This window comes from uncultured Stenotrophomonas sp. (assembly GCF_945952405.1).
Classification (GTDB): Bacteria; Pseudomonadota; Gammaproteobacteria; order Xanthomonadales; family Xanthomonadaceae; genus Stenotrophomonas.
Genome location: NZ_CAMFIA010000001.1, coordinates 108,724 through 165,785, shown reverse-complemented (window position 1 = coordinate 165,785; position 57,062 = coordinate 108,724). Strand labels below are relative to the sequence as shown.

General features: G+C 67.8%; 50 protein-coding genes (2 of these 50 only partly in view). 31 read left to right on the top strand and 19 right to left on the bottom strand.

The window, feature by feature from the left end:
* Positions 1–527: the 3' portion of an ABC transporter ATP-binding protein gene (locus Q0P60_RS00835; RefSeq protein WP_294987298.1), read on the top strand. 376 nt of this gene lie to the left of the window's left edge; the window shows 527 of its 903 coding nt (coding positions 377–903); the start codon falls outside the window, past its left edge; it ends in the stop codon at positions 525–527.
* 12 nt (positions 528–539) lie between these two features.
* Positions 540–4,124: an ABC transporter permease subunit gene (locus Q0P60_RS00830; protein ID WP_294987296.1), complete on the top strand. Its 3,585-nt coding sequence runs from the start codon at positions 540–542 to the stop codon at positions 4,122–4,124.
* 76 nt (positions 4,125–4,200) lie between these two features.
* On the opposite strand, the gene Q0P60_RS00825 is transcribed toward Q0P60_RS00830, so the two are convergent.
* The 6 genes from Q0P60_RS00825 to Q0P60_RS00800 form a co-directional block, all read right to left on the bottom strand.
* Entirely contained in the window at positions 4,201–4,494 is a 294-nt protein-coding gene (locus Q0P60_RS00825; protein WP_294987294.1) for a hypothetical protein, read from the bottom strand.
* A complete protein-coding gene (locus Q0P60_RS00820) occupies positions 4,491–4,955 on the bottom strand; it encodes a GNAT family N-acetyltransferase (RefSeq protein WP_294987292.1) in 465 nt (154 codons plus the stop codon). The genes Q0P60_RS00825 and Q0P60_RS00820 overlap by 4 nt, the downstream gene beginning before the upstream one ends.
* 142 nt (positions 4,956–5,097) lie before the next feature.
* Positions 5,098–5,484: an SseB family protein gene (locus Q0P60_RS00815; protein WP_294987290.1), complete on the bottom strand. Its 387-nt coding sequence runs from the start codon at positions 5,482–5,484 to the stop codon at positions 5,098–5,100.
* 118 nt (positions 5,485–5,602) lie between these two features.
* Positions 5,603–7,318, bottom strand: coding sequence for an alpha-amylase family glycosyl hydrolase (locus Q0P60_RS00810; RefSeq protein WP_294987288.1), 1,716 nt, complete (start codon positions 7,316–7,318; stop codon positions 5,603–5,605).
* Complete coding sequence (locus tag Q0P60_RS00805) at positions 7,318–8,805, bottom strand: MFS transporter (protein ID WP_294987286.1); 1,488 nt, start codon at positions 8,803–8,805, stop codon at positions 7,318–7,320. Before Q0P60_RS00805 ends, Q0P60_RS00810 begins: the two co-directional genes overlap by 1 nt.
* Positions 8,802–10,994, bottom strand: coding sequence for a Six-hairpin glycosidase-like protein (locus Q0P60_RS00800; protein ID WP_294987284.1), 2,193 nt, complete (start codon positions 10,992–10,994; stop codon positions 8,802–8,804). The genes Q0P60_RS00805 and Q0P60_RS00800 overlap by 4 nt, the downstream gene beginning before the upstream one ends.
* 237 nt (positions 10,995–11,231) lie before the next feature.
* Here Q0P60_RS00800 and Q0P60_RS00795 point away from each other — a divergent pair, with 237 nt between their 5' ends.
* Positions 11,232–13,283, top strand: coding sequence for a glycoside hydrolase family 97 protein (locus Q0P60_RS00795; RefSeq protein ID WP_294987282.1), 2,052 nt, complete (start codon positions 11,232–11,234; stop codon positions 13,281–13,283).
* A 251-nt stretch (positions 13,284–13,534) separates the two neighbouring features.
* Positions 13,535–16,291, top strand: coding sequence for a TonB-dependent receptor (locus Q0P60_RS00790; protein WP_294987280.1), 2,757 nt, complete (start codon positions 13,535–13,537; stop codon positions 16,289–16,291).
* 225 nt (positions 16,292–16,516) lie between these two features.
* Here Q0P60_RS00790 and Q0P60_RS00785 read toward each other — a convergent pair whose 3' ends face one another.
* Positions 16,517–18,130, bottom strand: a complete 1,614-nt coding sequence (locus Q0P60_RS00785) for an alpha-glucosidase (protein WP_294987278.1) — start codon at positions 18,128–18,130, stop codon at positions 16,517–16,519.
* A gap of 214 nt (positions 18,131–18,344) precedes the next feature.
* On the opposite strand from Q0P60_RS00785, the gene Q0P60_RS00780 reads away from it, so the two are divergent.
* A complete protein-coding gene (locus Q0P60_RS00780) occupies positions 18,345–19,343 on the top strand; it encodes a polyprenyl synthetase family protein (RefSeq protein WP_294987276.1) in 999 nt (332 codons plus the stop codon).
* Positions 19,344–19,554: 211 nt separating this feature from the next.
* On the opposite strand, the gene Q0P60_RS00775 is transcribed toward Q0P60_RS00780, so the two are convergent.
* Complete coding sequence (locus Q0P60_RS00775; protein WP_294987274.1) at positions 19,555–20,346, bottom strand: dienelactone hydrolase family protein; 792 nt, start codon at positions 20,344–20,346, stop codon at positions 19,555–19,557.
* Positions 20,347–20,478: 132 nt separating this feature from the next.
* Between Q0P60_RS00775 and Q0P60_RS00770 the strand changes: the two genes are divergently transcribed.
* A complete protein-coding gene (locus Q0P60_RS00770) occupies positions 20,479–21,072 on the top strand; it encodes an SMI1/KNR4 family protein (protein WP_294987272.1) in 594 nt (197 codons plus the stop codon).
* A 165-nt stretch (positions 21,073–21,237) separates the two neighbouring features.
* On the opposite strand, the gene murD is transcribed toward Q0P60_RS00770, so the two are convergent.
* The 3 genes from murD to Q0P60_RS00755 all read right to left on the bottom strand — a co-directional run bounded on the left by murD (position 21,238) and on the right by Q0P60_RS00755 (position 26,651).
* The gene (murD, locus tag Q0P60_RS00765; RefSeq protein ID WP_294987270.1) at positions 21,238–22,647 is read right to left on the bottom strand and encodes a UDP-N-acetylmuramoyl-L-alanine--D-glutamate ligase; all 1,410 of its coding nucleotides are present in this window, start codon (positions 22,645–22,647) and stop codon (positions 21,238–21,240) included.
* A complete protein-coding gene (gene murL / locus Q0P60_RS00760; RefSeq protein ID WP_294987268.1) occupies positions 22,628–23,980 on the bottom strand; it encodes a UDP-N-acetyl-alpha-D-muramoyl-L-alanyl-L-glutamate epimerase in 1,353 nt (450 codons plus the stop codon). The genes murD and murL overlap by 20 nt, the downstream gene beginning before the upstream one ends.
* Before the next feature lie 76 nt (positions 23,981–24,056).
* The gene (locus tag Q0P60_RS00755) at positions 24,057–26,651 is read right to left on the bottom strand and encodes a bifunctional aspartate kinase/diaminopimelate decarboxylase (protein ID WP_294987266.1); all 2,595 of its coding nucleotides are present in this window, start codon (positions 26,649–26,651) and stop codon (positions 24,057–24,059) included.
* A gap of 75 nt (positions 26,652–26,726) precedes the next feature.
* Between Q0P60_RS00755 and Q0P60_RS00750 the strand changes: the two genes are divergently transcribed.
* Together Q0P60_RS00750 and Q0P60_RS00745 are read left to right on the top strand one after the other, a co-directional pair.
* Entirely contained in the window at positions 26,727–27,602 is an 876-nt protein-coding gene (locus tag Q0P60_RS00750; protein ID WP_294987264.1) for a PhzF family phenazine biosynthesis protein, read from the top strand.
* A gap of 109 nt (positions 27,603–27,711) precedes the next feature.
* A complete protein-coding gene (locus tag Q0P60_RS00745) occupies positions 27,712–28,590 on the top strand; it encodes a PhzF family phenazine biosynthesis protein (protein ID WP_294987262.1) in 879 nt (292 codons plus the stop codon).
* A gap of 90 nt (positions 28,591–28,680) precedes the next feature.
* Here the strand turns inward: Q0P60_RS00745 and Q0P60_RS00740 are convergent, their stop codons facing one another.
* Positions 28,681–29,112: an OsmC family protein gene (locus tag Q0P60_RS00740; protein ID WP_294987260.1), complete on the bottom strand. Its 432-nt coding sequence runs from the start codon at positions 29,110–29,112 to the stop codon at positions 28,681–28,683.
* 371 nt (positions 29,113–29,483) lie between these two features.
* Between Q0P60_RS00740 and Q0P60_RS00735 the strand changes: the two genes are divergently transcribed.
* The 4 genes from Q0P60_RS00735 to Q0P60_RS00720 all read left to right on the top strand — a co-directional run bounded on the left by Q0P60_RS00735 (position 29,484) and on the right by Q0P60_RS00720 (position 31,721).
* A complete protein-coding gene (locus tag Q0P60_RS00735) occupies positions 29,484–29,882 on the top strand; it encodes an HU family DNA-binding protein (RefSeq protein WP_100439360.1) in 399 nt (132 codons plus the stop codon).
* A gap of 253 nt (positions 29,883–30,135) precedes the next feature.
* Positions 30,136–30,444: a DUF3861 family protein gene (locus Q0P60_RS00730; RefSeq protein ID WP_294987257.1), complete on the top strand. Its 309-nt coding sequence runs from the start codon at positions 30,136–30,138 to the stop codon at positions 30,442–30,444.
* A 56-nt stretch (positions 30,445–30,500) separates the two neighbouring features.
* Entirely contained in the window at positions 30,501–31,043 is a 543-nt protein-coding gene (locus Q0P60_RS00725; protein WP_294987255.1) for a hypothetical protein, read from the top strand.
* A gap of 81 nt (positions 31,044–31,124) precedes the next feature.
* On the top strand, positions 31,125–31,721 hold the full coding sequence (locus Q0P60_RS00720) for a DUF1439 domain-containing protein (protein ID WP_294987253.1): 597 nt from the start codon (positions 31,125–31,127) through the stop codon (positions 31,719–31,721).
* 71 nt (positions 31,722–31,792) lie between these two features.
* On the opposite strand, the gene Q0P60_RS00715 is transcribed toward Q0P60_RS00720, so the two are convergent.
* On the bottom strand, positions 31,793–32,260 hold the full coding sequence (locus Q0P60_RS00715) for an SET domain-containing protein-lysine N-methyltransferase (protein ID WP_294987251.1): 468 nt from the start codon (positions 32,258–32,260) through the stop codon (positions 31,793–31,795).
* A gap of 210 nt (positions 32,261–32,470) precedes the next feature.
* On the opposite strand from Q0P60_RS00715, the gene Q0P60_RS00710 reads away from it, so the two are divergent.
* The 5 genes from Q0P60_RS00710 to Q0P60_RS00690 all read left to right on the top strand — a co-directional run bounded on the left by Q0P60_RS00710 (position 32,471) and on the right by Q0P60_RS00690 (position 37,773).
* Positions 32,471–32,926, top strand: coding sequence for an SUF system Fe-S cluster assembly regulator (locus Q0P60_RS00710; protein WP_294987249.1), 456 nt, complete (start codon positions 32,471–32,473; stop codon positions 32,924–32,926).
* Between the two features lie 17 nt (positions 32,927–32,943).
* Positions 32,944–34,419 (top strand): Fe-S cluster assembly protein SufB, encoded by a 1,476-nt coding sequence (sufB, locus tag Q0P60_RS00705; RefSeq protein WP_294987247.1) that lies wholly within the window; start codon positions 32,944–32,946, stop codon positions 34,417–34,419.
* A 74-nt stretch (positions 34,420–34,493) separates the two neighbouring features.
* Positions 34,494–35,258 (top strand): Fe-S cluster assembly ATPase SufC, encoded by a 765-nt coding sequence (sufC, locus tag Q0P60_RS00700; protein WP_024958766.1) that lies wholly within the window; start codon positions 34,494–34,496, stop codon positions 35,256–35,258.
* On the top strand, positions 35,258–36,520 hold the full coding sequence (gene sufD, locus Q0P60_RS00695) for a Fe-S cluster assembly protein SufD (RefSeq protein ID WP_294987244.1): 1,263 nt from the start codon (positions 35,258–35,260) through the stop codon (positions 36,518–36,520). Before sufC ends, sufD begins: the two co-directional genes overlap by 1 nt.
* Positions 36,517–37,773 carry a cysteine desulfurase gene (locus Q0P60_RS00690; protein WP_294987242.1) on the top strand — a complete coding sequence of 419 codons (1,257 nt, stop codon included), beginning with the start codon at positions 36,517–36,519 and terminating at the stop codon, positions 37,771–37,773. Before sufD ends, Q0P60_RS00690 begins: the two co-directional genes overlap by 4 nt.
* A gap of 93 nt (positions 37,774–37,866) precedes the next feature.
* Here Q0P60_RS00690 and Q0P60_RS00685 read toward each other — a convergent pair whose 3' ends face one another.
* Together Q0P60_RS00685 and Q0P60_RS00680 are read right to left on the bottom strand one after the other, a co-directional pair.
* Positions 37,867–38,166: a hypothetical protein gene (locus Q0P60_RS00685; protein WP_294987240.1), complete on the bottom strand. Its 300-nt coding sequence runs from the start codon at positions 38,164–38,166 to the stop codon at positions 37,867–37,869.
* On the bottom strand, positions 38,136–38,456 hold the full coding sequence (locus Q0P60_RS00680) for a transposase (protein ID WP_294987238.1): 321 nt from the start codon (positions 38,454–38,456) through the stop codon (positions 38,136–38,138). Before Q0P60_RS00680 ends, Q0P60_RS00685 begins: the two co-directional genes overlap by 31 nt.
* Positions 38,457–38,689: 233 nt before the next feature.
* Here Q0P60_RS00680 and Q0P60_RS00675 point away from each other — a divergent pair, with 233 nt between their 5' ends.
* The 13 genes from Q0P60_RS00675 to Q0P60_RS00615 all read left to right on the top strand — a co-directional run bounded on the left by Q0P60_RS00675 (position 38,690) and on the right by Q0P60_RS00615 (position 52,197).
* Entirely contained in the window at positions 38,690–39,229 is a 540-nt protein-coding gene (locus Q0P60_RS00675) for a GNAT family N-acetyltransferase (RefSeq protein WP_294987236.1), read from the top strand.
* The gene (locus Q0P60_RS00670; RefSeq protein WP_294987234.1) at positions 39,226–39,558 is read left to right on the top strand and encodes a non-heme iron oxygenase ferredoxin subunit; all 333 of its coding nucleotides are present in this window, start codon (positions 39,226–39,228) and stop codon (positions 39,556–39,558) included. Before Q0P60_RS00675 ends, Q0P60_RS00670 begins: the two co-directional genes overlap by 4 nt.
* Before the next feature lie 203 nt (positions 39,559–39,761).
* The gene (locus Q0P60_RS00665; protein ID WP_294987232.1) at positions 39,762–40,166 is read left to right on the top strand and encodes a hypothetical protein; all 405 of its coding nucleotides are present in this window, start codon (positions 39,762–39,764) and stop codon (positions 40,164–40,166) included.
* Between the two features lie 154 nt (positions 40,167–40,320).
* Positions 40,321–42,609 carry a TonB-dependent siderophore receptor gene (locus Q0P60_RS00660; protein WP_294987230.1) on the top strand — a complete coding sequence of 763 codons (2,289 nt, stop codon included), beginning with the start codon at positions 40,321–40,323 and terminating at the stop codon, positions 42,607–42,609.
* 67 nt (positions 42,610–42,676) lie between these two features.
* A complete protein-coding gene (locus Q0P60_RS00655) occupies positions 42,677–43,396 on the top strand; it encodes a tetratricopeptide repeat protein (RefSeq protein ID WP_294987228.1) in 720 nt (239 codons plus the stop codon).
* Between the two features lie 10 nt (positions 43,397–43,406).
* Complete coding sequence (locus Q0P60_RS00650; protein WP_294987226.1) at positions 43,407–44,084, top strand: Fe2+-dependent dioxygenase; 678 nt, start codon at positions 43,407–43,409, stop codon at positions 44,082–44,084.
* A gap of 165 nt (positions 44,085–44,249) precedes the next feature.
* Positions 44,250–44,651: a hypothetical protein gene (locus Q0P60_RS00645; protein WP_294987224.1), complete on the top strand. Its 402-nt coding sequence runs from the start codon at positions 44,250–44,252 to the stop codon at positions 44,649–44,651.
* A gap of 146 nt (positions 44,652–44,797) precedes the next feature.
* Positions 44,798–47,218 carry a TonB-dependent receptor gene (locus Q0P60_RS00640; protein WP_294987222.1) on the top strand — a complete coding sequence of 807 codons (2,421 nt, stop codon included), beginning with the start codon at positions 44,798–44,800 and terminating at the stop codon, positions 47,216–47,218.
* A 230-nt stretch (positions 47,219–47,448) separates the two neighbouring features.
* Positions 47,449–48,087: a PepSY-associated TM helix domain-containing protein gene (locus Q0P60_RS00635; protein ID WP_294987220.1), complete on the top strand. Its 639-nt coding sequence runs from the start codon at positions 47,449–47,451 to the stop codon at positions 48,085–48,087.
* Positions 48,088–48,128: 41 nt separating this feature from the next.
* On the top strand, positions 48,129–48,647 hold the full coding sequence (locus Q0P60_RS00630) for a DUF2271 domain-containing protein (RefSeq protein WP_005408420.1): 519 nt from the start codon (positions 48,129–48,131) through the stop codon (positions 48,645–48,647).
* Between the two features lie 122 nt (positions 48,648–48,769).
* The gene (locus Q0P60_RS00625; protein ID WP_294987217.1) at positions 48,770–49,573 is read left to right on the top strand and encodes a DUF4198 domain-containing protein; all 804 of its coding nucleotides are present in this window, start codon (positions 48,770–48,772) and stop codon (positions 49,571–49,573) included.
* Positions 49,574–49,624: 51 nt separating this feature from the next.
* Complete coding sequence (locus Q0P60_RS00620; protein ID WP_294987215.1) at positions 49,625–50,596, top strand: FAD:protein FMN transferase; 972 nt, start codon at positions 49,625–49,627, stop codon at positions 50,594–50,596.
* Positions 50,593–52,197 carry a sulfite reductase subunit alpha gene (locus Q0P60_RS00615; RefSeq protein WP_294987213.1) on the top strand — a complete coding sequence of 535 codons (1,605 nt, stop codon included), beginning with the start codon at positions 50,593–50,595 and terminating at the stop codon, positions 52,195–52,197. Before Q0P60_RS00620 ends, Q0P60_RS00615 begins: the two co-directional genes overlap by 4 nt.
* A 202-nt stretch (positions 52,198–52,399) precedes the next feature.
* On the opposite strand, the gene Q0P60_RS00610 is transcribed toward Q0P60_RS00615, so the two are convergent.
* The 4 genes from Q0P60_RS00610 to Q0P60_RS00595 form a co-directional block, all read right to left on the bottom strand.
* Positions 52,400–53,008 carry a HutD family protein gene (locus Q0P60_RS00610; RefSeq protein WP_294987211.1) on the bottom strand — a complete coding sequence of 203 codons (609 nt, stop codon included), beginning with the start codon at positions 53,006–53,008 and terminating at the stop codon, positions 52,400–52,402.
* Positions 53,009–53,042: 34 nt separating this feature from the next.
* Positions 53,043–53,768 carry a murein L,D-transpeptidase catalytic domain family protein gene (locus Q0P60_RS00605; protein ID WP_294987209.1) on the bottom strand — a complete coding sequence of 242 codons (726 nt, stop codon included), beginning with the start codon at positions 53,766–53,768 and terminating at the stop codon, positions 53,043–53,045.
* Positions 53,769–53,784: 16 nt separating this feature from the next.
* The gene (locus Q0P60_RS00600; RefSeq protein ID WP_294987207.1) at positions 53,785–54,852 is read right to left on the bottom strand and encodes a L,D-transpeptidase; all 1,068 of its coding nucleotides are present in this window, start codon (positions 54,850–54,852) and stop codon (positions 53,785–53,787) included.
* A gap of 351 nt (positions 54,853–55,203) precedes the next feature.
* Positions 55,204–55,530, bottom strand: a complete 327-nt coding sequence (locus Q0P60_RS00595; RefSeq protein ID WP_294987205.1) for a helix-hairpin-helix domain-containing protein — start codon at positions 55,528–55,530, stop codon at positions 55,204–55,206.
* 199 nt (positions 55,531–55,729) lie between these two features.
* On the opposite strand from Q0P60_RS00595, the gene Q0P60_RS00590 reads away from it, so the two are divergent.
* Positions 55,730–57,062: the 5' portion of a M20 family metallopeptidase gene (locus Q0P60_RS00590; RefSeq protein WP_294987203.1), read on the top strand. The gene runs 161 nt beyond the window's last position; only the first 1,333 of its 1,494 coding nucleotides appear in the window; the start codon lies at positions 55,730–55,732; the stop codon falls past the right edge of the window.

The following is a 57,062-nucleotide window of genomic DNA, read 5'->3' as shown; positions in this document are numbered from 1 at the left end:
TGAACCTGTGGGACGCGCGCAAGCGCAGGCTCGGCACCTTCTCCGGCGGCATGCGCCAGCGCTTCGGCATCGCCCAGGCGTTGCTGGGCGACCCGCGGCTGGTGATCGTCGACGAACCCACCGCCGGCCTCGACCCCGAGGAGCGCAACCGCTTCCTCAACCTGCTGGCGGCGATCGGCGAGAACGTGGCGGTGATCCTGTCCACCCACATCGTCGAGGACGTCACCGACCTGTGCCCGACCATGGCGATCATGAACAAGGGCCAGGTGCTGCTGACCGGCCGTCCCGCCGACGCCATCGACGCCCTGCAGCAACAAGTGTGGCGCAAGCAGGTGGAACCCTCGGAACTGGCCGACCATGAAGCGCGCTACGTGGTGCTGTCCACCCGCCTGGTCGGCGGCCGCCCGGTGATCCACGTGCACAGCGCCAGCGACCCCGGCGACGGCTTCGCCGCCGTGGCTCCCGACCTCGAGGACGTGTACTTCCAGCGCCTGCGCCTGCAGGCCCGTGCCCGCGCGGCAGCCTGAGCGGAGCCCGTCATGATCCTCGACTTCTTCCGTTTCGAGCTGCGCGAGCAGCTGCGTTCCCCGCTGCTGTGGCTGCTGGCCGGGCTGTTCGCCCTGCTCGCCTTCGCCGCCGCTTCCAGCGACGTGGTGCAGATCGGCGGCGGCAGCGGCAATGTGCACAGCAACGCGCCCACCGTGATCGCCCAGATGCTGGGCATCTTCACCCTGCTCGGCATGCTGGTCACCGCGTTGTTCGTCAGCAATGCGCTGCTGCGTGACTTCGAACTCGGCACCGCCGAGCTGATTTTCGCCAGCCCGGTGAAGCGCCGCGACTACCTGGCAGGACGCATCGCCGCCGCCCTGGCCGCCGGAGTGCTGGTCTATGTGCTGATCGCACTCGGGCTGTGGCTGGCGCCGTTCATGCCGTGGGTCGACCCCGAACGCATGGGCCCGATCAGCTGGCAGGGCTACGCCTGGACGTTCGCGGTCATCGTCATTCCCAACCTGCTGTTCACCACCGCGCTGCTGTCGCTGCTGGCCGCGTTGACCCGTTCGATCCTGTGGGTCTATATCGGCCTGGTCGCCTACCTGGTGCTGTACGGCGTCAGTTCGGCGCTGCTGCGTGACATCGACAACACCTGGATCGCGGTCCTGGCCGAGCCGCTGGGCATGCGCGCGTTGGCCCGGACCATCCGCTACTGGTCCACCGCTGAACGCAACAGCGGGATTCCCGCGCTGACCGGCTACCTGCTGGCCAACCGGGCGCTGTGGCTGGGCATGGCCGCGGTGCTGTTCGCCGCCACCTTCGCCCTGTTCCGCACCGAGCGCAGCGGCAGTGGCCGTCGTCGATGGGGGCGCCGGCAGGCACTGCCCGTGGCCGATGCCGCTATCCATCGCCCGGCCCGCGCGGGGCTGCCGCGCGTGGTTCCGGCGTTTACCCCCACCACCGCGTGGCAGCAGTTCCTGCGCCAGGTCCGCTTCGATACGCGCGGGGTGCTGCGCAGTGTCCCGTTCATCGTGCTGCTGGTACTCGGCCTGGCCAACTTCGTGCCCAGCGCACTGTTCCGGCAGACGCTCTACGGCACCCCGATCTGGCCGGTCACCTCACAGATGATCATGGGCCTGCAGGGTGCCTTCAGCTGGCTGCTGGTGATCATCGTGCTGTTCTTCGCCGGTGAACTGGTCTGGAAGGAACGCGCGGCGCGCATCAATGAAGTCACCGACGCCATGCCGGTCCCGAACTGGGTACCGCTGCTGGCCAAGTTCACCGCCCTGCTGGCGGTGATCGCCTGCTTCCAGGCCGCCGGTGCGCTGGCGGCGATGGGCGTGCAGCTGGCCAAGGGCTATACCCACCTGGAGCCGATGCTGTACCTGCGCAGCCTGGCGCTGGATTCGGTGGTTTACATCCTGATGGGCGGGCTGGCGCTGGTGCTGCAGGTGCTGACCAACAACAAGTTCATCGGCTATGCGCTGCTGATCGTGGTGATGATCGGCCAGGGGGTGCTGGGCCTGCTGGACTACACGCAGAACCTGTACAACTTCGGCAGCTGGCCCAACGCCCCCTATTCGGACATGAACGGCTACGGCCACTTCCTGCCCGGGCAGCTGGCCTTCCAGGGCTACTGGGCGCTGTTCCTGCTGGCGCTGATGTGCGTGGCCTCCGCATTCTGGGTGCGCGGTGTCAGCCAGGGCCTGCGCCAGCGCCTGGCCCTGGCCGGGCGTCGCCTGCGCGGTCCCACCGGCGTCTTCGCCGGGTTGGCAGCGCTGGCCTTCGTCGGGCTGGGCGGCTGGCTGTACTGGAGCACCAACATCCGCAACGAGTTCATCCCGCCCGACCGGCAGCTGGACCTGCAGGCCCGCTACGAGCGGGAACTGTCGAAGTACCGCAACCTGCCGCAGCCGCGCATCGTGGCGGTGGACAACCGCGTGGACCTGTTCCCGGAATCACAGTCGATGGTGATCGATGCGGACTGGACGGTACGCAACACCCATGCCACGCCGATCCAGGACGTGCACCTGTCGATGGCCGATGACAAGCAGCTGGTCGCCGTCGACCTCGGTGGGCAGACCCTGGCGATGCACGATGCCGATCTCGGCTACCGCATCTACCGCCTGCAGAAGCCACTGCAACCGGGCGAAACCCGCGGCATCCATTTCCGTGTCGTGCAGAAGCCCAACGGCATCACCGCTGGCCAGGCGCCGAGCAACATCGTCGACAACGGTACGTTCTTCAACAGCAACGTGCTGCCCTCGTTCGGCTACAACGAGGGCGCCGAGATCCGCGACCGCAACGAGCGCCGCAAGCGCGACCTCGGTGAGCCGCGGCGCATGCCCAGGCTTGAAGATGAAGCGGCGCGGGCCAACACCTACATTTCCCACGATGCCGACTGGCTCGACTTCCGCACCACGGTCTGCACCGCACCGGACCAGGTCGCGCTGGCCCCGGGCTACCTGCAGCACGAGACCACGGTGAACGGGCGACGCTGCTTCAGCTACGCGATGGACCGGCCAATGCTGGACTTCTACGCCTACCTGTCGGCGCGCTGGCAGGTACGCAGGGCGAAGTACAAGGACATCCCGATCGAGGTCTACTTCGACCCGGCGCACGCTTACAACGTCGACCGCATGATCGAAGCGGTGCAGAAGTCTCTGGCCTACTACGAAGCCAACTTCACCCCCTACCAGCACCGCCAGGTGCGCATCATCGAGTTCCCGGGCTACGCCCGCTTCGCCCAGTCGTTCGCCAACACCATCCCCTACTCCGAGGCCATCGGCTTCATCGCCGATCTGCGCGACCCGGACAAGGTGGACTATGTGTTCTACGTGACCGCGCACGAGATCGCGCACCAGTGGTGGGCACACCAGGTGATCGGTGCCAACGTGCAGGGCGCCACCCTGCTGTCCGAATCGCTGTCGCAGTACTCGGCGCTGATGGTGATGGAGCAGGAGTACGGTCGCCAGCACATGCGGCAGTTCCTCAAGCGCGAACTGGACGGCTACCTGTCCGGTCGTGGCGGCGAAGCGATCGAGGAGCAGCCGCTGGAGCGCGTGGAGAACCAGCAGTACATCCACTACCAGAAGGGCTCTCTGGCGTTCTACCGGCTGCGCGAGGAGATCGGCGAGCAGGCCCTGAACCACGCCTTGAAGCGCTTCCTGCAGGACAAGGGCTACCAGCAGCCGCCGTACACCTCCTCACGCGAGCTGCTCGGCTACCTCCGTGCCGAGACGCCGGCCGACCGCCAGCAGCTGGTCACCGACCTGTTCGAGAAGATCAGTTTCTACGACAACCGGGTGATGGCCGCCAGCGCCCGCAAGCGCGATGACGGCCGCTACGACGTGACCCTGGACCTGCACGCCGCCAAGCAGTACGCCGATGGCAAGGGCAAGGAGAGCGACGGCACGATGGATGACTGGATCGAGGTCGGCGTGTTCGCCAACGGGCCGTCGGGCAAGGAGCGCGACCAGAAGGTGCTGTACCTGCAACGGCATCACATCACCAGCGCCACGCCGAAGATCACGGTGACCGTGGATGAAACGCCGGACGAAGCCGGCTTCGATCCGTACAACAAGCTGATCGACCGGGTGAGCGATGACAACCGGCGCAAGGTGACGATGTGACGCCAGCCGGGCATGGCCCGGCTCCAGGGGAGTGCCGAGCCGGGCTCGGCACTCCCTCCTCAACCGGTACACGGGCTCAGCGCAGCGCCGCCTTCGGCCCCAGCAGCGCCAACAGTGCGAAGACCACGATCGAGGCGACGGTGCCGAGTGCCGCCGGCAGTCCGAACGCCCACGCCGAGCGGCCCAGCTGCCGCGCCCACTGCGCCAGGTGCCAGGCCGCGCCCAGGTTGATCAGCCAGGCCAGGGCGAACGCCGGCCACAGCACCATGCCCACTGCGCGCAGCAGGGGCATGGACACCAGCGCCGCGGCAATGGCCGCGACCAGGAAGATCAGGGCGGAGCGGGAATGGCGCACGGTGTGCATGCTCATGCGGAGAGCCCGCGCACCATCACCAGCACGCGATAGCCGTGACTGTCCGCTTCGTGCAGTGCTTTCCAGCCAAGCCGCGCATACAGTCCACCTTCCAGCGCTTCGGTCTGCAGGTGCAGTTCGGACACCCCCATCCGCACCGCCTGTGCCGCCGCCTGTTCCACCAGCCCGCTGGCCAGCCCGCGGCCCCGGTGATGGTCGGCCACGAATACGCTGCCCAGCCAGTGTTCGTACTGCGGGAAGGCCTGCATCTCGCGGCGCTTGAGCTGCACTGCACCGACCAACTGGCCGCCATCGAAGGCGGCGATCAGGTGCGGAAAGCCATCGGCATCCTGCGGCGCGTTCAGGCGCTGCAGTTCCTGCTCCAGCGACAGGCCGGCGTCCCTACCCCATTGCGCGTGATACCACTGCGCCAGCTGCAGTCGTTCCGGCGCTTCGGCGGACAATCCCCTGAATTCCATGGCAGCGCCTTGATCCCGTTGTTGACCAAGGGGATCACGTACGGCGCCCGAAGGGAAGCTCTGTGTGGCGTCGCGCCGCGCTCGGCGGATCCGGCATTGCGCGAAACGCACAGCCGCGCATGGCTCGGCTCTGCAGGAGCGGTCAGCCCTGGGCGAAGTCCTTCAGGATCTCACCGATGCCGTTGGGCGAGATCTCGAAGCCCAGCGGAGTACCCGGGTTGATCACCACGCCATAGCCGCCCGGCACCCGGCGCAGCACGTCCAGCATCAGCCAGCGGACCTGGTGCTCGGCCTGCTGGCTGTAGATGCCCACCCGCGACGGATCGGTGAACACCGCCACGTGCAGGGTGCCCTGCTTGTCGAACAGCAGCGGGTCGAAGCCACTGCCATCGGGGGTCACCAGGCTGCCGGTCAGCAGCACCACGTCGGAGGCGACGAAGGCCTGCATGAAGGCGCGGATCGGCACCGCCCCGTCCATCGCCGCCTTCAGCAGGGTTTCGATCGGGGTCTGCGGGGCAAGGTCGGTCATGGCGGTACGGCGGGCGTGGGGGGCCTATTGTGCCGGATACGGCCACTCCCGGTCGTGCCGGCCGCTGGCCGGCACCTGCAGGTGCCGTGGATTCAAGGGTTCCGGCCAGCGGCCGGCACTACCGTCCCAGACGCTGGTCCCGCGCCCGCTGGTCGGCCATCGCCTTGTCCAGCTCGGCCTGCAGTGCCGGCTGCTGCACGGCGGCATCCAGCACGTAGACCTTCACCCCATGCGCGGGTACGTCCACCTTCAGGGTGCCGTCCACCTTCAGCGAACCGCCGTCCAGCGCGTCGCGCCAGCGCCCCGCCTGGACGTAGCGCGCCACGGTGAAGGTCCTCGCCTGGTCGCCCTTGTTCAGCAGCACCAGTGCGGTCTGCGCTACTTCACCGTGCTGCAGCACGCGGAAGAACACCGCCTCATCGCCGTGCAGGCGCTCGTTCACCTGCAGACCGCGCTGCAGTGCCGGGGTCGCTTCACGCACCCTGGCGATGCGCTGCAACGGCGCGAAGATCGGGCTCTGCGGCGCAGCGTCCACGCGTGGCTGGCCGAAATAGGCCCGGTTGCCGGCATGCTCGGCACGGCCTCGCATGAAGCCGGTTTCCGATCCGTAATACAGCACCGGAATGCCGCGCGCGGTGAACAACCAGTTGTGCGCGTCGATGAAGCCGTTGTCGCTGGCCTGCAGGCGCGGCATGTCGTGGTTGTCGTAGAAGCTCATCAGCTCGTACGGGTTGGCATAGGGACCGCCGGTCAGGTGCAGCGGTTCGGCCAGGGTCTCAAAGCCCTTGCCGGCGGTGCCGAAGACCTGCTCAAGCGCGCCACGCAGCGGAAAATCCAGCACGCTGACGTTGGCGTTCGCCGGCCAGGTGTGCTCGGCAATCCGCGCAGCGTCGTAGTCGAAGGCCTCGCCGAACATGAACATGCCCGGGTGCTCGGCGCGGATACGTTTGACGAAGGCATGCCACCACGGATGCGGCAACCAGCCGATGGTATCGATGCGCAGTGCATCCACGCCCTGCGCGGTCCACTGCAGGTAGGCGCCCACCAGGTAGTCCATCACCGCCGGATTGTCCTGGTTGAAGTCGGACAGCTCGGCCAGGTTGCCGTCGAAGATCGAGCCGTCCTTGCTGTCGACCGGACCGATGTTGTTGTAGAACGCGTGCAACGGGTTGTGCTTCGGGTCCAGCTTCTGCGGCGGCAGATTCTGGTGATCGGCAATCAGCGTGCCGTCCTTGTCGAACAGCTGGCCGAACTGCGGCTGCCGCGTCGGCATGGTCCAGGCCGGCGAGCCGTGGTTGCCGACGATGTCCAGCACCACCTTCAGGCCAGCACCGTGCAGGCCTTTGGTCAGCCCGGCGAAGTCCAGGTCGCGGCTCGGCAGGTGCTCGTCCAGCGTGTAGAAGTTGATGCCCCAGTAGCCGTGGTAGCCGGTCTTGCCGCGGTCGGTCAGCGTGCTGGTGCAGCTGATCGGCTTGCTGCCGGTGAAGGCCTCGTCCGGGTTGTCGACGATGGGCGTGATCCACACCGCGCCGAAGCCCAGATTGCGGATGTAGGCCGCATTGTCGAGCACGCCGCGGAAGTCACCGCCGAGGTAGCCGATGTTGCCGTCCACCTTGTCCGGGCATGGCACCGGAATATCGAAGGTGCGGTGCGCGCCGCCCTGGTCACGATGATCGTTGGACGGATCCCCGTTGACGAAGCGGTCGGTGACCACGAAGTACACCGCATCGCTGGCGAACGGTTCGGTGGTACCCACGTAGTCCGGGCGCGGCGAGGCCGCCGCGTGGCCGGCCAGCAGCATCAGGGAAACAGCAACAGACAGCGCACCACGCATCACACCACCTCCGGACGGGACGGAACCCACAACACGCACAGGCCGGCGATGAACAGGCTGCAGCCGCCCAGCACCAGGACATGCATCGGCTGGCCACCCAGCAGGGTACGCAGGGCGAAGCCGAGCGCACTGGCCGCAACCAGCTGCGGGATCACGATGAAGAAATTGAAGATGCCCATGTACACGCCCATCTTCGATGCCGGCACGCTGTCGGACAGCAGTGCATAGGGCAGCGAGAGAATGGACGCCCAGGCAAAGCCGACGCCGACCATCGACAGCAGCAGCCAGTGCGGATCGCGGATGAACATCAGCGAGACCAGCCCGGCACCGCCCAGCCACAGGTTGACCAGGTGGCTCCAGCGCAGGCCGATCGCACGCACCATCAGCGGAATCAGCACCGCCGCCAGCGCGGCGAAACCGTTGTAGGCGCCGAACAGTACGCCCACCCAGTTGGCGCCCTCGTTGTAGGCCGCCGACTCGGGCTCGGTCGAACCGAAGTGGGCGCCAGCCACCGCGGCGGTGGTGTAGATCCACATCGCAAACAGCGCGAACCACGAGAAGAACTGCACCCACGCCAGGCGACGCATGGTGACCGGCATCGCGCGCAGGTCGCCGACGATGGCGGCCAGCATGTGCGTGGCCGGCAACGTGCGCGCGAGCGCCAGCAGCAGGCCATAGCCGGCACACAGTCCCGCCAGCACGTACAGCATCCTGTCGCCCTGCCGCCACGCGATCAGCAGCGCCAGCAGCACGCCCAGCCCCAGCCATGCGGCCACCCGGGTCCAGGATGCCGGGCCACTGATCGCCGCTGCTGCATGCTGTGCCGATGGCTCGGCATCATCGAACGCAGCCAGCTCGGCCGGCGAATACTCGCGGGTACTGACCACCGTCCAGGTAATTGCTGCCAGCAGCACCACCGCGCCGAAGTAGAACGCATAGCGCACGGTGTCCGGCACCTCACCTGCGGCGGCGGTATTGGCAACCCCGAAGTGGGCCAGGATGAACGGCAGGAAGCTGGCGACGATGGCCCCCACGCCGATGAAGAAGCTCTGCATCGCGTAGCCCGCTGGACGCTGGCGTGGCGCCAGCTGGTCGCCGACGAAGGCACGGAACGGTTCCATCGACACGTTGATCGACGCGTCCAGCACCCACAGCGTGCCAGCGGCGATCCACAGCGTCGGCGAGTTCGGCATCACCAGCAGCGCCAGCGTGGTCAGCACCGCACCGATCATGAAGAACGGACGGCGCCGCCCCCAGCGCGTCCAGGTGCGGTCGGACAGGTAGCCGATCACCGGCTGCACCAGCAGGCCGGTCAGCGGCGCGGCGATCCACAGCCCCGGTACCGCGTCGATGTCCGCGCCCAGGGTCTCGAAGATGCGGCTGGCATTGGCGTTCTGCAGGGCGAAGCCGAACTGGATGCCGAGGAAGCCGAAGCACATGTTCCAGATCTGCCAGAACGACAGCTGCGGTTTGGCGGGACGATTCATCGTGCGCCCTCTGCCGCGGCCACCGGCGCCACCATCAGCGCCTGCACCTGGGCCTGGTTGAGCACGCCGTCGCGCCCGCCCTTGCCGCGGGTGTAGTGGGCGAAGTGTTGCAGCGCGCTCATGTTGAAGCCCTCTTCAAGCGTTACCGTGCAACGGCCCCGGGGTACGGCAAAGGTCGCCGAGGTCGAATCCTGCACCGCCACGCTGTGCGGCAGGGTGACGGTGTGCCGCTGCAGCGGCTGGCCCGGGCACTGCAGTGCCAGCTGCTTCACCGCAGCGGTGACGCCGGTGTTGATCGGGCCGTTCGCGTTGCTGTACTGCAGGCGCAGGCGCACGTGGCCGGCCTGCGCGGCACTGAACTGCCAGCGCTGTTCCCCTTTCAGCCGCTGCTGCGGGCCCACGCAGGTCGTCGGGCTGTGCAGTGACTCCAGCGTGCCCTCGCGACGGGTCAGGCTGAGGCAATGCTGCAGGCCATCGTCGGCCACCTGCGCCGGGCCCTCACCGGCGACGACCCGCTGGCCGTCCTTCCACAGCACCTGGTCCGCCGCCACCGGCACGGTCCAGCCCCTGCCTTCGCGCGTCGGCTGCGGCAGCGCCGGAGTGGCGGGTGCACGCGCATTGGCCTCGGCCACCCGGCCATTGAAGCCACTCGCGGAAGGGGCAGCGACCAGCTGCACCGTGGTCGTGTCGCCCTGGGTCAGCGTTGTGCCGGCAACCAGCAGGCCATCACCCAGCTGCTGCGGGCGCTCCAGCACGTAGCGCCTGCCCGCAACGTCCAGGCGGATGCTGCGCTGGCTGCCGAACAGTTCCGGTACCAGCGCCGCAGGCAGCTTGGGCAGCACACGGCCATCGTCCTGCACGCCGAACACGCCCTCGACCACCATCGACAGATAGCCGGCTACCGACCACAGCTGGCGTTCGGAATTGACCACCGGGCCGCTGAGTGCGCCTTCATCAACATGCACGGCCTGGCTGACCAGTTCGTAGTTTTCCATGTTGGAACCGGCCAGCGCCGCGCCCTGCATCAGCGAGCGGATCTCGGCAGCGATGCGCGGTGCGTCATCCAGTTGGCGTGCGGCACGCAGCGAATAGGCGCTGACGAACGGCCAGATCGCGCGGTTGTGGTAGATCGGCTGCTGTGCCTCCTGCGGCCACACCACCGGGCTGCCGGCCGGCCCCATCGGGTACGCCGCCAGCGCACGGCGCGCACGCTCGGGCGGCAGCACGTCGGCCAGGATGCCCAACGACAGGCCGAGCAGGTCGACCTTGGCGTACGGCACCGGGTGCGCGGCTTCGCCGATGTAGCTCATGTACTGGCCGATATCCTCGCGCCAGAAGCGGGCATCGATCTGCTGCGCCAGCGCGTCGGCCCAGGCCTTGTAGTCAGCCGCGCGGGTATCACCGTGCTGACCGGCCAGCCGCTCGGCCAGGCGCAGCGCCTGGTAGTGCAGCACGTTGGTGGACAACGCGTAGGAATCACCGATGAAGCGCACGTCCTCACGGGTCCAGTCCGGGTAGGTCTGCTCGCGCCAGTCCAGGAAGGAGGTCTCGCCACGGTACAGGCCCATCTGCGCGTCGAACACCATCGCGCGGTCCTGCGCCAGCGTACCCTGCAGCGCCTGCCAGACCTGGTCGGCAAACGCGCGATCGTCCAGCAGATGGCGTGCGGCGAGGAACCACACCACGCGGTCGCTGCTGATCGGCCAGCTGCCGCCGGAACCGGTGTCCTGCGCGACGAACAACCCGGGCGTATGCCCATCGCGCGCCGCCGACAGCTTGAACTGCAGCGACTGCCGGGTGCGCTGCGGATCCAGCCGCGCCAGCGCCAGGTCGGCGGCGAAGCTGACATCGCGGGTCCACACGTAGGGCCAGCGCGCGCCGGTCTGGAAGCACTCGCACGGCACCGGCCGGCCTTCGTCGAACGCGGGATCGCGGATCGCATCCACGCGATCCTGGTCCATTTCCTGCTGCGCCAGCGCGAACAGTGCATCGAACATCACGCTGCCGGTCTGGCTGCGCATCGGCATCGCCGCGATGCGCACCTCTCCGCTCGGTGCATGCAGCACGAAGCTGCCGCCGGCAGCGGCTTCGGCACGCGCGTGGCGGCCATCGAATTGCAGGTCGGCCGCCTGCGCGGTCGATCCCAGCGCTGCCCCGAGGGCAGCGGTCAGGCAAATGATCTTCAGCATCGAAGCGGCGGACCGGCTTGCGCCCGTCGGCCTCCCTCCCTCTCTGCACGCGTTGTAGGTCCGCACCGTCGTTGCCGGCGGGCGGGCACGGCGCCTCCCTCAAGGTGCCTTGGCCCCATGGTAGACGCGGGGCTGTCGGCTGCGTCCAGCTGCATACGTATTCATCGCCTGGTGCGCTGGCGCGCCCGTCGTGCTGGCTTATGGTCCGGGTCTGCCAACGGCGCCTTGGGAGGGGACATGCCGGTGTCATCCACTGCTGTACGTGCGGTGCCCGCACGCGTGCTCGGCCTGCTCCTGCTGGGGTGGGCCATGCTGGCCCAGGCCGCGCCACAGGTAACCAGCGTCCAATCACCCGGCAAGGTACTCACGGTCAGCCTGGTGCTGGACGGCGGCACCGCGCGCTACCGCGTCGAGCGCCTCGGCGAGGCCGTGGTGGAGGATTCAAGGCTGGGGTTCGTACTGCGCGACGGCCGCCTGGACCGCGATTTCACCGTAGTGGGACAGGAGCGGCGCAGCATCGATGAGCGTTGGGAGCAGCCCTGGGGCGAACGCCGGCTCACCCGCAACCACTACAACGAGCTGACCGTGCAGCTGGCCGAGAGCACCGGCAGCAAGCGGCGGCTGGATGTGGTGTTCCGCGTCTACGACGATGGCCTCGGCTTCCGCTATGTGTTCCCCGAACAGCCGAATCTGCACGAGGCGATCATCGATGACGAACTGACCGAGTTCGCCATCGCGCAGGAATCCACCGCGTGGTGGATTCCCGCCGGCGAACCGATCCACTACGAATACCTGTACCAGCGCACGCCACTGCGTGAAGTACCGCTGGTGCACACGCCGATGACGCTGCGCAGCCGCGATGGCCTGCATGTGGCAATCCACGAGGCGGCGCTGGTGGACTATGCCGGCATGTGGCTGCGCCGCACCGAGGGCCAGCGCCTGCGCGCGCAGCTCTCGCCTTCGGCCGAAGGCTGGAAGGTGCGCCGTACCCTGCCCTTTGCCACGCCGTGGCGCACGCTGCAGATCGCCGACCGCGCCGGTGGCCTGGTCGAATCGGACCTGATCCTCAACCTCAATGAACCCAATGCGCTGGGCGATGTGAGCTGGGTGAAGCCGGCCAAGTACCTGGGCGTGTGGTGGTCGATGCACCTGGACAATGAGAGCTGGGCGACCGGACCGAAGCACGCGGCCACCACCGCGAAGACCAAGAAGGTGATCGACTTCGCCGCCGCACACGGCTTCCGTGGCGTGCTGGTGGAGGGCTGGAACCCGGGCTGGGATGGCAACTGGGTCGGCAACGGCTACGACTTCGACTTCACCCGCGCCGCGCCCGACTTCGATATCGAAGCGCTGTCAGCATATGGCCTGGGCAAGGGCGTGCACCTGATCGGCCACCATGAAACCGGCTGCGCCATCGAACACTACGAAGACCAGCTGGGTGCCGCGCTGGACCTGTACGCGCAGCTGGGCGTGGACCAGTTCAAGACCGGCTATGTCTGCGATGACGGCCAGGTCGACCGCCGCAACCCGGCCGGTGGCCCGCTCTGGCGCGAGTGGCATGATGGGCAGTTCATGGCCCGCCACCACCTGAAGGTGGTGCAGGAGGCCGCGCGCCGGCACCTGTCGGTCAACCCGCACGAGCCGATCAAGGACACCGGCCTGCGCCGCACCTACCCGAACTGGATCTCGCGCGAAGGCGCGCGCGGCATGGAGTACAACGCCTGGGGCCAGCCCCCCAACCCGCCGGAGCACGAGGTCAACCTGGTGTTCACCCGCATGCTGGCCGGGCCGATGGACTACACCCCCGGCATCCTCAGCCTGAAGGGCCGCCACGGCCAGGCCATCCCCAGCACGCTGGCACGCCAGCTGGCGCTGTACGTGGTGCTGTACAGCCCGATCCAGATGGCCGCCGACCTGCCCGAGCACTACCTGCAGCATCGCGAGGCATTCCGTTTCATCGAGGACGTGGCGGTGGACTGGGAGCAGAGCTACGTACTGGATGGCGAAGTGGGCGACTACGTGACCATCGTGCGCCGCGACCGCAACAGCCGCGACTGGTTCCTCGGCAGCATCACCGATGAACACGGTCGTGTGCTGCCGCTGCAGCTGGGTTTCCTGGAGCCCGGCGTGCGCTACCGCGCCGATATCTACCGTGACGGTGACGGCGCCGACTTCCGCAGCAACCCGTTCGCGTTCATCCGCGAAACCCGCGAAGTGACCCGTGCCGATGCGCTGACCCTGGTGCTGGCGCCGGGTGGCGGGCAGGCCATCCGCTTCACACCGCTCTGAATGCCCCGGGAGTGCCGGTCGCCGGCCGGCAACCCGGTGATCGTGACTACCGGCCAGCGGCCGGCACCACCGCAAGTTCTGCCTGAAAGCGATTACAGCCCTGCACGCACCATTGAATACGTATGCAGGGTGATTCCCGCGAAGAACGCGCTGCCTACCATAGCGGCGACGACAGCGGCCACCGCGTCGCACGTCCACGGCAACGCCGGGACGTCCACGAATCGATCTGCAACATTGCCTGGGAGGGGAAAATGTTGAACCACAAGCGCAGCGCGCTGAGCATCGCGCTGGCCGTTGTCCTGGCGCCGACACTGGCGTCGGCACAGTCCACGCAGAGCACCACCACGCCGGCCGGCACCGCCGCCACCAACCTGGATACGGTGCAGGTCACCGGCATCCGCCGCGGCATCGAGAGTGCGATCGCGGTCAAGCAGGACGCCACCTCAGTGGTCGAAGCGATCTCCGCCGAAGACATCGGCAAGCTGCCGGACGTGAGCATCGCCGAGTCCATCTCGCGCCTGCCCGGCCTGGCCGCACAGCGCGTGGCCGGGCGGGCCCAGGTGATCAGTGTGCGCGGCCTGTCTCCGGACTTCGCCACCACCCTGCTCAACGGCCGTGAAGTGGTCAGCACCGGCGACAACCGCGGCGTCGAGTTCGACCAGTATCCGTCCGAGCTGGTCAATGGCGTGACCGTCTACAAGACCCCGGATGCGGCACTGGTCGGCCAGGGCCTGTCGGGCACCATCGACATGCAGACCGCGCGACCGCTCAGCTTCGGCGAGCGCGTGATCGCGGTCGGCGGCCGCTACCAGAAGAGTTCGCTGGGCCGCGCCGCCAATGTCGACCCGTACGGCAACCGTTTCAGTGCCAGCTACATCGACCAGTTCCTGGACAAGACCCTCGGCATCGCCATCGGCTATGCGCACAGCGACATGCCGATCCAGGAAAACCAGGTCGGCCTGTATGAGCCGTGGACCACCGAGCACACCGACAAGGGCAACCGCCCGGGTGTGGCCGCGGGCACCTACTTCTCCGACGGCATCAAGGCGCTGCGCCGCACCGGCAACAACAAGCGCGATGGTGTGATGGCCACCATCCAGTTCCGGCCCAACAACAGCTGGACCAGCACCTTCGATGCATTCCACACCGAAGCCGAGCAGATCGATACCGCCAACCAGTTCGAGCTCAACCTGAGCAACTACAACGGCAACTACAGCCCCGGCCTGCTGGTCAGCAACCCGCAGATCAACGCCAACGGCTCGTTCACCGGCGGCACCGCCAGCGGCGTGTATCCGCTGGTGCGTGGCATGTACAACAAGCGCAAGGACAAGATCGACGCCTTCGGCTGGAACAACGAGTTCAACTTCGGTGGCGTCAAGCTGGTCGCCGACCTGAACTACTCCAAGGCCACGCGCGATGAGCTGAACCTGGAGAACAATCTTCAGCTGACCCCGATGCCGCAGCTGGATACGATCGGCGTGACGATCCGCCAGAACGGCTTCTCGCAGATCAGCCCGGGGCTGAACTATTCCAACCCGGATGCGCTGTTCCTGACCAACACCATCTACGGCTCCGGCTACGGCAAGGTGCCGAAGGTGGAAGACCGCCTGAAGGGTGGCAAGCTGGCTGCCACCATCGCCCTGCCCGACGCCATCGCATCGTGGGCGCCGGACATCGATATCGGCGTGAACTACGCTGACCGCCGCAAGGTGAAGACCCAGTCCGAAGGCAACATCCTGCTCGGTGCGCAGGGCGACGCCAACATCGCTTCGGACCTGCAGTACCGCCCGGTCGACCTGAGCTTCGCCGGCCTGGGCAACATCCCGGCCTGGAACGTACCGGCCGCCGTGGGCCGCTACATGCGGTTCAATCCGGTCGACAACCTCGACTACCTGATTCCCAAGTCGTGGACGGTGCAGGAGAAGATCACCACGGCGTGGGCGCGCCTGAACATCAACACCGACATCGGCGTGGTCGGCGTGCGCGGCAACATCGGCGTGCAGATGCAGCACACCGACCAGAGCTCGGATTCACGCTACTGGGACAGCTCGCAGCCGGCCGGCAACAACGTGCAGCCCTATTCGAACGGCCGCACCTACAACGACTGGCTGCCGAGCTTGAACCTGGTCTTCATGTTCCCGCATCAGCAGACGCTGCGCTTCGCCGCCGCCAAGCAGGTCGCGCGCCCACGCGTGGACCAGATGCGTGCCGGCCTGGAATTCGGCGTGGATACCGGCACCGGTCGCCCCGGCGGCAGTGGCGGCAACCCGCTGCTGGATCCGTGGCGCGCCACCGCACTGGACCTGTCCTATGAGAAGTACTTCGGTGAGAAGGCCTATGTGGCCGCAGCGATCTTCTACAAGGACCTGAAGAGCTACGTCTACACCCAGTCGGTGGACAACTACGACTTCACCTCGCTGCTGGGCAGCTATGTACCGCCGCCGGGCATGACCGCCCCGGTGCTGACCACCGGCACCTTCTCCGCGCCGCAGAACGGCAAGGGCGGCACGCTGAAGGGCCTGGAGCTGACCGCATCGTTCCCGCTGGAGATGCTGACCGACAGCCTGCGTGGTTTCGGCGTGCAGGCCAGTGCGACGTTCAACAAGAGCGACATCACCATCCTGGACCCGGAAAGCGCGTCCAGCGTGGGCACTGATCCGATCAGCCTGCCAGGCCTGTCCAAGCGCGTGTACAACTTCACCGCCTACTACGAGCGCAGCGGCTTTGAAGCACGCGTCAGCCAGCGTCGCCGCTCGGACTTCATCGGCGAGATCGGCAACTTCAACGGCAATCGCAGCCTGCGTTACGTGGTCGGCGAGAACGTGACCGATGCGCAGGTCAGCTACACCTTCAGCGACAGCAGCGCCCTGCGTGGCCTGACCCTGCTGCTGCAGGGCAGCAACCTGACCAACGAGCCCTACCGCACCTACGCCGGCAGCAAGGACCGCCCACTGGAGTACATCGAGTGGGGCCGCACCTACATGCTGGGCGTGAACTACAAGTTCTGAGCATGACCGGGTAGTGCCGGCCGCTGGCCGGCAACGACTCATCGCAAACCCGCTGCGCAGGCAGCGGGTTTCCTTTTTGCGCAGATGCCGGCGAATGACGTGGACAAGGGCCATCCCCAGTAGATCCACGCCATGCGTGGATGCCCTTCACCGCCATCCCATCCACAAAAAAGGGACGGGGCGCTTCGGCCCCGTCCCCGCAAGTACCGCCACCGGAGAAAACGGTCAGCTGCGTCGGGCGCAATACACCGCACGCGGCGGCAGCTGGAGTTCATTGCCCTGCACCGTGCCCGCATCCGGGCCCGGCACCGCCACCACCTGCCAGTCGCCCGGCGGCAGCGGGTGGCTCACCGCTTCGGCCGACAGGTTGAAGGCCAGCAGGAGGGTTTCATCTGCAAGCATACGCTCGAACAGCAGCACTGGCTCGGCACTTTCGATGAATCTGATGCTGCCATGCAATAGCGCCGGCTGTCCCCGCCGCCAGGCCAGGAACGCGCGGAAGGCGGCCAGGACCGAGTCCGGGTCGCGCTCCTGCACCGCCACGGCCGCGGCCCGGTGCTCGGCCGGAATCGGCAACCAGGGCTGGCCGGAGGTGAAGCCGGCCAACGGCGCATCGGTCCACGGCAACGGCGTACGGCATCCGTCGCGGCCCTTGAAGTTGGGCCAGAACGTGATGCCATAGGGGTCCCGCAGGGCTTCGAACGGCACCTCGGCCTCGGCCAGCCCCAGCTCCTCGCCCTGGTACAGGCAGACCGAACCGCGCAGCGAGCACAGCATCGCCACCAGCATCCGCGCCAGCCGCGGATCGGCCGGGTGGCCGCCCCAGCGGCTGACCGCCCGCTCCACATCGTGATTCGAAACCGCCCAGCACGGCCAGCCTTCGGTCATCGCCGCTTCCAGGCGCGAGACCGTATCGCGGATGTAGCCCGCGCTGTAGTCATTGACCAGCAGCTCGAAGCTGTAGCCCATGTGCAGGCGGCCATCGCGGGTGTACTCGGCGGTGGTCGCCAGCGAGTCCTCCGAAGAGATCTCGCCCAGGCTGACCGCCCCCGGATACGCATCCAGCAAGGCGCGCAGCCGCTCCAGGAACGGCAGGTTCTCCGGCTGGGTGTTGTTGTAGTAGTGGTACTGGTACGCGTAGGGGTTGTCCGCGCTGAAGCCGCGGCCAACCCGCTTCCCGGCCGGCTTTGCCGGGTTGTCGCGCAGCTGCGCGTCATGGAAACAGAAGTTGATCGCATCCAGGCGGAAGCCGTCCACGCCACGGTCCAGCCAGAAGCGCACATTGTCCAGGGTCGCCTGCTGCACCTCCGGGTGATGGAAGTTCAGGTCCGGCTGGTCGACCAGGAAGTTGTGCAGGTAGTACTGCTCGCGGCGCGGCTCCCACTGCCAAGCGCAGCCACCGAACAGCGACAGCCAGTTGTTCGGCGGGGTGCCGTCCTCGCGCGGATCGGCCCAGACGTACCAGTCGGCCTTCGGGTTGCGGCGGTCCTGCCGGCTTTCGCGGAACCAGGCATGTTCGATCGAGGTGTGGCTCAGCACCTGGTCGATCATCACCTTCAGGCCCAGGCCGTGGGCCTTGGCCAACAGGCGGTCGAAGTCGTCCAGGCTGCCGAACAGCGGGTCGACATCGCGGTAGTCGGCGATGTCATAGCCGAAATCGGCCATGGGCGACCTGAAGAACGGCGAGATCCAGATCGCGTCCACGCCCAGCGCGGCAATGTGGTCCAAGCGCTCGATGATGCCGGGCAGGTCGCCCACGCCATCGCCATTGGCGTCGAGGTAGCTGCGCGGGTAGATCTGGTAGATGACGGCTCCGCGCCACCATGGATAGTGCGACATCGACAGCCCCCCTCCGGGCGTGCATGACCCACCGGAAGCGGGCCGAAATCCTGTTCCGGCAAGCTTAGCGGCGGCCCCCCGGGCATGGCGCAACCTGCATACGTATTCACGCAGGCGGCGGAGCCGGCCGGGCCGGGCAACCCCGACCGCCCGGTTTGCGCCCGAATTCACGGGCAGCGCCTATAATCAGCGGTGAGCCTGAAAGCCTGATCGCATGACCATCACCGAAGACACCCGTCCCGCCCTGGGCCTGCCCCAGATCCAGTCGCTTGCCGCGGCCGACATGGCCGCCGTCGACGCCCTGATCCGGCGCCGGCTGTCCTCGGACGTCGTGCTGATCAACCAGATCGCCGACCACATCATTTCCGCCGGCGGCAAACGCCTGCGCCCGATGCTGGTGATGCTGGCCGGCCACGCGGTCGGCCAGGCCGGCCCGGACCACCACCATCTGGCGGCCATCATCGAGTTCATCCACACCTCGACCCTGCTGCACGACGACGTGGTGGACGAATCCAGCCTGCGGCGCGGTCGCAGCACCGCCAATGCGCTGTGGGGCAATGCCCCGAGCGTGCTGGTCGGCGACTTCCTGTACTCGCGCAGCTTCCAGCTGATGGTCGAGCTGGAGCGCATGTCGGTGATGCAGATCCTGGCCGATGCCACCAACCGCATCGCCGAGGGTGAAGTGCTGCAGCTGCTGCACGTGCATAACCCGGATACCGACGAAGCGGCCTACCTGCGCGTGATCGAGCGCAAGACCGCGGTGCTGTTCGCCGCCGGTACCCGCCTGGGCGCGCTGGCCAGCGGCGTGGATGAAGCCACCCAGCAGGCCCTGTTCGACTACGGCATGCACCTGGGCTACGCGTTCCAGATCGCCGACGATGTGCTGGACTACTCGGCCAATGCCGACGAGCTGGGCAAGAACCTGGGCGACGACCTCGCCGAAGGCAAGGCCACCCTGCCGCTGATCCACGCGATGGCCCACTCCGACGACGCCACCCGCGAACGCCTTCGCAGCATCGTGCAGGACGGCGACGCGTCGGCGATGCCGGAAGTGCTGGCGGCCATCCGCGCCACCGGCGGCCTGGAGTACAGCCGCGCCCGTGCCGAGGAATACGCCGAAGCCGCCGAGCGCGCGCTGGACGGCCTGGGCGACAACGATGCCGTCGCCGCCCTGCGCGGCCTGGCCCGCTACGCGGTGCAGCGCTCGCATTGACCGAGGATGTGCCGACCACTGGCCGGCATGCAGGCATCTGGTGGGTGCCGACCGTTGGTCGGCACTGAAACATCGGCAGGTGCCGACCGTTGGTCGGCACTGAAACATCGGTAGGTGCCGACCGTTGGCCGGCACTGAAACATCGGTAGGTGCCGACCGTTGGTCGGCACTGAAACATCGGTAGGTGCCGACCGTTGGTCGGCACTGCCTCTCAATCCTTCCCGAACCGCTCCTCGAAGAAGTCATCCAGCGCCTTCCAGGCGCGCTTGGCCGCACGCGCGTTGTACTGGCAGCCCGGCGGACTGTTGGCATCGCGCTCGGCGAAGCAGTGCACCGCACCGCTGTAGTTGGTGAACTCCCAATCGACCTTGGCCGCGTTCATTTCCTTCTGGAAGGCGGCGATGTCATCGGCGCTCACGCTGGTATCGTCGGCCCCGTTGAGAACCAGCACCGACGGGTGGGTACCACCGGCCTGTGCCGGCAACGGCGATCCCAAGCCGCCATGCAGGCTGACCACGCCGGCCAGCGGCGCCCCGGCACGCGCCAGCTCGAGCACGGTGGTGCCACCGAAGCAGAAACCCACTGCACCGATCCGGCGGGTGTCGAGCGGCACCTTGCCGGCCTGCGCCTTGAGCACGTTGACCGCCTCCAGCGCGCGTGCGCGCAGCAGCGGCCGGTCGTTGCGCAGCGTGCTGGCCACCGGTCCGGCCTCGGCATCGGTCTTCGGACGCACGCCCTTGCCGTACACATCGGCCACCAGCACCACATAGTCATCGCCGGCGAGCTGCTTGGCCTTTTCGACCGCCGATTCGTTCACGCCCTTCCAGTTCGGCACCATCACCAGTCCCGGACGTTTGTCGTGCCCGCCATCGTCATAGACCAGCACGCCACTGAAGGTCGTGCCCTGATGCGTCCACTCCACCGGCTGGGTCTTCATCGCCGCCCACGCCGGCATCGCCGCCAGCCCCAGCATCACCGCCACACCGCATCGCCAACGATTCATGCGCCTGCTCCGCAAAAAAAGGGGACGGAGGGGATTAAGCCGTATTCACCCCTCTCGCGTCGCATTCTGCATTGGCGACGTGACGCAGGTGTGGTTGGATACGACTTAATCCCCTCCGTCCCCTTTTTCTGCATGAATGTTGTTGATCGTTTTCTGTCTGGCTTGATCGCGCGCCTGCCTGCCGAGGATGCTCCACAGTGGGCGTGGGTCCAGGGCGCCCGCGCCGAAGACCTGCAGCGCCTGCGTGCGCACTGGCCGCAGGTGCCGGACAGCCTGCTCGAGCTGCTCTCGCGCGTGGATGGCACGCACTTCCGCGAATACTCCGATGGCGAGGTCTGCGTGCTGATGCTCGGCTCGGACGTGGAGGGCGGCGGCTATCCCTACTACCTGCGCTCGGTGGCTCAGATCTTCGAGGACCAGCAGCAGTGGGACGACAGCATCCGTTCCATCTACGAAGAATGGCTCGATGACGAACCGGAGATCCTGGGTGAAGGCATCGATGCCGACCTGCCGATGAATCGCCGCCTGTGCTTCTCGCACTGCATGAACAACGGCGGCACTTCGATGCTGTACCTGGATTTCGATCCGGCATCGGGTGGCACCGTCGGCCAGGTGGTGCGCTACCTGCACGACCCCGACAGCTACGCGGTGATTGCGCCGAGCTTCGATGCGTACCTGCAACAGCTGATCGACGGCGACTACGCGTTCATCGACGACCAAGGGTGAAGGCAGCCGAGCATGGGCTCGGCTCTACAGTAGATCCACGCCACGCGTGGATGGCGGTCTCAGCCGCGTTCCATCCAATGCAAGGAGCGGGCTCGTCGGTGCACGGGATCCCGCTGGGGTCAGAGCCCTTTCCTGCGGAAAGGGGTCCGACCCCGATCCGGCGGTTCAGGCGATACCCAGCCCCGCAATCGCGCTGATGCTGTCCGGATCGAAGCCGGCCAGTTCGGCGAAATGACGGCCACGCGCCACGTAATCGCGGTACGCACCGAAACTCGGCGCCCCGGGTGACAGCAGCACCACCCCACCCTGCGCCCCCAGCGCGCTGCGAGCCAGCGCCATCGCCTCGGGCAGGTCGCCTGCGGCGTGCAGGCCGAAGCGGCCAGCATCAGCCAGCGGCTGCAGCATCGCGTGGATGCGCGGGCCGTTGCTGCCCATGGTCACGATTTCCACCGGCGGCACGTCGTGCGCCATGTGCTGCATGAAATCGGTCCAGTCCAGGCCACGGTCGTGACCGCCCACCAGCAGCGCGATGCGCTGCCCGGCAAAACACTCCAGCGCGGCCAGGCTGGCATGCGGCGTGGTGCTGATCGAATCGTTGACGTAGGTCAGGCCCGCGGCGTCGCCAATCCGCTGCAGGCGGTTCGGCAACGGGCGGAAATCCTGCACCGCCGGTGCCAGCGCCACCGCATCAAGTCCCAGTGCTTCCAACGCGGCCAGCACCGCGCACAGGTTGCCGCGGTTATGCCGGCCCGGCAGCGGCGTGTTGCGGGTATCGAACACCGCCTGCGCGCCACGGTGCACGATGTCACCGCGCATATGCCAGCCCTGCGGCTGGTTGAACCAGACCACCTCGCTGCCCGGCAGCTGCAGGGCGGCCAGATACGGATCGGCCGCATTGAGGACGGCAATGCGCGGCGCGGCTTCGGTCACCAGCCGCAGCTTGTCCTCGATGTAGCGCTGCTCACTGCCGTGCCAGTCCAGATGCTCCGGGAACAGGTTCAGCACCACCGCCACCTGCGGGTGGGCCCCGCTGCGCGCCACTTCACCGGTCTGGTAGCTGGACAGCTCGACGGCCCAGTACTCGGGCGCCGGTTGCGGGTCCAGCACTTCCAGCAGCGGCAGGCCGATGTTGCCGACCAGGCCGGTGCGATGACCGGCCGCGCGCAGCAGGTGAGCGACCAGCGCCGTGGTGGTGCTCTTGCCCTTGGTGCCGGTCACGCACACGGTGTCGTGCACGATGCCATCCCCGGCCGCATGCTCGGCGAACCACAGCGCGGTACCGCCGATGAAGACAGTGCCCTGCCCAGCCGCAGCCAGTGCGATCGGCTGGTAGGGGCTGATGCCGGGCGACTTGATCACCACCTCGAACGCGGCCAGCGCCTCGGCCGAGGGCTCGCCACGTACCTCCAGCGCGCCCTGCGTTTCCAGGCGCGCCGCCTCAACTTCAGCGGCCGGGCAGAACAGGCTCAGCGGCAACGACGGCAGGCGCTCGCGCAGTACCGCGAACGCGGCACGGCCCTCACGGCCCCAGCCCCACAGCGCGACGCGCTTTCCTTCAAGCTTCGAAATCTTCACGCACCCGTTCCCACAACGCGGCCGGAATGCGGTGTTCGCCCTGCAGCTGCAGCAGCGGCGCCAGTTCCAGTTCGGCGGCATCCAGCTGCGGCCGGATCTCATTGCAGAAGCGCTTCACCAGCACGTCTTCCTTCCACTCCGGGCGCTGTGCCAGGGTCGCCATCGCCGCACGCGACTCACGGCCTTCACCGACACATTCAAACGGCTTGTGGTCCTGGAACTCCAGCAGCGCATCGAAGCCACCGGCCTGTTCGGCATCGTCCAGCAGGTTGCGGCCGAAGATCCGCACCAGGCGGGTCTTGGGCATGAACGGCGCCAGCGCCAGGAACACGAAATGGCACTTCGGGCAGACGCCGCACCAGCGGTTCACCGGGCGCTCGCCGAGGATGTGGAAGTTGCGGTTGCAGCTGGAGAAATGCGCGTCGTAGAAATCGGTCTTGGCGAACTGTCGCGCCACCGCCAGCTCGGACATCGGGCGCAGCAGCGAGTAGTACTGCAGGTCCGCCGCTACGTGCTTCTGCACATGGCTGCCGAAGGCCTGCTCGAATGCCCAGCCCTTGGACCACTGGTGGTTCACTTCGCCGGTGCCCGGGATCTGGCTGCCGTAGCTGGCCGAACGTTCGTTGGAGAACACCACCTGGTCCACGCCCTGCAGCAGCGCGGCCAACACCATGATTGCCGAGTTCACCGCCGTGACCGGGATATGCCCGTTCCAGGCGCCCATTCGGTTGAGCTCGAACAGTTCCGGTGCCAGCGCGCGACCGAGGTTGAGGGTCGGCAGGCCGGTGCGCTCGGCGCAGGCACGGATCAGCTGCGAGCCACCGATCCAGGTCACCGTCTCGTCCACGCCGGCACGGCGCAGGGCTTCGATGCTGACCAGCGAATCCTTGCCGCCACCGATCGCCACCAGCGCGTGCGGCCGCAGGCCCAGCACCGGTGCCTGCACCGCCTCGCCCTGTACCGGCAGGCGGAAACGCCCGCGCAGGTTCAGGCCATTGCGGTACGCGAACTCGCCCAGGCCATTGAGATAGACCGTCTCCACCAGCGCAGCGGTACCGGCATCGATGGCATAGCTGTCGATGCTGACCGTTTCCGGTACACCCGCCTTGTAATAGCTGACGCCGGCGATCAGGTGCAGCAGTTGCAGCGCGCGCTGCACGGCCGCCGCACGCGCCTCGTCCAGCACGAACGGAGCGCCGGGCACGTTGATGGTTTCCACCATCTCCGGGCCATCGTCGAAGGCGTAGACCAGCCGGGCCACGCCGGTATCCGCAGCGAAATCGCAGCGGACGAAGCGGAAGCGGGAAACCTGGTGTTTATCGAAAGCAGTCATGGTGTATCCGGTCAGGCACCGGCCCGCGCGGCGGCGCGGGTCGTGTCGGTGGGCGGGTGCAGGGCGCGGGTGATGATCACTCGATCACGTCTTCGCGCGGCAACGCCCGCTGGTTGTAGGTGTTGGCCATCGAGTAGCCGTAGGCGCCGGCGTCGGCGATCAGCATCACGTCGTCCGGCGCGGTCGACACCGGCAGCTTGCGGCGCTTGCCGAACACGTCGCTGGATTCGCAGATCGGGCCGACCACGTCGAACGCCGCTTCGGCATAGCCACCCTGCCGGCTCAGGTTCTCGATGTCGTGCCAGGCGTCGTACAGGGCCGGGCGCATCAGCGCGTTCATGCCGGCATCCAGGCCGACACGGCGCACGCCGTCCTTCTCCACCACCTGGGTGACATGGGTCAGCAGCACGCCGGACTCGGCCACCAGGTAGCGCCCCGGTTCGATCGCCAGGCGGAACGCGGGATGCAGTGCCTTGACCTCGGCCAGCCCTTCGGCCCACGCCTCCAGGTCGAACGGCTCGTCTTCGGCAGAATACGGAATCGGCAGGCCACCGCCGATATCGATGGTGTGCACGCTGCCGATGCGGCGGGCGAAACCGGCCAGTTCATCGCACATCAGGCGCCAGTGCTGCGAGGTTTCCACGCCGCTGCCCAGGTGCGCATGCAGGCCGACCACGCGGCTGCCCAGGTCCGTGGCGGCGCGCACGAACTCGTCGACGCGGGCGATCGGCAGGCCGAACTTGGAGTCCTTGCCACCGGTGCGGACCTTGGCATGGTGGCCTTCGCCACGGCCCAGATCGACACGCAGCCAGAGTTCGCGGTTGCGGAACAGGTCCGGCCAGCGCTGCAGTGCTTCGACGTTGTCGACGGTCACGGTCACGCCAAGCGCGAAGGCCGCTTCGTACTCGCTGCGCGGGCAGAAGCTGGGGGTGAACAGCACGCGCTTGGGCGACAGCTCCGGAAGGTGCTGGAACACATGCTTCAACTCACCGTGCGATACGCATTCCAGGCCGAAGCCTTCCGCCTCCAGCAGCTGCAGGATGGCTGGATGGCTGTTGGCCTTGATCGCGTAGTAGCGCTGGTCGATCGGCTTGATCGCGGCCAGCGCACGGGCGCGCGCGCGAACCGTCGGCAGGTGATAGACGTAGCGCGGCGTGCCGGCATCGGCCAGCTGCAGCAGGTGCGCACGCTGGCCACGCCACCAGGGCGTGCCGCGCGGGCGCACGGTGCCGGCGATTTCGCGCCAGCGCGGGCCGAACACTTCGGTTTCCTCCACCGGCATCGCACCGCTGTCGATCAGCTCGGCATGCAGGATCGGCAGCAGGCCATCGGCATCGGCTTCGTCGATGACGAAGGTCAGGTTCAGGTCGTTGGACGACTGCGAGATCATGTGCACGCGCTCACGGCCGAAGGTGGCCCACACGTCCGACAGCTTGTGCAACAGCGAACGCATGCCGCGGCCGACCAGGGTGATCGCCGCGCACGGCACGATCACCTTGACCTTGCAGATCTGCGACAGATCCGCCGACAGCGCCGCCAGCACATCGGTGTTGACCAGGTTCTCGGACGGATCCAGCGACACCGTGACATTGGTTTCGGCCGAACCGATCAGGTCCACCGACAACCCATGCTTCTTGAACAGGTTGAACACGTCAGCCAGGAAGCCGACCTGCTGCCACATGCCGATGCCTTCCATCGACACCAGCACGATGCCGTTGCGGCGGCTGATCGCCTTCACGCCCGGCACCGGCGCCGCATTGCCATCGATGCTGGTACCCGGCAGCTCCGGGCGCTCGGTATCCAGGATCGCCATCGGCACGCCGCCATCGCGGCATGGCTTGATCGAGCGCGGGTGCAGCACCTTGGCGCCGGTGGTGGCAATTTCCTGCGCTTCGTAATAGTCCAGGCGGGTCAGCAGGCGCGCATCCGGCACATCCTTCGGGTTGGCGCTGAACATGCCCGGCACGTCGGTCCAGATCTCCACGCGGCTGGCGCCGAGCAGCGCACCGAAGTACGCCGCCGAGGTATCCGAACCGCCACGGCCGAGGATGGCGGTACCGCCATCGGCATGCCGCGAGATGAACCCCTGGGTGATCAGCAGGCGGGTCGGCTGCGCGCGGAAGCGCTGCATCCAGTCCGCATCCGCGCGCCACTGGCAGTTCACCGACAGGCGCTGCGACCAGTCGCTCTGGTTCGGCTGCGGCGGCATCGCGTCCAGCCACTGGCGGGCGTCCATCCAGCCCATGTCCAGGCCCGAAGCGTGCAGATAGGCTGCACCGAGCGTGGAGGACAGCAGCTCACCCTGGCCCAGCACTTCGGCCTGCCAGTCCAGCGGCCGGCTGGCCGCACGGGCGTCGTCCAGCAGGCCCTGCAGCGCCGCCAGGCGCTCGGCCAGCACCTCGCGGCCCAGGCCCAGTTCGACCAGGAAGCCCTCATGGCGCTCGACCAGCGCCGCTACACGATCACGGCTGTCCGGCGCGCCGTCGGCAATCGCGGTCAGCTCGTTGGTGACCCCGGACAGCGCGGAAACCACCACCAACACGCGCGAGCCGGTCTCTTCCGCGCGTTTTTTCGCCAGCTTCCCGATCGTGTCCCAGCGGTGACGACGCGACACCGAGGTGCCGCCGAACTTCAGTACGATCCAACGATCGACAAGGGGGGAAGCTGACATGGATTGGCTATGTAGAATGTGGGGAAGCCGCCCTCGGGGGCGGAACCTTTGATTCTAAGCGCAATATCACCGTAGATGGCCGTCCTTCGTTACCTGCAGCTTGATGTCTTCGCCACCCGGCCCGGCACCGGCAATCCCCTGGGGGCCGTACTCGACGCCGACCCGCTCTGCGGCGACCAGATGCAGGCCCTGGCCGCCTGGCTGAACCTGTCCGAGACGGTGTTCTTCCTGCGCCCCAGCGCCCCCGGCGCGGACTACCACATCCGCATCTTCACCCCGACCCAGGAGCTGGCATTCGCCGGCCATCCCAGCGTTGGCGCGGCCTGGGCGGCAGTGACCTGCGGCCTGGCCAGCCCGCGCGACGGCGCGCTGCTGCAGCAGTGCGCGGCGGGACTGCTGCCGGTGCGCGCAAGCGGCCCGGCCGACGCGCTGCACATCCAGCTGGCCAGCCCTGCCGCCCGTCGGCTGGCGACGCCTGCCGACGCAGCACCCGCCGCATTGCTGTCGCAGGCTGCCCACGGGCACCGGCCCGAACTGTGGGACAACGGCGCACGCTGGTGGCTGCTGCCGCTGCGCGATGCCGCCGCCGTGCGCGGCTTCGCGCCGGACATGGCCGCCCTGCGCGACTGGAGCATCGCCACCGACGCGACCGGCGTTGCGGTGTTCGCCGACGAGGCCGGCGCCAGCCACGCCCGCGTGGTGCGCGCGTTCTGCCCGGCCGATGCGGCCAGCGTGCCCGAAGACCCGGTCACCGGCAGCGCCAATGCGCTGATCGGCGCCTGGCTGCGGCAGCGCGATGCCCTGCCCGGCCAGCAGGGCCGCTACGTGGCCAGCCAGGGTCGCGAGGTCGGCCGCGATGGCCGCGTACACGTCGAGGTCGACGCGCAGGGCGTGGTCTGGATCGGCGGCCAGGTGCAGCCGGTCATCGATGGCCAGGTCCGTTGGCCGTAGCGCCGCGCCGGCGCTCGCCGGCACGGCGCAACCGCAATGCAGCCGGGCATCGGCTCGGCCCCACAACGGCGCGCTAAGCTGCGCGCCACCTGTTCCTGGAGTGCCCCTGATGTCCACCCGCCGTTTCCTGCAGCTGGATGTGTTCTCCCCGCGCGCCGGCGCCGGCAATCCACTGGCCGTGGTGCTCGATGCCGACGGCCTGGACGATGCCGACATGCAGGCCATCGCGCGCTGGACGCGCCTGCCCGAGACCACCTTCGTGTTCCCGCCACAGGCGCCCGGCAGCAGCTACCGGCTGCGCATGTTCAGCCCGCAGAAGGAAGTTCCGTTCGCCGGCCATCCCAGCGTCGGCACCGCGCATGCCGCGCTGCAGGCGGGCCTGGCCACGCCGGTTGACGGCGTGCTGGTGCAGGACGGCATCGCCGGTGCCCTGCCGCTGCGCGTCAGTGGCGAGGGTGCGCAGCAGCGCATCGCCATCCGCACCCCGCGTGCACAGCTGGCCGAGACCGCCGAGGCCACCGATCCACGCCTGCAGGCCGCACTGAAGGACTGGCCACTGGGCGCGCTGCCGCCGGCACGCATGCAGGGCGGCCGCAGCTGGTGGGTGGTGCAGGTGGCCGATGAAACAGCCCTGCGCGCCCTGCACCCGGACTGGGATGCGGTGGCCACGCTGGCCGAGTCCAGCGACAGCATGGGCGTATTCGCCTATGCCTTCAGCGATGGCCGCGAAGGCTTCGACCTGGCGGTGCGTGCGTTCGTCGGCAACGGCCGCCGCTTCGAGGACGCCGCCTCGGGCGCCGCCAATGCGGTGCTGGCGGCGTGGCTGGACCTGCGTGATGCGCTACCGCGCGGCCGCGCGCCGTTCGAGGTCAGCCAGGGCCGCGAAGTCGGCCACGACGCCCGCCTGACCCTGCAGGTCGATGACGAGGGCGAGGTCTGGTCCGGCGGCCAGGTGCAGACGGTGATCACCGGCACCCTGGACTGGTGATCACCCTGGGGGCAGAGCCGGCCACTGGCCGGCTGCCACCGTGATCATCGATGCATGCAGTTGCCGGCCAGCGGCCGGCACCACCTCCACTCAGCCCAGCTCGGCTTCCAGGCTGATCGGCACCGCGCTCAGCGCCTTGGAAACCGGGCAGTTCTGCTTGGCGTCATCGGCGATGGCGCGGAACTTCGCCGCGTCGATGCCCGGCACCACGGCCTTCACTTTCAGCCGGATCTGCGACAGCTGCGGGCCGCCCTCCAGCGACAGGTCGACCTTGGCCTCGGTATCCAGCGAGGCCGGGGTGAAACCGGCTTCGCCGAGCTTGGCCGACAGCGCCATGGTGAAACAGCCGGCATGCGCGGCGGCGATCAGTTCTTCCGGATTGGTGCCCTTCTCGTCGCCGAAGCGGCTGTTGAAACCGTAGCGGGTCTTGTCCAGCAGGCCACTCTGCGGCGTGCTCAACTGTCCCTTGCCCGACTTCAGATCGCCTTCCCAGTGCGCGGTGGCGTGTCGCGAGATTCCCATGTGCTGCTCCTGCGTGGCGGTGATGAACGGTCACCCTCGCATGGCGCGCGTTAGCCCTGCGTCGCTCCGCCGCATGCCCCGCGCCTGCGGGAAACCGGGTACGTGGACACTTCCTCGCCAGCCTGTCGCGCACTTTCTCCTTGTTTTCAGTGGTTTCGCGCGCTCAACCGATGGCGCCCCCGGCGGCGGTGAACACGCTCATCGGCCCCGATCCCGCACCACCGGCCATGTACTGAATCGGCCTGGATATGAAAAAACATGCACTTTCCACGCTTCGGGCTATTGGCGGCGCCCGAGAGTTGCCCTACATTGCGCTTGCCGACGGGGTTCGGCGCCGACCAAACAACCAACCGTTCACGGAACAGGAAACCATGGCAAAGACCGCTAAGAAGGCTGCCCCGAAGAAGGCAGTGAAGAAAGTCGCGACGAAGGCAGCCGCCAAGCCGGCCGCTCCGAAGCCGATCAAGGAAGTGCTGACCAAGTCCGGCCTGGTTGCACACATCGCTGAAGCCTCCGGCGTCATCGCCAAGGACGTCCGCGCTGTGCTGGCCTCGCTGGAAGGCGCTGTCGCCTCCTCGGTGCACAAGAAGGGCGCTGGCTCGTTCACCCTGCCGGGCCTGCTGAAGATCACCACCGTCAATGTGCCGGCCAAGCCGAAGCGCAAGGGCATCAACCCGTTCACCAAGGAAGAGCAGTGGTTCGCCGCCAAGCCGGCCACCACCAAGCTGAAGGTGCGTCCGCTGAAGAAGCTGAAGGACGCCGCGCTCTAAGCGCGCGCCCGGAAGTGGACTGCGACGGGACGGCTCTGGCCGTCCCGTTTTTTTTGTCCGAAGCACGGCCCGCAACACAGCGTGCCGGATTCCGGGAAATACCCGTCCATGCCCGCTGCCATTGGCTGCGTGCGCTCCGCGCCAGCCCCGGAACGTACCGGGTGGAACACTGCGTGCAGCGGCGGCCGTCGCCGCCGGCCGCGGCCTTGCCTATGGTGGGCACATCCTCCACAGCTACGGCGAGCATCCCCTCATGGCCAGCCCCTCCACCCGCTACCGGATCTCGGTGACCCCCATCGAAAAGGACGGGGTGCAGTGCACCGGGCGCTGCACCATTGAACTGGAACACCGTGCCAGCCGCGACCTGATGCGCCTGCTGGAAGCCGCGCCGCGCACGGCCGGGCTGAGCGGCGACGAACGCGCGACCCTGGTGATCGCCACCCAGCTGCTGCGTGACATCGTGCAGCGCCACGCCGGCACCGAAGGCCATGCGCTGGCCGCTATCGCCGCGCAGGTACTGCCGTCCCTGGATGCGCTGGAGCAGCTGCCCTCCTCCCGCTGATCCCGGCACTCCCGATACACTGCGCTCCTCCAGATTGCCTCGGGGAGGAGGCAGGCATGCGCCATCGGCTGTGGTTGATCGCCCCTCTGCTGCTTCTCGGCTGTTCACGGCCAGCTCCGCAGCCCGCGCCGGAACCGGCGCCGGCGCCAACCGCGGCCGCCACCACCGCGGCAGCCCGGCCCAGTACCGCAACCGAGGCGGCGGCACTGCAGCCGGCGGCGATCGATCCGCTGTTCGCCGCGCTGGCCAGCGATGCCGAGCCGCCTTCGGTGATGCTCAACCGTTACGTGCGGGCCCTGCTCGAACATGATCGCCGCAGCAGCGATGCGGCCTGGGCGATTGCGCCCGTTGATCCCCGCCGTGCAGACGATGCGGCATTGCGCCAGCTGCAGGACCTGCGCACCCTGCGCCTCGACAGCGAGACCCCGATCGCACGCGATGACCAACAGCCGCCGCGGTTGCTGGAGGTACCGGTACGCATACGCGCGGTCACCGCCAACGGCGTGTTCCGCTTCGGCGGCTGGTATCGCGTGCAGCCCAGCAGCGATGGTCGCAGCTGGCAGATCCAGTCAGCACAGCTGCGGCCAACGCTGGACTGAACCGTTGCAGCGGCATGCACGCACGATTCAGCCGCCGCGGCTACTCTTTCCCCATCCATTCCCCATTCACCGGTCACCGCCATGCGCCTGCGTTCCCTGATGACCCGCCTCGCCGCCTCCACCGTGCTGATCGCTGCGGCGATCGGTGCACAGGCGGCCCCTTCCATTTCCGGCCGTGAACTGTCGGTGGGTGCCAGCGACGTACAGCAGTACCTCGATGGCAGCTTCCCGCGCACCCAGGGCGCACTGGGCGGCCTGATCGCGCTGACCATGAGCCACCCGCAACTGAGCCTTCCGGCCGGCGAACGACTGAACCTCGGCATGGACCTGGCGCTGGCCACGGCCGGTGGCAACCCGGCCCGGCTGGGCACGGTGAAGCTCAGCAGCGGCCTGCGCTACGACGCGCAGACCCAGGGCTTCCACCTGCAGCAGCCGACCCTGGATGACTTCACCCCGGCCAACCAGGGCGGTCGCCTCGATTCGCGCACCCGCGGCCTGCTCAATGCCTGGCTGAGCGATTACGCCCAGCGGGAACCGATCTACAAGCTGGACCCGGCCGTGGCCGGCCTGCTCGGCGCACTGCAGGTGCAGTCGGCACAGGTGAAGAACGGCAAGCTGGTGGTCACCTTCAACCAGAGCCTGGGCAACCTGGTGCCGGCAGGCGTGCTGGGCAAATGAGGGCGTGCCGGCCAATGGCCGGCTCTTCCTTCACGCAGGTGCCGGCCAGCGGCCGGCACCTGCGGATCTGATCAGCGCTTCGGCTGCAGCATGGTGCCGGTGCACTTGGGCGAGCCGCAACGGCACTCCCAGATCTTCTTCAGCTTGGCAGTGTGGCGCTCGGCCAGCACGATCCCGTAGTTGTAGGTGAGCTCCTCGCCCGCGGCAATGTCGCGCACCGCCTCGATGAACACCTTGTCGCCGCGGCTGTCGCCGTCCTCGTCTTCCTCGATCACCGCCTCGCAGTTCGGGTCGCAGCTGTGGTTGATCCAGCGCGCGTCGTTGCCCTTGTAGTTGGCATCGATCACCCAGTCATCGTTGAGGGTGAACAGGAACGTGTGGCCGCTTTCCACATCGCCACTGTCATCGGCATCGACGTCGCCGTGGCTGCGCAGCAGGCCCTTGTACTGGATCACGCGCTCGCCCTGCTTGATCGGGGCCACGGCGAACACACCGTTGCCATGGATGGCGGACTTGCGGGCTTGGATCTTCTTCGGCATCGGCACGGGCTGTTTGCAGCGGATGGAACCGGGATTCTCGCCCATTCCGGGTGATTGCGAAAATCACCCCGTTGGCGCAGCATGGCGCCCTGGCAGCGGCCCCGGTGCGTCCTCCCGGCCCCGCCCCCAGCGCCGGCTGAATGCCCGGGTTGGATGGTGGCGAATAAAAGCGTACAATTTCAGTCCGCTTTAAGAACCACTCGCATCCCCATGTTGCGTGTCACCAAGCTCACCGATTACGCCACCGTCGTACTGACCGTGCTCGCCGCCCGTCCGGGCGAGGTGCTCAGTGCCACCGAGCTGGCCGAATTCACCGGCCTGGAGCCGCCCACCGTCAGCAAGGTGCTCAAGCCGCTGGCCCAGGCCGGCCTGGTCGAAGGCCTGCGTGGTGTCCGTGGCGGGTACCGCCTGACCCGCCCGGCCATCGAGATCTCGCTGTTCGAAGTGGTCGAAGCGATGGAAGGGCCGCTGGCCCTGACCGAATGCAGCCACGATCACCACCAGTGCGGCATGGCGCCCAAGTGCGGCGCGCGCAGCAGCTGGCGGTTGATCAACGACGTGGTCTCCGAGGCCCTGCGCGATGTCAGCCTTGCGCAGATCCTGCCCCCTCTCCCCCTTGCCGATGACGAACAGCGCCGCAGCATCGCTGTCGACGTCGTCTCCTGATCCGTAGGCAGCCCCCCATGGCCACCGAAACCATCGAAAACGTCGCCCACGACGACACCCCCAACCGCGAGATCCATGAGCAGCTCGGCCGCAAGTATTCGGCCGGCTTCATCACCGAGATCGAATCGGACTCCCTGCCGCCGGGCCTGGACGAGGACACCATCCGTGCCCTGTCGGCCAAGAAGGAAGAGCCGGAGTGGATGACGCAGTGGCGCCTGGACGCCTACCGCCACTTCCTGACCATGCCGATGCCGGACTGGGCCAAGCTGGAGATCGCTCCGATCGACCTGCAGGCGCTCAGCTACTACTCCGCGCCGAAGGGCCCGAAGTACGCCTCGCTGGATGACGTGCCCAAGGAACTGCTCGACACCTACGACAAGCTGGGCGTGCCGCTGCACGAACGCGCCAAGCTGGCCGGCGTCGCCGTGGATGCGGTGTTCGACTCGGTGTCCGTCGGCACCACCTTCCGCAAGGAACTGGCCGAGAAGGGCATCATCTTCTGCTCGATGTCCGAGGCCATCAAGGAACACCCGGAACTGGTGCGCCAGTACCTGGGAACCGTGGTGCCGGTCGGCGACAACTACTTCGCCGCGCTCAACTCGGCGGTGTTCTCCGATGGCAGCTTCGTGTTCATCCCCAGCGGCGTGCGCTGCCCGATGGAACTGAGCACCTACTTCCGCATCAACGCCGGCCATACCGGCCAGTTCGAGCGCACCCTGATCGTGTGCGAGGACAAGGCCTACGTCTCCTACCTGGAAGGCTGCACCGCGCCGATGCGCGACGAGAACCAGCTGCACGCGGCGGTGGTCGAGCTGGTCGCGCTGGAAGACGCGGAGATCAAGTACTCCACCGTGCAGAACTGGTACCCGGGCGACGAGAACGGCGTCGGCGGCATCTACAACTTCGTCACCAAGCGTGCCGAATGCCGTGGCGCGCGCAGCAAGGTCACCTGGACCCAGGTCGAGACCGGCTCGGCGATCACCTGGAAGTACCCGTCCTGCGTGCTGCTGGGCGACGACTCGGTCGGTGAGTTCCACTCCGTGGCGTTGACCCACCACCGCCAGCAGGCCGATACCGGCACCAAGATGATCCACATCGGCAAGCGCACCAAGAGCAAGATCGTCAGCAAGGGCATCAGCGCCGGCCGTGGCCAGAACACCTACCGCGGCCTGGTCAGGGTCGATCGCAACGCCGATGGTGCCCGCAACTACACCCAGTGCGACTCGTTGCTGATCGGCAAGCAGTGCGGCGCGCACACCTTCCCCTACATCGAGGTGAAGAATCCCGCGGCCACCGTCGAGCACGAGGCCACCACCTCGAAGATCTCCGATGACCAGCTGTTCTACTGCCGCGCCCGCGGCATCAGCCAGGAAGACGCGGTGTCGATGATCGTCGACGGCTTCTGCAAGCAGGTGTTCCGCGAACTGCCGATGGAGTTCGCCGTGGAAGCCAAGAAGCTGCTGGAAGTCTCGCTGGAAGGTTCAGTGGGCTGACCCCCCGCCCCCGCCCCTCGCAAACGCATTCTCTTTACTGGCGGGCCACGGCCCGCCCCACGGAAACCCCCACCATGCTGAAGATCGAAAACCTCCACGCCCGCATCGGCGACAAGGAAATCCTCAAGGGCCTGTCGCTGGATGTGAAGCCCGGCCAGGTGCACGCCATCATGGGCCCGAACGGCGCCGGCAAATCCACCCTGGGCAACGTCCTGGCGGGCCGCGACGGCTACGAAGTGACCGAAGGCAGCGTGCAGTTCGACGGCGTCGACCTGCTGGAGCAGGACCCGGAAGCGCGTGCCGCCGCCGGCCTGTTCCTGGCGTTCCAGTACCCGGTGGAAATCCCGGGCGTGAACAACACCTACTTCCTGCGCGCCGCGCTCAATGCCCAGCGCAAGGCACGCGGTGAGGAAGAACTCGACTCCATGCAGTTCCTCAAGCTGGTGCGCCAGAAGCTGGCCGTGCTGCACCTGAAGGACGAGCTGCTGCACCGGGGCGTCAACGAAGGCTTCTCCGGTGGCGAGAAGAAGCGCAACGAGATCTTCCAGCTGGCCGTGCTGGAGCCGAAGCTGGCGATCCTGGACGAGACCGATTCGGGGCTGGACATCGACGCGCTGAAGAGCGTGGCCGACGGCGTCAACGCACTGCGCGCCGCCGACCGCTCGTTCCTGGTCATCACCCACTACCAGCGCCTGCTCGACTACATCAAGCCGGACGTGGTGCACGTGCTGGCCGATGGCCGCATCGTCAAGACCGGTGGCCCGGAGCTGGCGCTGGAGCTGGAAGCACACGGCTATGACTTCCTGAAGGATCGCGTGGTGCGCGAGGCGGCCGTCTGATGAGCGCCCTGCTCGACTCGATGGCCGGGGCCTTCAGCGGCAGCGACGCGCGCCGCGAAGTGCTGGACGCGGCCCTGCGCGACGGCCTGCCCGCCGCCCGCAACGAAGCCTGGAAGTACACCTCGCTGCGCCAGCTGGAGCGCCGCTCGTTCGCCGCGGCACCGCTGCAGGGCCCGGCCCTGGACGTCGCACTGCTGGACGACATCCCGGCCCCGCGCCTGGTGTTCGTCAACGGCCGGCTGGATACCGCGCTGAGCGACGTACAGGCACTGCCGGCCGGCGTGCAGCTGCAGCCCCTGTCGGCCGCTCTGGCCGCCGGCGAAGACGCCGCACGCTTCCTGGGCCGCCGCTACGAGCGCAGCGAAGAGATCTTCGCCCGCCTCAATGCGGCGCTGGCCGATGAAGGCGTGGTGCTGCGCGTGGACGAAGGCGTGCAGGTCGAAGCGCCGCTGCAGCTGGTGTTCGCCAGCGTCGCCGGCGATACCGACCTGGCCTGGCACCACCGCCACCTGATCGAACTGCGGGTCGGCGCCAGCCTGGGCGTGGTCGAGCACCGCTTCAGCGTCGGCGACTCCGCCCACCTGGACAACACCGTGCTGCATGCACATGTCGCCCGCGACGCCGTGCTCAAGCACGCCCGCGTGCAGACCGGCAGCGCGCGCCAGACCAGCTTCCTGCGCACCGATGCCGTGCTGGCCCGTGACGCGCAGTACCACCGCGTCGACCTGGAACTGGGTGCGGCACTCAGCCGCCATGAACTGAACGTGCGCCTGGAAGGCGACAATGCCCGGCTGACCGCCAACGGCGTGCTGCTCGGCAATGGCCGCCGCCACGTCGAGACCCGGCTGGGCATCGACCACATCGCACGCGATACCGCCTGCGAACTGCTGTGGCGTGGTGTCGCCGCCAACCGCAGCCGCGTGGTGTTCCATGGCGGCATCCAGATCCGCGAGGGTGCCGACGGCACCGACGCCAACCTGTCCAACAAGAACCTGCTGTTGTCGGCCGATGCCGAGATCGATACCCAGCCGACGCTGGTGATCGACGCCGACGAAGTGAAGGCCGCGCACGGTGCGACCGTCGGCCAGCTCGATGCCAACGCGCTGTTCTACCTGCGCTCGCGCGGCCTGCCGCAGGCCCAGGCGCAGGCGCTGCTGAGCGCTGCGTTCTGCCATGAACCGCTGAAGATCCTGCCGGAGGCCCTGCGCGAGCAGTTGGCACGCCGCCTGGACAAGGCCCTGGCCGAGGCGGGTGTGGCATGAACCTGTCCACGCCGCGCCCGACCGAAGAACGCACCGGCGCTCCCGACTGGGACCGCGTCCGCCTCGACTTCCCGCTGCTGATGCGCGAAGTACACGGCAAGCCGCTGGTCTACTTCGACAATGCCAACACCGGCCAGAAGCCGGTGCAGGTGATCGGCGCGGTGGACGAGTTCTACCGCCGCTACAACGCCAACGTCAGCCGCGCGGTGCATGCCCTGGGCAGCGAGGCCACCGAGGCCTACGAGGGCGCGCGCAACAAGCTGGCGCGCTTCCTCAACGTGCGCGCCAGCGATCTGGTGCTGTGCAGCGGCACCACCTTCGCCATCAACCTGGTGGCGTATTCGTGGGCACTGCCGCGACTGAAGTCCGGTGATGTGATCCTGGTGTCGCGCATGGAGCACCATGCCAACATCGTGCCGTGGCAGCTGGTCGCACAACGTACCGGCGCCACCCTCCGCGTCGCCGAGATCACCCCCGACGGCGCATTGGACCTGGACGCGCTGCGCGCGGCGATGACCCCCGAGGTCAAGCTGCTGGCGGTCACCCATGTCTCCAACGTGCTGGGTACGGTCAACCCGGTTCGCGAGATCTGCCGCGAGGCACGCAAGCGCGGCATCATCACCGTGGTCGATGGCTCGCAGGCCGTGCCGCACCGCAAGGTCGACGTCGCCGCGATCGGCTGCGACTTCTACGCCATCACCGGGCACAAGATGTGCGGCCCGACCGGAACCGGTGCGCTGTGGGCGCGTCGCGAACACCTGGACGCAATGCCGCCGTTCCTCGGTGGCGGCGAGATGATCAAGGAAGTCAGCTTCGAAGGCACCGTGTTCAACGATGCCCCGCACAAGTTCGAAGCCGGCACCCCGAACATCGCCGGCTTCATCGGCCTGGGCGTGGCCGCCGACTACCTGCAGCAGCTCGGCCAGGAGAACGTGGAAGCCCGCGAAGCCGAACTGCTGGCGCACTTCACCGAGGAACTGCGCCGCGTCGACGGCCTGCGCATCATCGGCGAGGCACCCGAGAAGGCCGCCGTGGTCTCGTTCCTGATCGACGGCGCGCATGCCCACGACCTGGCCACCCTGCTCGACCTGGAAGGCGTGGCCGTGCGTTCGGGCCAGCACTGTGCACACCCGCTGCTGCAGTACTTCGGCGTAGCCGCGACCTGCCGTGCCTCGCTGGCGTTCTACAACACGCACGCCGAAATCGAGCGCTTCATGACCGCGCTGACCAAGGTCCGCAAGCTGCTGGGGTGATATTCCCCAGGGCAGCCGGAAGTGCCCTCAGGGTCGGATCCCTTTCGCGCAGCGAAAGGGCTCTGACCCGGCCAGCCCTTCCGGCAACTGTCGCTATGAATGCAGGGCCCTGCGGATCGCGGCCAGATCACTCGCGGGAATGCCATCCTCGATGAACTCGACATACCGCCTGCGCCGCTCGCCGTGATCGGGCGCCATCCGTTCGAACACCGAATGCGCCGCGAGCAAACTGTCGGGCTTACCCAACCCGTGGGCTCGATAGCTTGACCAGCGATAGTCCCCAGGGTGCGCCACGATGCCCGCACGCACCGGGTTGAGTTCGATGTAACGCTGGCAAGCAAGCAGGTAGCGATCAGTGTCAATCAGCGTGGAATGGAAGCGTCCCTCCCACAAGGTCCCGGTCCGCCCCGCGCCTGGTTGATGCGCCGAACGTAGCTGCGGTTCACCGCCTGCATCATCCTGGACAGCCCACCCGGCAGATCCGGCGTGACCAGCAGATGGACATGGTTGCCCATCAACACGTAGGCGTGGACCCGGCATTGCTGTTCCCGTGCATGGAGGCAGAGCAGACCCAGATAGGCCAGACGATCCTCATCGGAAAAGAACACGTCCTGCCTGTCGTTGCCGCGATGAGTGAGATGCTGGGGAAATCCAGGTACATCGGCACGTCGTGGTCGTGGCATCAGAGACTCCTGGGATTGGTGGAATCGAAAGCCTTCCCTTCGCAAAGGGCTCTGATCCCGGAGCATCCGCCCTGGCCAAAGCGAAGTCTGTAGGGCTGCCGCCCGCTGCCGGGTCAGATGAGTGGCAGGAGAAGGGGGTCAGATCCCTTTCGCTGCGCGAAAGGGATCTGACCCCCTTCTCCTGACCGCGTCCCCCCATTTGCGCCCGCCCACGCCCCACCTAGAATGGGGCCATGAGCACCCTGACCTTCCGCGCCGCCACGCCGGCCGACATTCCTGCCCTGATCACCCTGGTCACTTCGGCCTACCGCGGCGATGCCAGCCGTGCCGGCTGGACCACCGAAGCCGACCTGCTGGACGGCGCCCGCATCGATGCCGAAGGTATCCAGGCCGACCTGGACCGCCCGCGCTCGACCATCCTGCTGGCCGAACGCGAGGGCCGGCTGGTGGCCTGCGCGCATGTCGCCGATGTCGACGGCAAGGGCTACTTCGGCATGTTCTCGGTTGACCCGGCGCAGCAGGGCGGTGGCGTCGGCAAGCAGCTGATGGATGCGGCCGAAGCCCATGCCGCGCGCGAATGGGGCGTACCGGTGATGCAGATGACCGTGATCGACGTGCGCGACGAGCTGATCGCCTTCTACGAGCGTCGTGGCTACCAGCGCACCGGCATCAAGAAGCCGTTCCCGTATGGCGATGAACGCTTCGGCATCCCCAAGCGCGACGACCTGCGCTTCGAGATCCTGGAAAAGCAGCTGGCCGGAGCTGCCGCGTGAGCGACGCCTGGACCTTCGTCTGTGCCGGCGGTGAACTGCTGCCGGGTGAAATGAAGAGCGTGTTCGACGAAGTGACCGGCACCCCGATCGTGGTGTTCAACCTCGACGGCGAGCTGTACGCACTGGAAGACCAGTGCACGCATGAAGAGTTCGAACTGTCCTCGGGCGAGTTCAACACCACCGAGGGCAGCGTGGAGTGCGTGCTGCACGGCGCTCGCTTCGACGTCCGTGATGGCCGCGCCCTGTGCGCGCCGGCCTACACCGCCGTGCCCAAGTTCCCGGTCAAGCGCGAGCACGACGCGATCTGGACCCGCGACGACCGCGATTGAGCCCCCTGCCGGCCGGGCCGCCCCCTGGGCGGCTCTTCCGGACCCGCAGCATCCCGACCATGGGGTGGCCCGATGGAGCGCCACAGCGGGCCGCCCAGGGCCCTCTGCGCCCACCGGGGCAGTTCGCCCGTTCGCGCACATGCGAATCATTATCGTTGATGTTATCCTGCGTAACATCTTCGTAACGACTCTGCCCCTGCGCCATGGCTTCGCCCGCGCCCACCGCCACGCTGTGCCAGCTCGCCCGCCAGGGGTGGCCGCTGCTCGTGGCCGTGCTGCTGACGCTGCTGCTGGGCTGGTCGGCGCTGCACGAGGGCCGCGACAACGGGATGGCCCCCCATGGCTGGCAGGCGCAGCTGGATGAGCTGCACCAGGCCATGCCGCTGCCGGCTCCGCCGGCGGACGAATGCCCGCAACACGCGGCACCGGCACCGGAGCCACCGCTGGATGGCGAGGGCAGCATGCCCTGCTCCGGCCTGGCACCGCCACGCACGCCCCTGGTCGCCCATGTCCCGCTCTGGCGCGCCGATACCCTGCGCTGGCAGCTGCACGATCCCGCACTGCGCTTGAACCCCGGCCACGCGCCGCCCGCACCGCACGCCAGCTGAGGCGCCCTGCGGCGGTTGCCGTGCGCCTGAAGTCGTTCACCGCGCCGCCGAGCATCGGCCCGGCGCTGCACGCTCCCCCTTCGCCTACGTGTCGTCGCGCGGTCTGCGCCTCGGCCTTCGTCCTTTCCCGATCCAAGCCACTGCCACCCAAGCCATGACCCACATCAAGTCCCGCAAGCACGCCCCCCGCGTTTCCCTGCTCGCCACCGCCACCCTGGCGGCCGGCTTCGCACCGCTGGCCGTACAGGCCGCCGACACCGCCGATGCCGGCTCCAGCAAGGCCACCGACCTGGACAAGGTGCAGGTGCGCGGCAGCTGGTTCAATCCGTCCTCGCCGAAATTCACCGCCGAGCTGCTGGACACGCCGAAGTCGGTCTCGATCGTGTCGGAGAAGCTGATCGCCGAAACCGGTGCGACCAACCTGCAGGATGCGCTGCGCATGGTCCCCGGCATCACCTTCGGTGCCGGCGAAGGCGGCAATCCGACCGGCGACCGCCCCTTCATCCGTGGCTTCGATTCGCAGAGCAACGTGTTCGTCGATGGCCTGCGCGACGTCGGTTCGCAGACCCGCGAGATCTTCGACCTGGAGCAGGTGGAGGTGGTCAAGGGCCCGAGCTCGGCCTACGGCGGCCGTGACTCCGGCGGCGGCAGCCTGAACCTGGTGAGCAAGACCCCGAAGCTGAAGAACGAGACCAGCGCCAGCATGGGCGTCGGCACCGACAGCTACGCGCGCGGCACCGTGGATGCCAACTATGTGCTGGGCGATGGCATCGCTGCCCGCCTGAACCTGATGAAGCACGAGTCGGACATCGCCGGCCGCGACGCCGCCAACGTCAGCCGTTGGGGCATCGCACCGTCGATCGCCTTCGGCCTGAACGGCCCGGCGCAGCTGATCGCCAGCCACTACCACATGCAGAGCGACGACCTGCCGGATGCGGGTGGTTTCCCGTACGGCAACCCGAACGGCGCACCGGCCTCGAAGTGGGTCGACGGCCGCCCGATGGTGCCGGACCGCAACAACTACTACGGCCTGGTCGATCGTGACTTCCAGCGCACCCGTGCCGACATCAGCACCCTGGACGCCAGCTACGACTTCGGTGGCCACAAGCTGCGCAACATCGCGCGCCTGGGCAACACCAGCAACGACTACCTGTGGACCCAGCCGGACGACAGCCAGGGCAACCCGAACAACTACGGTACCTTGTGGCGCCGTACCAACAGCCGCGCCGTCGACGTCAAGAGCTTCGCCGACCAGCTGGGCCTGACCGGCGCGTTCCAGACCGGCGCGTTCAAGCACAGCTACAGCGCCGGCGTGGAATACAGCGACGAGAAGATGACCCGCGGCAGCTACCTGATGACCCCGGGTACCAGCAACCCGCTGACCGGCAACAGCAAGTGCCCGACCACCGGTGCCGCCACCGGCTACAACTGCACCAGCTTCGCCAATCCGAACCCGAACGACCCGTGGGCTGCCGCCCACTCGGTGTACCGCAGCGACAAGGCACTGGATGTCGAGCAGCGCACCAAGACCACCTCGGCCTACCTGTTCGACACCATCGAGCTCAATGAGCAGTGGATGGTCAACCTCGGCCTGCGCTACGACGACTTCCGCACCACCCTGACCACCCCGGTGGCCGGTGCCGCGCCCAGCCGCGTGCGCAACAGCAACGACTTCCTGAACTACCAGGCGGGCGTGGTGTTCAAGCCGGTTGCCAACGGCAGCATCTACCTGTCCTGGGGCACTTCCTCGACCCCGCCGGGCATGGACGGTGGTGACGGCTCGGACGGCCTGAGCGCTGCCGTGGCCGACCTCAAGCCGCAGGACACCAAGAACCTCGAGCTGGGTACCAAGTGGGACCTGTTCGACAAGCGCCTGAACCTGACCGCCGCGATCTTCCACACCGTGATGAACAACGCGCGCGTGACGATCGACAACGGCACCAGCCAGAATGCCGGCAAGAAGGAAATCAACGGCTTCGAACTGGGCTTCACCGGCCAGCTGACCGACGCCTGGAGCCTGTACGGCGGCTACACCTACCTGGACTCGGAGCTGAAGGACAACGGCTTCGTCTGCGCGGTGTCGGGCCGTACCTGCCCGAGCGGCATCTACGTGCCGTCGCCGAACAACGGCAACGAGTTCCCGAACACCGCCAAGCACAGCGCCAACCTGTGGACCACCTACCGCTTCCCGATCGGCCTGACCGTCGGCGCGGGTGCGTTCTACTCGGACAAGCAGTACGGTGATGTCGCCAACACCAAGTGGATCGCCAGCTACACCCGCTTCGACGCGATGGCCAGCTACGCGATCCAGGACAACATCAGCCTGCAGCTCAACGTGCAGAACCTGACCGACAAGACCTACTTCACCAAGGCCTATGCCTCGCATTACGCGAGCATCGCCCCGGGTCGCTCGGCCACGCTGGCACTGAACGTGAAGTTCTGATCCAACATCACGCTCCACGGCGGCAGGGCTTCCTGCCGCCGTTTTTGTTTCCGGCGATACTGCACTCATGGCTACCCGCACTCCCTTCGACAGCGACGCCCTGGCTGACCTGCTGCAGCACGATCCACAGGCCGCGTTCGCGCGCGTGCGCGACGCGGCGCAGGCCGGGCAGGTCGATGCACAACTGCTGCTCGCGCAGATGCACATGGAAGGCAAGGGCACCGCGCAGGACGCTTCGGCGGCGCTGCTCTGGTATGAAACCGCCGCCAACAACGGCGCGCCGATGGCGATGAACATGCTCGGCCGCTGCCATGAACTGGGCCAGGGCACGCCGGCCGACCCGGTACTGGCCGCGGTGTGGTACCGGCGCGCAGCCGACAGCGGCCTGGACTGGGGCCTGTACAACCTGGCCAACCTGCTGGCGACCGGCCGCGGCGTTGCCCAGGACCGCGCACAGGCGCTCGCGCTGTACACCCGAGCTGCGCACCAGGGCCATGCCAAATCGATGAACCTGCTGGCCCGCCACCTTGAGGACGGGCTGGACACCGCGCCGGATCCGCAGGCCGCACTGGCCTGGTACCGGCGTGCCGCCGAGGCCGGTGATTTCCGCGGCCAGGCCAACTACGCGTCGATCCTGCTGCAGGCCGGCCAGGTCGAACAGGCCGTGCACTGGCTGCGCCAGGCACTGGCCCACGGCAGCCCGGCGTTCATGGCGCACATCGTGCCGGAACTGGCCGCGTCGCCGCATCCACAGGTGCGTGCCCTGGTCGCACCGCCTTCCTGCTGAGGAATTCCGCATGCTGCTGCACATCCCCGACATCCTCAGTGCCGAACAGGTGGCCGAATTCCGCCGCCGCCTCGACACCGCCGACTGGACCGATGGCCGCGAGACCGTCGGTCACCTCGGCGCGCAGGCCAAGCACAACCAGCAGCTGCCCGAGGCCTCGCCGCTGCGCCGCGAACTGGGCGAGATCCTGCTGGTCGCACTGGCCCGGCACCCGTTGTTCTTCAGCGCAGCACTGCCGTTGAAGTACCTGCCGCCGCGCTTCAACCGCTACAGCGGTGGCGGCACCTATGGCTTCCATGTCGATGGCGCGGTGATGAACCTGGCCAACGGCGAACAGCTGCGCTCGGACATCTCCTGCACCCTGTTCCTGTCCGCACCCGAGGAGTACGAGGGCGGCGAGCTGGTCATCAGCGATACCTACGGCGAGCATGAAGTGAAGCTGCCGGCCGGCGACCTGATCGTGTACCCGTCCAGCAGCCTGCACCAGGTACGGCCGGTAACCTGCGGCGCGCGCGTGGCCTCGTTCTTCTGGGTGCAGAGCATGATCCGCGATGACGTGCAGCGGCGCCTGCTATGGGAAATGGACGGCTCGATCGAACGCCTGCGGCAGACCGGCGGCGACGCCGATGCGGTGCTGCAGCTGACCGGGGTGTACCACAACCTGCTGCGGCGCTGGAGCGAGGTCTGAGCCACGCCTGGCCGGACCGCGACATTCTGGCAATCATTCTCATTTGCAACCGCTAACGGCTCTCATTACAATCACGCCCCGTTGATGCCGGCCGCTGCCGGCAGACCACCCGGGGATTCCTGCTTGCTGCGCCCGCTTCGCCCTCGCCCACTCATCCATCGCCAGATGGGGACCGCCATGCGCGGCCAGCGCCCTGCGCTGGCGGGCCTGCTGGCATGGGTAGCGATGCTGGCACTGCTGCTGGGCACCCTGCCGCTGCTGCCGCAGGCCCAGGCCGGGATGGCGGTGCAGACCCCGCTGGAGGAACGCGGCGGTGAAGGCCCCCTGCAGGAAGAAGCACCGGCCAAGCTGCGCCGCTGCGGCTCGGCGCCGCTGAAGTGCGCCGAACAGGCGCGACCGCCGCTGCTGCTGGCCAGCCATTGGCTGCGTAGCGAACTCGAACTCGTACCCGCCACGCCGGCCACGCCCGGCGTGCGCCCGGACTGGCCGCTGGCTGCTCCGGACACGCCCTGGGCCGATGCCCCGGGGCGCCGCCAGCAACGCGGCCAGGCGCCGCCGCTCGCCTGATCCACGGCCCGCCGTGACCGCCCGCGCGGTCGCGCACGTACGCCGCTGCCTGCTTCATTCCTGCCGCCCCTGACCGGGCCTTCCCACGCATGCCGCGCCTTGCGCGCATGGCATCGCGTCTTCCTGCATCCTTCGAGGTAACTGCCATGGCCCAGCGCCATCGTGTCCGTTCGTTCCTGTCCCGTCCCCTGCTGACCCGCGCCGTGCTGCTGGCCTTGTCCGCGCCCGCCCTGGCCCACGCCGACGCCGCCGGCGCTCCGCAGACGCTGGACAAGGTGGTGGTCACCGCCTCCGGCTTCGAGCAGAAGGTGATCGATGCGCCGGCCAGCATCAGCGTGGTCAGCCGCGAAGAACTCAGCAAGCGTCCCTACACCAACCTGGTCGACGCGCTGCGCGACGTCGAAGGCATCGACGTCGGCCTGGAAGCCACCGACAAGAACGGCCGTGCCACCCTCTCGATGCGCGGCCTGCCGTCCGAGTACACCCTGGTGCTGATCGACGGTCGCCGCCAGAGCAACGTCGGCCAGCTGTACCCGAACAACTTCGGTGGCGGCCAGTTCGCTTACCTGCCGCCGCTGGATGCGATCGAGCGCATCGAAGTGGTGCGCGGCCCGATGTCCACCCTGTACGGCTCGGACGCGATGGGCGGCGTCATCAACATCATCACCCGCCGCAACCAGGACAGCTGGCATGGCGCGCTCACCCAGGGCTTCACCGTGCAGCAGGACGACCAGTTCGGTGATGCACGCACCACCGATCTGTACCTCAGCGGCCCGCTGCTGAAGGATCGCCTCAGCCTGGCAGTGCGTGGCAGCTATTACGACGCCAAGGCCTCCAACCCGGAGTGGGAGGCACTGACCCTGCCCGACGGCAGCCTGTGGGAGCGCAGCATCGGCTTCGGTGGCGGTGGCAAGTCGGTGGCCAACACCAACTGGAACACCGGCGTGCGCCTGGACTTCCGGGTCAACGATGACCACGAACTGTGGCTGGACTACGACGTCTCCCGACAGAAGTACGACAACAGCGAAGGCCAGACCGGCACGCTGGACAGCCTGGCCAGCCTGTGGCGCGTCGGCAATGCCGTCATTCCCAATCCGAACGGCAACGGTACGCTCACCCGCCGCGTGGTGCAGCCGCGCGTGGGCTACACCGCCTACCAGCGCTACGAGCGCGACCAGCTGTCGCTGACCCACCAGGGTCGCTACAGCTTCGGTACCTGGCAGACCTCGCTGACCCACAGCAAGAGCAGCAACCTCGGCCGCTCGCTGCCGCTGACCCTGGACGAACGCGCCAACCTGCAGACGCTGTGGAACGATGTCTGCCGCCGTACCGGTGCGGCCAACAACTGCGCCGCCGGTCGTGGCAATGCGCTGGCCGCCCTCAACCCGGGCGAACTGGCACGCCTGCAGGCGTTCCTGCCGCGCCCACTGCGCACCATGGAACTGGAAGGCTACGTGCTGGACACGATGCTGGACCTGGACTTCGGCGCGCACAAGCTGACCGTCGGCGGCCAGTACAACGACACCGACATGGTCGACGGCGTATTCGGCATGGACGGTGCCGGCTATCGCAGCAACACCAAGCAGAAGCACCGCATGTGGGCCCTGTTCGCCGAGGACAACTGGGCGCTGACCGATACCCTCACCGCCACCTTCGGCCTGCGCCATGACGACCACAACGTGTTCGGCAGCCACCTCAGCCCGCGTGGCTACCTGGTGTGGAATGCCACTGATGCGTGGACCTTCAAGGGCGGTGTCAGCACCGGCTACAAGACGCCGCGCCCGGACCAGCTGTTCCCCGGCATCACCGGCTTCGGCGGCCAGGGCGTGCTGCCGCTGGTGGGCTCACCCAACCTGAAGCCCGAAACCAGCACCAACTACGAGCTGGCCGCCTATTACGAAGGCCGGCGCTGGGGCTTCAACGTGACCGGCTTCTTCAACAGGTTCGAGGACAAGATCGCCAGCGGCGGCACGTTCCCGAACTGCGAAGTGGCGCCGGCCGGCAGCGGCTACTGCGTGGACATCGGCCCGGGCTGGGCGGCGCTGGGCTACAGCACCTTCACCCAGAGCGTGAACATCGACAAGGCCGAGACGCGTGGCGCCGAACTGGCCGCGCACGTCGACCTGCTCGACACCCTGCAGCTGCGCGGCAACTACACCTGGACCAGGAGCGAGCAGACCAGCGGCGCGCAGAAGGGCCTGCCGATCAGCGGCACCACCCCGGCCAAGCACATGGCCAACGCCAGCCTGAACTGGCAGGTCAACGAGGCAGTGAGCCTGTCGCTGACCGGCGAAGGCCGTTATGACCGCTACCGCGACACCCTGCTGGACGCCACGGGTAGCAGCCGCACCCGCTACTACGAGGACTACACGATCTTCCACCTCGGCGGCAGCTGGAAGGCAACGCCGTGGCTGACGGTCAACGCCCGGGTCAACAATCTGTTCGACAAGGATTTCGTCTCGCAGTCGTGCCTGCTGATCAACCCGAGCGAGTTCAACTGCGTGGACGACTACGCGACCAAGGACCAGCGCCGCAGCTACTGGATCTCGTTGAACGCGAAGTTCTGATTTCTGCCAGGCCGGTGCGTCATCCACGCATGCCGCCTTTCGGTAGTGCCGGCCGCTGGCCGGCAGTCCCAGCATATCGGTAGTGCCGGCCGCTGGCCGGCAGTCCCAGCATATCGGTAGTGCCGGCCGCTGGCCGGCATTGCCTCCGCAGGGATACAGAACGACACGCAATTGCGAGCTATTCTCATCAATGATGTAATGGGCAGTCCCCGTCCGCCTCGAACCGTGCCGTGAGCCGCCCTGCCTCCTCCACCGTGCAGCAGCAACAGAGTCGTGGCTTCTGGCTGCGCACGCTGCACCAGTGGCACTGGATCAGCTCGGCGGTGTGCCTGATCGGCATGCTGCTGTTCGCGGTGACCGGTCTGACCCTCAACCACGCGGCGAAGATCGAAGCCAGGCCCCAGGTGCAGAACCAGCACCTGGAACTGCCGGCCGCGCTGCTCGGCCAGCTGGGCACGCGTGAAGACGGCAACGCACCGATCCCGCGCCCGGCCCGGCAGTGGCTGGACGCGCAGCTGGGCATCGCCATCGGCGGTCGCCCGGCCGAGTGGTCGGCCGAAGAAATCTACCTGTCGCTGCCGCGCCCCGGCGGCGACGCCTGGCTGAGCATCGATCGCCAGACCGGTGCGGTGGAGTACGAATCAACCTCGCGCGGCGTGGTGTCCTACCTCAACGACCTGCACAAGGGGCGCAACGCCGGCCCGGCGTGGGGCTGGTTCCTGGACCTGTTCGCCGTGGCCTGCCTGGTGTTCTGCATCACCGGCCTGTTCCTGCTGCACCTGCATGCGCGGCAGCGGCGCATGACCTGGCCGCTGGTCGGCCTCGGCCTGATGATTCCGCTGCTGATCGCCCTGCTGCTGATCCACTGACTTCCACCCGTGATTTCCGTCCGTTTCCCCGGAGCCGCCCCATGCGCGTCACCCTGACCATCGCCCTCAGCGGCCTGCTGGCCACCTCGCCGGCCTACGCCACCACGCTCGACATCAACGTCGAAGTGCCCAAGCTCAACGTCGCCGAGTACCACCGTCCCTATGTGGCAGTGTGGCTGGAAGGCGCCGACCAGAAGGTCGCGGCCAACCTGTCGGTCTGGTACCAGCAGACCAGCAACAGCGAAGGCCACGGCACCAAGTGGCTGCCTGACCTGCGCCAGTGGTGGCGCAAGAGCGGCCGTACCCTGCAGGTACCGGTGGACGGCGTGACCGGCCCGACCCGCCCGGCCGGCAAGCACGCGCTGTCGTTCAACGACCGGCAGCCGGCGCTGAAGCAGCTGGCCCCGGGCAACTACACCCTGGTGGTGGAAGCGGTGCGCGAAGTCGGCGGCCGCGAACTGCTGAAGATCCCCTTCACCTGGCCGGCCACCGCCGCGCAGAACGGCAAGGCGCAGGGCGCCACCGAGCTGGGCCAAGTCACCCTCGCCGTCAAACCGTAACTGCCTGAGCCGGGGTCGGATCCCTTCCGCAGGAAGGGCGCTGACCCCATCGCCCTACCCCTCGGGGTCAGAGCCCTTTCCGTTGGAAAGGGATCCGACCCCTTCCAACTGGAGTCTTCCGCATGAAGCGCACGCTCGTCCTCGCCGCCGCCCTGGCCGCTGCCCTTCCCTTCTCGGCCCTGGCCCACAAGGCCTGGCTGCTGCCCTCGCAGACCGTGATCGCCGGCAACGCGCCGTGGATCACCGTCGATGGAGCGGTCTCCAACGACCTGTTCTACTTCAACCATGTACCGCTGCGCCTGGAATCGCTGGTGATCACCGCACCGGACGGCAGCAGCGTGCAGCCGCAGAACGCCTCGACCGGCAAGTACCGCAGCGTGTTCGACCTCGAGCTGAAGCAGCAGGGCACCTACCGCATCGCATCGGTCAACGACGGCCTGTTCGCCACCTACGAGCAGAACGGTGAGCGCAAGCGCTGGCGCGGCAGCGTGGCCACCTTCGGCGAACTGCCGAAGGATGCGAAGAAGCTGGAAGTCAGCCAGTCCATTGGCCGCGTGGAAACCTTCGTCACCAACGGCGCGCCGAACGACGCTGCGCTGAAGCCGACCAACCGCGGCATCGAACTGGTCGCCGTCGGCCACCCCAACGACCTGTTCGCCGGCGAGGAAGCCACCTTCCGCGTACTGGTCGACGGCAAGCCGACCGCCGGCCTGGAATTCGAGATCGTGCGGGGCGCCACCCGCTACCGCAACGCGCAGGACGAGCTGAAGCTGACCAGCGACGCCAAGGGCGAAATCAAGGTGACCTGGCCGGAAGCCGGCATGTACTGGCTGGAAACCGGCACCGAGGACAACAAGACCTCGGTCAAGCAGGCCGCCAAGCGTCGCCTCAGCTACGTCGCCACGCTGGAAGTGCTTCCGCAGTAAGCGGCTCCGCGATGCCGGGCGAACCCGGCATCGCGACCGCAACGCGCCACCATGACCGGATCCCCGCTCGACATCGCCCGCCTTGGCGGCACCACCATGGGTACCACCTGGAGCGTGTCGCTGGTTGCGCCACGCCAGCGCGACCTGCACCCGCTGCACGCCGGCATCCAGGCGCGTCTGCAGCAGGTGGTTGCGCAGATGAGCACCTGGGAACCCGGCTCGGACCTGAGCCGCTACAACCGCGCCGAGGCCGGCCGCTGGTGCGGGCTGCCGGCAGAGACCCGCCAGGTCCTGGCCTGCGCGCAGTCCATCGCCGCCGCCAGCGACGGTGCCTTCGATCCCACGATCGGCCCGTTGGTGGCGCTGTGGGGCTTCGGCGCACACGCCGGCGAGCGTCGCCAGCCCGACGCCGCCACCCTGCAGGCCACCCGCGCGCGCTGCGGCTGGCAACGCCTGCATTGGCAGGACGCCGCCCTGCTGCAACCGGGTGGACTGGAGCTGGACCTGTCGGCGATCGCCAAAGGGTTCGGTGTCGACCAGGTAACCGCCTGGCTGCGTGCAGAGGGCATCACTGCGGCGCTGGTGGAAGTCGGTGGCGAGCTGGCCGGCTACGGCCGCAAGCCGGACGGCCAGCCGTGGCGGGTGCTGGTGGAGTCGGCGCCGGAAGAAGACCTGCAATCCGATATCCCGCCGCGGGTCCTCGCGCTGGACGGCAAGGCGGTCGCCACCTCCGGTGATCGCTGGCACCAGTATCAGGCCGATGGCGAGGCTTACAGCCACAGCATCGATCCGCGCACCGGCCTTCCGGTACGTCAGGTCGCCGCCGCAGTGACGGTGGTGGCCGACGACGCCATGCACGCCGATGCCTGGGCCACCGCACTGACCGTGCTCGGCCACGAATCCGGCATGGCACTGGCCGAGCGCGAAGGACTGGCTGCACGCTACCTACAGCGCGTAGCAGCAGGCCCGCGCGAGTTTCTCAGCAGCGCGTTCCAGCGCCTGCTCGATGAGCAGGACGCATGAGCCCACGCCGCTCACGCGCCGGGCTCGGCAATGCCCTGGTCCTGCTCCTGCTGGCGGCGATCGGCTGGGCGCTGCTGCGCCTGCACCTGGGCGAGGCCTGGTGGCAGGGCGCGCCGCCCGCAAGGCAATCGCAGATCGCGACGGCCGCCACCCTGCTGTATGCGCTGGCCTGTGCGGCGCTGTGGTGGCGTGGCCGCCCGCGCGACGATGCGGCATCCGCAGGCGTCACTCCGGTGCTGCTGGCCTGGTCCAGCCAGACCGGCTTCGCCCGCGAGCTGGCCGAGCGCAGCGCAGAAGCGCTGCGCGGCGCCGGCCTGCCAGTGCGCGTGCGCGGCTTGCATGAGGTGGATGCGGCGCTGCTGGCCGGCAGCCAGCGTGCGTTGTTCATCGCCAGCACCACCGGCGAGGGTGACCCGCCCGATCACGTACTGCCCTTCCTGCGCGGGGTGATGACCGCGCCGCCTGCGCTGCAGCATCTGCACTACGGCGTCCTCGCGCTGGGCGATCGCAGCTACGGCCACTTCTGTGGATTCGGCCACCAGCTCGATCATTGGCTGCGCCAACAGGGCGCGCATCCGTTGTTCGATGCGATCGAAGTCGACAATGCCGACCCGGCCGCGCTGCGTCATTGGCAGCAGCTGCTGGGCCAGATCGGTGGCGGCGCCAGCGAACTGCCCGACTGGAGCCCCGCCGAGTACCAGCCGTGGACGCTGCTGCAGCGCCAGCACCTGAACCCGGGCAGCCCCGGTGGCCCGGTGTACTGGTTGCGCCTGCAGCCGCCCGCCGACACCACTGCGCAGTGGCAGGCCGGCGACATCGCCGAGATCGGCCCGCAGCACGCCCGCCACAGCGCGCGCGCGTGGCTGGAATCGCAGCACTTCGACGCGGACACGCTGCTGGACGACGGGCAGACACTGCTGGCCCGGGTCGAACGCTCACACCTGCCTTCGCTGGTTCCGCCCGGTGACCTGCCTGCGCTGCTGGCGGCGCTGCAGCCGTTGCCACACCGCGAGTACTCGATCGCCTCGGTGATGGCCGACGGTGCCGTGGAACTGCTGCTGCGCCGGCAGCTGCGCGCCGATGGCACGCCCGGCATCGGCAGCGGCTGGCTGTGTGACCACGCCGCGGTCGGCGAAACCGTGCAGCTGCGCCTGCGCCGCAATGACAACTTCCATGGCGTCGGCGCCGACGTGCCGCTGCTGCTGATCGGCAACGGCACCGGCATTGCCGGCCTGCGCGCACACCTGCATGAACGCGTGCGGCAAGGTGCACGACGGACCTGGCTGCTGTTCGGAGAGCGCACTGCGGCGCACGACTTCCACTTCGGCGCGGAGCTGCAGGCCATGCGTGCCGACGGCACGTTGTCACGGCTGGATGCGGTGTTCAGTCGCGATGGCGGCACCCACCACTACGTGCAGGACCGGCTGCTGGCCGAAGCCGCGACACTGCGGCACTGGGTCGATGAAGGCGCCACGATCCTGGTCTGCGGCAGCTTGCAGGGCATGGCACCGGCGGTGGACGCGGTGATCGAACAGGTGCTGGGCAGTGCGGGCAAGGAAGCGCTGCTGCTGGCGGGCCGCTACCGGCGGGATGTGTATTGAGCGGACGGGTGGCTGCGAAGCGGCCCTGAATGACATCCCAGGCTCTGCGCTATCCACGCATGGCGTGGATCTACTTCACGCGCAGCCGAGCGCGCGCTCGGCGCTGCACGAACCGCTCCGCATGACATCCCAGGCTCTGCGCTATCCACGCATGGCGTGGATCTACTTCAGCGCGGCCGAGCGCGCGCTCGGCGCTGCACGGTCATGACCCGGCGGCGCTGACCCGGATCGCCAGCAGTTCACCGCCGCCCTGCAGCGCGTGCCGTTGCCGCTCACCGGCCGACAACCAGGCGGTATCGCCTGCCTGCAGCGGCGGCAGGCTGCTGTCGGCACCGAAAGCGGCATGCCCGGCCAGCAGGTGCAACGCCCAGGCTACGCCCGGCTCGCAGAAGAAGAACATCGAACCGACCAGCGGCCGGTGCAGCAGTTCGGCCTGCAGCAGCCCGCGCTTCCACATCAGGTTGAAGTCGTGGGTGGTGCCGTCGACCAGCTCGCCGTGCAGTGCTTCCTCGCCGGCAAAACGCACCCGCCCATGCGGCGGCAGCACCTCGGCCACGCGACCGTCCTCGAAGCGCAGGCGCACGCCATTGCCCTGCAGCAGCACCAGTTCGCGTTCGACACCGGGGAAGGCGGAGAACGCGGCGTCCTGTTCGATCTCGGCGACCGACAGGCGCAACGCCCAGTCCTCTCCCTGCGATGGCAGGCGCAGGATTTCGCGGGTCCAGCCCAGGCCGTTGCGCCAGCGTTCGCGGCGATAGTCCAGGCTGGAGATCACCTGGCTCGGAGTGTGCAGCAGGGCATCGATGTTCATCGGCACATTGCATCACGCCGCGCGCCGCTGTGCATCACCGCGTGGCGAGCGTGCCCTGGCCGCCGCACTCACCGCCGAGCAGCTGCGAGTGCTTCAGCCAGTCCTGGTCGGGGTAGTAGGCGAACACCAGGGTGCCGCCGCGCAATGCGTCGATCAGCGGCCTGGCCACCGACAGGCGTACCGCAGGGCAGCCTAGGCTGCGGCCAAGCCGGCCCTGCAGCTGCGCGGTGGCCGGGTTCACATAGGGGGCGCCGTGGATGACGATCGCACGCTCGCGCGCGCGGTCGTTGAAACCGGGCTCCAGCCCGGCCAGGCGCAACGAGTAACCGTTGCCGCCCATGTAGGTCTCCTGCGCGGTGAACGCGCCGAGGCTCGACATGTAGCTGCCGTCGCGGTTGGAGAAGTGCTCGGTGCGGTTTTCACCACTGTTGCGGCCATGCGCCACCCATTCCTCGAACAGCAGGCGCTGATGGGCCAGGTCGAACACCCACAGCCGCGGCTCGGTGGAGGGACGCGAATAGTCGATCACGCTCAGGCGATCACCATTGATACCCAGTTCCGGCCGCTGCAGCGCGCAGCGCATGGCATGCGCCGCCAGCTGCAACACGTGGCGGTCGGCCTTGGGCGCACTGCGCGACAGCAAGGCAGCCAGATCATCGGCACTGGTGGCGAGGGCGGGCGTCTGTGCCAGCGCCGGGGCGCTGGCCGAAGTCGCCAGCAGGCCGAACGCGGCCAGCCGGCACAGGCGGGATGCAGTCATGGGCACAACGAGGGACTCAGTTGCCCTTGAGGGTGGACCCTGGCGGCTCGGATTCCAAGACCGGCTGCATTCCGGATTCAGCCGGGCTTGGGCGGACCGCCGGCAGCGAGGTGACCAGCAGGGTCGTGCCGGGCACCAGCACCTGGTACAGCTGGCGGGCGAAATCGGCCGGCAGCGCCATCGGCAGCGAGGGGGTGGCCAGCAGGTCCGGCGTGGCCTGGCCGCGCTCCTGGCCCAGCAGCGGATAGGCCGTCCACTGGTGCAGGCGCTGGTTCACGTCCAGCGGGCTGGGGGTATCGCTGTAACCCTGCCCCATCACGAACAGGGTGGTGCCCTGGAAGGCCGGCAGGGCGTCGGCCTTCAGCGGCGATTCGCCGATCATCACGCCGTCGCGCAGCACATACAGGCGCTGGTCATGCAGGCTGACCAGGATCCCGACCTGCCCGGCCGGGGCCGCGCTGTCGTTCCACCAAGCCTGTGCCGGCGCCCCGCCCTCGCTCTCGGGCAGGGCCTGGCCGCGCGCGTTGACCGGGGCCAGCACCGACGGATAGGCCAGGGTCATCGGCGAGCTCTTGGCATCGGCCACGACCACGGTGTCACCGCGCTGGGTTTCACTGAACAGTTTCTGCGCGAAGGCCTGCGGCAAACGCACGCAGCCATGCGAGGCCGGGTGCCCGGGCAGGCTACCGCCATGCAGGGCGATGCCATCCCAGGTCAGCCGCTGCATGTACGGCATCGGCGCGCTGTTGTAGAGGTTGGAACGGTGGTCCTTGTCCTTCTGCAGGATGGTGAACACGCCGGTCGGGGTCTCGTGCCCGGCCTTGCCCGAGCTGATCGTGGTCAGGCCGATGGCGATGCCGTTGCGGTACACATAGGCGCGTTGCTCGTCGAGGCTGACCACCAGCACGATCGGCCCGCTCGGCGAGATTTCCGGATGCCACAGGTATTCGCCGGGCTTGAGGTCGGTCGGCCCGCGCACCTCGGCCGTGCCGGCCGACGCCGGCGAAGGCGCAGCGGCATGCGCCAGCAGCGGCAGGGCCAGTGCAAGGGCGACGATCAGGGTCGTGGGGCGGTGCGGAAGCATCCAGCGGGGTCCTTTCCATGCGGAGCGGCCACCGTACACCATCGGCCCGTGGTGGCCGCGGCAAAACCAGGCGCCGGAAATGAAACTGCCCGGCGACACAGCCATGTGTCGTACCGGGCAATCGTTACGTCCCTGTCGGCCTGCTGCCGCCCCCTCGCATCCTGCGCTGTGGGGGTAGCGTTGCATCCTGCACGCGGCCGCGTCTGTCCTGTTTGTATCTCAGCCCCTTCCACAGGTCTGTGATGCCACCATCCTGGTGATTGGTGCCGCGTCCTGCGGCGGTCGGTGGTCACGGCCATCCTGACCGTGTCCGATGAACCAGCCTCCTGCCGGTTCCGACGATTCCTGCTGTCAACGCCTGGGTACGGTTCGCACCGGTACCGATCCGGGTACCGGATCCGCTGGCAACACCCTGTTGCCTACGGTGATCCGCTGTCGATTCCGTTCGACCGTTGCTTTCCCTATCCCCTTCACCTGCGCCAGGTCCTCGACGCGATGAAACGGGCCGTGTCTGCGCCGGTGCTCGACGATCGCCTCGGCCTTGGCGGCTCCGACCATCGTCAATCCCTGCTGCAGCGCCTGGGCATCGGCGCGGTTGATGTCGATCGGTTCGGCGGCATGCGCCCCAGCGATCCCCACCATCAGCACCAGTGCCCTCAACACGACAAACCCAGGCACAACGTGTATCTCCCTGTGATTCTGGCCGTCCCGACCGGCAATCCCGTCGGTAGGAACAGTGTCCGTCACCACATGTGCACAGCCTATCGGTTTCCCGCATTTCCGTAAGCCAGCCAAATACCCGACGTGATGTAGGAAAAACCCTACCCTCGGCACAGGCGTAGAATGCGCGGATCAGCCCATGCAACCGGAGTTTCAGATGGACAGCGCCAAGCTCGGCCAATTCGTCAATGACAAGTGGGACAGTGAAATCGTCCCGCAGTTGGTCGACTACATCCGCATTCCCAACAAGTCGCCGATGTTCGACGCCAATTGGGTGCAGAACGGCTACATGGAACAGGCAGTCACCCTGATGGAGAACTGGGCCAAGGCCCAGCAGCTGCCTGGCCTGAAGGTTGAAGTGGTACGCCTGGAAGGCCGTACCCCGCTGATCTTCCTGGAAATTCCGGCCAGCGGCGCCGAAACCGGCGACGACACCATCCTGCTCTACGGCCATCTGGACAAGCAGCCGGAAATGACCGGCTGGGACGACGACCTTGGCCCGTGGACGCCGGTCCTGCGTGGCGACAAGCTGTATGGCCGCGGCGGTGCGGACGACGGCTACGCCATCTTCGGCTCGCTGGCCGCGGTGCTGGCGCTGCAGGCCCAGGGCCTGCCGCACGCCCGCTGCGTGGTGCTGATCGAAGCCTGCGAAGAATCGGGCAGCTATGACCTGCCGGCCTACGTCGACCACCTGGCCGACCGCATCGGCAAGCCGTCGCTGGTGGTCTGCCTGGATTCGGGCTGCGCCAACTACGACCAGCTGTGGTGCACCACCTCGCTGCGCGGCCTGACCGGCGGCAACTTCACCGTGAAGGTGCTGAACGAAGGCGTGCATTCCGGTGATGCGTCCGGCGTGGTGCCGTCCAGCTTCCGCCTGCTGCGCCAGCTGCTGTCGCGCATCGAGGACCAGGACACCGGCCGCATCCTGATCGACGGCATGAACGTGGAGATCCCCGCCGAACGCCAGGAACAGGCCAAGCGTGCCGCTGAGGTGGTCGATACCGAGATCTTCGAGAAGTTCCCGATGGTCGACGGCCTGCGTCCGATGAACGACGACCTGACCGAGCTGGTGCTCAACCGCACCTGGCGCCCGGCGCTGTCGGTCACCGGCGTGGGTGGCATGCCGCCGCTGGAATCGGCCGGCAACGTGCTGCGCCCGCAGACCTCGGTGAAGCTGTCGCTGCGCCTGCCGCCGACCGCCGATGGCAAGACCTGCGGCGAACTGCTGAAGGAAGCCCTGCTGCGCGATCCGCCGAACGGCGCCCAGGTCACCCTGGACCTGGAAAAGGCCTCCACCGGCTGGAACGCGCCGGCGATGGCACCGTGGCTGACCCAGGCCATCGACGACGCCAGCCAGGCCTTCTTCGGCAAGCCGGCGATGTACATGGGCGAAGGCGGCTCGATCCCGTTCATGGGCATGCTGGGTGAGAAGTTCCCGGGTGCGCAGTTCATGATCACCGGCGTGCTCGGCCCGCACTCCAATGCGCACG

Excerpts from the sequence above, each read along its gene's own strand:
- Q0P60_RS00715 (WP_294987251.1), bottom strand. The coding sequence starts at position 32,260 with ATGCCGAAGAAGATCCAAGCCCGCAAGTCCGCCATCCATGGCAACGGT.
- Q0P60_RS00790 (WP_294987280.1), top strand. The coding sequence starts at position 13,535 with ATGTTGAACCACAAGCGCAGCGCGCTGAGCATCGCGCTGGCCGTTGTC.
- Q0P60_RS00785 (WP_294987278.1), bottom strand. The coding sequence starts at position 18,130 with ATGTCGCACTATCCATGGTGGCGCGGAGCCGTCATCTACCAGATCTAC.
- sufB (WP_294987247.1), top strand. The coding sequence starts at position 32,944 with ATGGCCACCGAAACCATCGAAAACGTCGCCCACGACGACACCCCCAAC.
- Q0P60_RS00710 (WP_294987249.1), top strand. The coding sequence starts at position 32,471 with ATGTTGCGTGTCACCAAGCTCACCGATTACGCCACCGTCGTACTGACC.
- Q0P60_RS00650 (WP_294987226.1), top strand. The coding sequence starts at position 43,407 with ATGCTGCTGCACATCCCCGACATCCTCAGTGCCGAACAGGTGGCCGAA.
- Q0P60_RS00770 (WP_294987272.1), top strand. The coding sequence starts at position 20,479 with ATGAATGTTGTTGATCGTTTTCTGTCTGGCTTGATCGCGCGCCTGCCT.
- Q0P60_RS00740 (WP_294987260.1), bottom strand. The coding sequence starts at position 29,112 with ATGGGAATCTCGCGACACGCCACCGCGCACTGGGAAGGCGATCTGAAG.
- Q0P60_RS00680 (WP_294987238.1), bottom strand. The coding sequence starts at position 38,456 with ATGCCACGACCACGACGTGCCGATGTACCTGGATTTCCCCAGCATCTC.
- Q0P60_RS00755 (WP_294987266.1), bottom strand. The coding sequence starts at position 26,651 with ATGTCAGCTTCCCCCCTTGTCGATCGTTGGATCGTACTGAAGTTCGGC.
- Q0P60_RS00730 (WP_294987257.1), top strand. The coding sequence starts at position 30,136 with ATGGCCAGCCCCTCCACCCGCTACCGGATCTCGGTGACCCCCATCGAA.
- Q0P60_RS00735 (WP_100439360.1), top strand. The coding sequence starts at position 29,484 with ATGGCAAAGACCGCTAAGAAGGCTGCCCCGAAGAAGGCAGTGAAGAAA.
- Q0P60_RS00620 (WP_294987215.1), top strand. The coding sequence starts at position 49,625 with ATGACCGGATCCCCGCTCGACATCGCCCGCCTTGGCGGCACCACCATG.
- Q0P60_RS00615 (WP_294987213.1), top strand. The coding sequence starts at position 50,593 with ATGAGCCCACGCCGCTCACGCGCCGGGCTCGGCAATGCCCTGGTCCTG.
- Q0P60_RS00630 (WP_005408420.1), top strand. The coding sequence starts at position 48,129 with ATGCGCGTCACCCTGACCATCGCCCTCAGCGGCCTGCTGGCCACCTCG.
- Q0P60_RS00600 (WP_294987207.1), bottom strand. The coding sequence starts at position 54,852 with ATGCTTCCGCACCGCCCCACGACCCTGATCGTCGCCCTTGCACTGGCC.
- murL (WP_294987268.1), bottom strand. The coding sequence starts at position 23,980 with ATGACTGCTTTCGATAAACACCAGGTTTCCCGCTTCCGCTTCGTCCGC.
- Q0P60_RS00610 (WP_294987211.1), bottom strand. The coding sequence starts at position 53,008 with ATGAACATCGATGCCCTGCTGCACACTCCGAGCCAGGTGATCTCCAGC.
- Q0P60_RS00745 (WP_294987262.1), top strand. The coding sequence starts at position 27,712 with ATGTCCACCCGCCGTTTCCTGCAGCTGGATGTGTTCTCCCCGCGCGCC.
- Q0P60_RS00655 (WP_294987228.1), top strand. The coding sequence starts at position 42,677 with ATGGCTACCCGCACTCCCTTCGACAGCGACGCCCTGGCTGACCTGCTG.
- Q0P60_RS00750 (WP_294987264.1), top strand. The coding sequence starts at position 26,727 with ATGGCCGTCCTTCGTTACCTGCAGCTTGATGTCTTCGCCACCCGGCCC.
- Q0P60_RS00665 (WP_294987232.1), top strand. The coding sequence starts at position 39,762 with ATGGCTTCGCCCGCGCCCACCGCCACGCTGTGCCAGCTCGCCCGCCAG.
- Q0P60_RS00795 (WP_294987282.1), top strand. The coding sequence starts at position 11,232 with ATGCCGGTGTCATCCACTGCTGTACGTGCGGTGCCCGCACGCGTGCTC.
- Q0P60_RS00800 (WP_294987284.1), bottom strand. The coding sequence starts at position 10,994 with ATGCTGAAGATCATTTGCCTGACCGCTGCCCTCGGGGCAGCGCTGGGA.
- Q0P60_RS00780 (WP_294987276.1), top strand. The coding sequence starts at position 18,345 with ATGACCATCACCGAAGACACCCGTCCCGCCCTGGGCCTGCCCCAGATC.
- Q0P60_RS00675 (WP_294987236.1), top strand. The coding sequence starts at position 38,690 with ATGAGCACCCTGACCTTCCGCGCCGCCACGCCGGCCGACATTCCTGCC.
- Q0P60_RS00645 (WP_294987224.1), top strand. The coding sequence starts at position 44,250 with ATGGGGACCGCCATGCGCGGCCAGCGCCCTGCGCTGGCGGGCCTGCTG.
- Q0P60_RS00625 (WP_294987217.1), top strand. The coding sequence starts at position 48,770 with ATGAAGCGCACGCTCGTCCTCGCCGCCGCCCTGGCCGCTGCCCTTCCC.
- Q0P60_RS00805 (WP_294987286.1), bottom strand. The coding sequence starts at position 8,805 with ATGAATCGTCCCGCCAAACCGCAGCTGTCGTTCTGGCAGATCTGGAAC.
- Q0P60_RS00810 (WP_294987288.1), bottom strand. The coding sequence starts at position 7,318 with ATGCGTGGTGCGCTGTCTGTTGCTGTTTCCCTGATGCTGCTGGCCGGC.
- Q0P60_RS00720 (WP_294987253.1), top strand. The coding sequence starts at position 31,125 with ATGCGCCTGCGTTCCCTGATGACCCGCCTCGCCGCCTCCACCGTGCTG.
- Q0P60_RS00640 (WP_294987222.1), top strand. The coding sequence starts at position 44,798 with ATGGCCCAGCGCCATCGTGTCCGTTCGTTCCTGTCCCGTCCCCTGCTG.
- sufD (WP_294987244.1), top strand. The coding sequence starts at position 35,258 with ATGAGCGCCCTGCTCGACTCGATGGCCGGGGCCTTCAGCGGCAGCGAC.
- Q0P60_RS00725 (WP_294987255.1), top strand. The coding sequence starts at position 30,501 with ATGCGCCATCGGCTGTGGTTGATCGCCCCTCTGCTGCTTCTCGGCTGT.
- Q0P60_RS00605 (WP_294987209.1), bottom strand. The coding sequence starts at position 53,768 with ATGACTGCATCCCGCCTGTGCCGGCTGGCCGCGTTCGGCCTGCTGGCG.
- Q0P60_RS00690 (WP_294987242.1), top strand. The coding sequence starts at position 36,517 with ATGAACCTGTCCACGCCGCGCCCGACCGAAGAACGCACCGGCGCTCCC.
- Q0P60_RS00820 (WP_294987292.1), bottom strand. The coding sequence starts at position 4,955 with ATGGAATTCAGGGGATTGTCCGCCGAAGCGCCGGAACGACTGCAGCTG.
- Q0P60_RS00775 (WP_294987274.1), bottom strand. The coding sequence starts at position 20,346 with ATGAATCGTTGGCGATGCGGTGTGGCGGTGATGCTGGGGCTGGCGGCG.
- sufC (WP_024958766.1), top strand. The coding sequence starts at position 34,494 with ATGCTGAAGATCGAAAACCTCCACGCCCGCATCGGCGACAAGGAAATC.
- Q0P60_RS00825 (WP_294987294.1), bottom strand. The coding sequence starts at position 4,494 with ATGAGCATGCACACCGTGCGCCATTCCCGCTCCGCCCTGATCTTCCTG.
- Q0P60_RS00830 (WP_294987296.1), top strand. The coding sequence starts at position 540 with ATGATCCTCGACTTCTTCCGTTTCGAGCTGCGCGAGCAGCTGCGTTCC.
- Q0P60_RS00660 (WP_294987230.1), top strand. The coding sequence starts at position 40,321 with ATGACCCACATCAAGTCCCGCAAGCACGCCCCCCGCGTTTCCCTGCTC.
- Q0P60_RS00815 (WP_294987290.1), bottom strand. The coding sequence starts at position 5,484 with ATGACCGACCTTGCCCCGCAGACCCCGATCGAAACCCTGCTGAAGGCG.